This window comes from Halobacterium sp. CBA1126 (assembly GCF_009741975.1).
Classification (GTDB): Archaea; Halobacteriota; Halobacteria; order Halobacteriales; family Halobacteriaceae; genus Halobacterium.
Genome location: NZ_WPCF01000003.1, coordinates 1 through 56660, shown reverse-complemented (window position 1 = coordinate 56660; position 56660 = coordinate 1). Strand labels below are relative to the sequence as shown.

At 58.8% G+C, this 56660-nt stretch carries 53 protein-coding genes and 9 pseudogenes (1 of these 62 running past the window's edge); 25 read left to right on the top strand and 37 right to left on the bottom strand.

Features of this window, described 5'->3' with window-relative positions:
- On the bottom strand, positions 1-823 hold the 5' portion of the coding sequence (locus GJ634_RS00910) for an ArdC-like ssDNA-binding domain-containing protein (protein WP_157499969.1). Its footprint begins 104 nt before the window's first position; the window shows 823 of its 927 coding nt (coding positions 1-823); its start codon is at positions 821-823; its stop codon lies beyond the left edge, outside the window.
- 156 nt (positions 824-979) lie between these two features.
- Here GJ634_RS00910 and GJ634_RS16820 point away from each other — a divergent pair, with 156 nt between their 5' ends.
- On the top strand, positions 980-1126 hold the full coding sequence (locus GJ634_RS16820; RefSeq protein WP_143414396.1) for a zinc-ribbon domain-containing protein: 147 nt from the start codon (positions 980-982) through the stop codon (positions 1124-1126).
- Here the strand turns inward: GJ634_RS16820 and GJ634_RS00900 are convergent, their stop codons facing one another.
- The 14 genes and pseudogenes from GJ634_RS00900 to GJ634_RS16810 form a co-directional block, all read right to left on the bottom strand.
- Positions 1127-1474, bottom strand: a complete 348-nt coding sequence (locus GJ634_RS00900; RefSeq protein ID WP_331713926.1) for a hypothetical protein — start codon at positions 1472-1474, stop codon at positions 1127-1129. It abuts the gene before it with no gap.
- 76 nt (positions 1475-1550) lie between these two features.
- Positions 1551-2552, bottom strand: coding sequence for a DUF6610 family protein (locus GJ634_RS00895; RefSeq protein ID WP_157499967.1), 1002 nt, complete (start codon positions 2550-2552; stop codon positions 1551-1553).
- Positions 2553-3163: 611 nt separating this feature from the next.
- The gene (locus tag GJ634_RS00890; protein WP_157499965.1) at positions 3164-3577 is read right to left on the bottom strand and encodes a putative toxin-antitoxin system toxin component, PIN family; all 414 of its coding nucleotides are present in this window, start codon (positions 3575-3577) and stop codon (positions 3164-3166) included.
- Entirely contained in the window at positions 3574-3837 is a 264-nt protein-coding gene (locus tag GJ634_RS00885; RefSeq protein ID WP_157499963.1) for an AbrB/MazE/SpoVT family DNA-binding domain-containing protein, read from the bottom strand. Before GJ634_RS00885 ends, GJ634_RS00890 begins: the two co-directional genes overlap by 4 nt.
- Before the next feature lie 83 nt (positions 3838-3920).
- Complete coding sequence (locus GJ634_RS00880) at positions 3921-4115, bottom strand: hypothetical protein (RefSeq protein ID WP_157499961.1); 195 nt, start codon at positions 4113-4115, stop codon at positions 3921-3923.
- Between the two features lie 91 nt (positions 4116-4206).
- Positions 4207-4395, bottom strand: coding sequence for a hypothetical protein (locus tag GJ634_RS16535; RefSeq protein ID WP_331713930.1), 189 nt, complete (start codon positions 4393-4395; stop codon positions 4207-4209).
- A 142-nt stretch (positions 4396-4537) separates the two neighbouring features.
- A complete protein-coding gene (locus GJ634_RS00875) occupies positions 4538-4753 on the bottom strand; it encodes a hypothetical protein (RefSeq protein ID WP_157499959.1) in 216 nt (71 codons plus the stop codon).
- A gap of 237 nt (positions 4754-4990) precedes the next feature.
- Positions 4991-6241, bottom strand: coding sequence for a transposase (locus GJ634_RS00870; RefSeq protein ID WP_331713925.1), 1251 nt, complete (start codon positions 6239-6241; stop codon positions 4991-4993).
- Positions 6242-6534: 293 nt separating this feature from the next.
- A pseudogene (locus GJ634_RS16325) lies at positions 6535-8228 on the bottom strand (ribonucleoside-diphosphate reductase subunit alpha).
- A gap of 2 nt (positions 8229-8230) precedes the next feature.
- A complete protein-coding gene (locus GJ634_RS00860) occupies positions 8231-9241 on the bottom strand; it encodes a ribonucleotide-diphosphate reductase subunit beta (protein WP_074879650.1) in 1011 nt (336 codons plus the stop codon).
- Between the two features lie 133 nt (positions 9242-9374).
- Positions 9375-9863 carry a transcriptional regulator NrdR gene (gene nrdR / locus GJ634_RS00855; protein ID WP_074879646.1) on the bottom strand — a complete coding sequence of 163 codons (489 nt, stop codon included), beginning with the start codon at positions 9861-9863 and terminating at the stop codon, positions 9375-9377.
- A 358-nt stretch (positions 9864-10221) separates the two neighbouring features.
- A pseudogene (locus GJ634_RS16815) lies at positions 10222-10707 on the bottom strand (hypothetical protein); the annotation flags it as partial.
- Positions 10708-10763: 56 nt separating this feature from the next.
- Entirely contained in the window at positions 10764-12101 is a 1338-nt protein-coding gene (locus GJ634_RS00845) for an IS200/IS605 family transposase (protein WP_058984736.1), read from the bottom strand.
- Positions 12102-12373: 272 nt separating this feature from the next.
- A pseudogene (locus GJ634_RS16810) lies at positions 12374-12645 on the bottom strand (hypothetical protein); the annotation flags it as partial.
- 150 nt (positions 12646-12795) lie between these two features.
- On the opposite strand from GJ634_RS16810, the gene GJ634_RS00835 reads away from it, so the two are divergent.
- From GJ634_RS00835 to GJ634_RS00825, 3 genes and pseudogenes are all read left to right on the top strand, one after another.
- Positions 12796-13107, top strand: a complete 312-nt coding sequence (locus GJ634_RS00835; protein ID WP_058984737.1) for a hypothetical protein — start codon at positions 12796-12798, stop codon at positions 13105-13107.
- Between the two features lie 6 nt (positions 13108-13113).
- Positions 13114-13611, top strand: a complete 498-nt coding sequence (locus GJ634_RS00830; RefSeq protein WP_231727173.1) for a type II toxin-antitoxin system VapC family toxin — start codon at positions 13114-13116, stop codon at positions 13609-13611.
- An 11-nt stretch (positions 13612-13622) separates the two neighbouring features.
- Positions 13623-14173: pseudogene (locus tag GJ634_RS00825) on the top strand (hypothetical protein).
- A 47-nt stretch (positions 14174-14220) separates the two neighbouring features.
- Here the strand turns inward: GJ634_RS00825 and GJ634_RS00820 are convergent.
- Positions 14221-14781, bottom strand: coding sequence for a TATA-box-binding protein (locus tag GJ634_RS00820; protein WP_058984739.1), 561 nt, complete (start codon positions 14779-14781; stop codon positions 14221-14223).
- Positions 14782-15038: 257 nt separating this feature from the next.
- Positions 15039-15212 (bottom strand): hypothetical protein, encoded by a 174-nt coding sequence (locus GJ634_RS00815; protein WP_157499955.1) that lies wholly within the window; start codon positions 15210-15212, stop codon positions 15039-15041.
- 265 nt (positions 15213-15477) lie between these two features.
- On the opposite strand from GJ634_RS00815, the gene GJ634_RS16805 reads away from it, so the two are divergent.
- Positions 15478-16065 (top strand): universal stress protein, encoded by a 588-nt coding sequence (locus GJ634_RS16805; protein WP_082678883.1) that lies wholly within the window; start codon positions 15478-15480, stop codon positions 16063-16065.
- 861 nt (positions 16066-16926) lie between these two features.
- On the top strand, positions 16927-17055 hold the full coding sequence (locus GJ634_RS16320; protein WP_269449499.1) for a hypothetical protein: 129 nt from the start codon (positions 16927-16929) through the stop codon (positions 17053-17055).
- Positions 17056-17096: 41 nt separating this feature from the next.
- On the opposite strand, the gene GJ634_RS00805 is transcribed toward GJ634_RS16320, so the two are convergent.
- From GJ634_RS00805 to GJ634_RS00795, 3 genes are all read right to left on the bottom strand, one after another.
- Positions 17097-17549 carry a hypothetical protein gene (locus GJ634_RS00805; protein WP_157499953.1) on the bottom strand — a complete coding sequence of 151 codons (453 nt, stop codon included), beginning with the start codon at positions 17547-17549 and terminating at the stop codon, positions 17097-17099.
- Positions 17546-18058 (bottom strand): winged helix-turn-helix domain-containing protein, encoded by a 513-nt coding sequence (locus GJ634_RS00800; protein WP_157499951.1) that lies wholly within the window; start codon positions 18056-18058, stop codon positions 17546-17548. The genes GJ634_RS00805 and GJ634_RS00800 overlap by 4 nt, the downstream gene beginning before the upstream one ends.
- Before the next feature lie 74 nt (positions 18059-18132).
- The gene (locus GJ634_RS00795; protein ID WP_157499987.1) at positions 18133-19059 is read right to left on the bottom strand and encodes a transcription initiation factor IIB family protein; all 927 of its coding nucleotides are present in this window, start codon (positions 19057-19059) and stop codon (positions 18133-18135) included.
- 733 nt (positions 19060-19792) lie between these two features.
- Here GJ634_RS00795 and GJ634_RS15245 point away from each other — a divergent pair.
- From GJ634_RS15245 to GJ634_RS15240, 3 genes and pseudogenes are all read left to right on the top strand, one after another.
- Positions 19793-19945 (top strand): hypothetical protein, encoded by a 153-nt coding sequence (locus GJ634_RS15245; RefSeq protein WP_197425342.1) that lies wholly within the window; start codon positions 19793-19795, stop codon positions 19943-19945.
- Positions 19946-20320: 375 nt separating this feature from the next.
- A pseudogene (locus GJ634_RS00790) lies at positions 20321-21378 on the top strand (inorganic phosphate transporter).
- A gap of 102 nt (positions 21379-21480) precedes the next feature.
- Positions 21481-22125 (top strand): hypothetical protein, encoded by a 645-nt coding sequence (locus GJ634_RS15240; protein WP_197425346.1) that lies wholly within the window; start codon positions 21481-21483, stop codon positions 22123-22125.
- Positions 22126-22141: 16 nt separating this feature from the next.
- Here the strand turns inward: GJ634_RS15240 and GJ634_RS00780 are convergent, their stop codons facing one another.
- Entirely contained in the window at positions 22142-24355 is a 2214-nt protein-coding gene (locus GJ634_RS00780) for a CDC48 family AAA ATPase (protein WP_157499949.1), read from the bottom strand.
- Positions 24356-24428: 73 nt separating this feature from the next.
- Positions 24429-24605: pseudogene (locus tag GJ634_RS16800) on the bottom strand (Hsp20 family protein); the annotation flags it as partial.
- A gap of 54 nt (positions 24606-24659) precedes the next feature.
- Between GJ634_RS16800 and GJ634_RS00770 the strand changes: the two are divergent.
- The 8 genes from GJ634_RS00770 to GJ634_RS00735 all read left to right on the top strand — a co-directional run bounded on the left by GJ634_RS00770 (position 24660) and on the right by GJ634_RS00735 (position 33102).
- A complete protein-coding gene (locus tag GJ634_RS00770; RefSeq protein WP_157499947.1) occupies positions 24660-25295 on the top strand; it encodes an IS6 family transposase in 636 nt (211 codons plus the stop codon).
- A 57-nt stretch (positions 25296-25352) separates the two neighbouring features.
- The gene (locus GJ634_RS00765; RefSeq protein ID WP_157499945.1) at positions 25353-25496 is read left to right on the top strand and encodes a rubrerythrin-like domain-containing protein; all 144 of its coding nucleotides are present in this window, start codon (positions 25353-25355) and stop codon (positions 25494-25496) included.
- An 823-nt stretch (positions 25497-26319) separates the two neighbouring features.
- Positions 26320-27498 (top strand): glutathione-independent formaldehyde dehydrogenase, encoded by a 1179-nt coding sequence (locus GJ634_RS00760; RefSeq protein WP_331713928.1) that lies wholly within the window; start codon positions 26320-26322, stop codon positions 27496-27498.
- 558 nt (positions 27499-28056) lie between these two features.
- On the top strand, positions 28057-28722 hold the full coding sequence (tenA, locus tag GJ634_RS00755) for a thiaminase II (protein ID WP_157499941.1): 666 nt from the start codon (positions 28057-28059) through the stop codon (positions 28720-28722).
- Entirely contained in the window at positions 28710-29474 is a 765-nt protein-coding gene (locus tag GJ634_RS00750; RefSeq protein WP_394350859.1) for a TenA family protein, read from the top strand. Before tenA ends, GJ634_RS00750 begins: the two co-directional genes overlap by 13 nt.
- On the top strand, positions 29468-31090 hold the full coding sequence (locus GJ634_RS00745; protein WP_331713922.1) for a sodium:proline symporter: 1623 nt from the start codon (positions 29468-29470) through the stop codon (positions 31088-31090). Before GJ634_RS00750 ends, GJ634_RS00745 begins: the two co-directional genes overlap by 7 nt.
- Positions 31091-31265: 175 nt before the next feature.
- Positions 31266-32540, top strand: a complete 1275-nt coding sequence (locus GJ634_RS00740; protein WP_157499981.1) for a divalent metal cation transporter — start codon at positions 31266-31268, stop codon at positions 32538-32540.
- The gene (locus tag GJ634_RS00735) at positions 32533-33102 is read left to right on the top strand and encodes a hypothetical protein (RefSeq protein ID WP_157499940.1); all 570 of its coding nucleotides are present in this window, start codon (positions 32533-32535) and stop codon (positions 33100-33102) included. Before GJ634_RS00740 ends, GJ634_RS00735 begins: the two co-directional genes overlap by 8 nt.
- 26 nt (positions 33103-33128) lie before the next feature.
- Here the strand turns inward: GJ634_RS00735 and GJ634_RS16795 are convergent.
- A pseudogene (locus GJ634_RS16795) lies at positions 33129-33352 on the bottom strand (hypothetical protein); the annotation flags it as partial.
- Positions 33353-33684: 332 nt separating this feature from the next.
- Here GJ634_RS16795 and GJ634_RS00725 point away from each other — a divergent pair.
- Positions 33685-34959: an NRAMP family divalent metal transporter gene (locus GJ634_RS00725; RefSeq protein WP_157499938.1), complete on the top strand. Its 1275-nt coding sequence runs from the start codon at positions 33685-33687 to the stop codon at positions 34957-34959.
- 4 nt (positions 34960-34963) lie between these two features.
- Complete coding sequence (locus tag GJ634_RS00720) at positions 34964-35740, top strand: sulfite exporter TauE/SafE family protein (RefSeq protein WP_157499936.1); 777 nt, start codon at positions 34964-34966, stop codon at positions 35738-35740.
- A gap of 53 nt (positions 35741-35793) precedes the next feature.
- On the opposite strand, the pseudogene GJ634_RS00715 reads toward GJ634_RS00720, so the two are convergent.
- Positions 35794-36335, bottom strand: a pseudogene (locus GJ634_RS00715) (IS6 family transposase).
- Positions 36336-36436: 101 nt separating this feature from the next.
- Between GJ634_RS00715 and GJ634_RS00710 the strand changes: the two are divergent.
- The 4 genes from GJ634_RS00710 to GJ634_RS00695 all read left to right on the top strand — a co-directional run bounded on the left by GJ634_RS00710 (position 36437) and on the right by GJ634_RS00695 (position 38331).
- The gene (locus tag GJ634_RS00710) at positions 36437-36757 is read left to right on the top strand and encodes a hypothetical protein (RefSeq protein ID WP_157499934.1); all 321 of its coding nucleotides are present in this window, start codon (positions 36437-36439) and stop codon (positions 36755-36757) included.
- Positions 36758-36830: 73 nt separating this feature from the next.
- Positions 36831-36974: a rubrerythrin-like domain-containing protein gene (locus tag GJ634_RS00705; protein WP_157499932.1), complete on the top strand. Its 144-nt coding sequence runs from the start codon at positions 36831-36833 to the stop codon at positions 36972-36974.
- A 245-nt stretch (positions 36975-37219) separates the two neighbouring features.
- Positions 37220-37789 (top strand): helix-turn-helix domain-containing protein, encoded by a 570-nt coding sequence (locus GJ634_RS00700; protein ID WP_157499930.1) that lies wholly within the window; start codon positions 37220-37222, stop codon positions 37787-37789.
- A complete protein-coding gene (locus tag GJ634_RS00695) occupies positions 37789-38331 on the top strand; it encodes a hypothetical protein (protein ID WP_157499928.1) in 543 nt (180 codons plus the stop codon). Before GJ634_RS00700 ends, GJ634_RS00695 begins: the two co-directional genes overlap by 1 nt.
- A 161-nt stretch (positions 38332-38492) precedes the next feature.
- Here the strand turns inward: GJ634_RS00695 and GJ634_RS00690 are convergent, their stop codons facing one another.
- The 11 genes from GJ634_RS00690 to GJ634_RS00640 form a co-directional block, all read right to left on the bottom strand.
- Positions 38493-39734, bottom strand: a complete 1242-nt coding sequence (locus tag GJ634_RS00690; protein ID WP_157499979.1) for a hypothetical protein — start codon at positions 39732-39734, stop codon at positions 38493-38495.
- A gap of 379 nt (positions 39735-40113) precedes the next feature.
- Positions 40114-43203, bottom strand: coding sequence for a TraM recognition domain-containing protein (locus GJ634_RS00685; protein WP_157499926.1), 3090 nt, complete (start codon positions 43201-43203; stop codon positions 40114-40116).
- Positions 43163-44290 (bottom strand): hypothetical protein, encoded by a 1128-nt coding sequence (locus tag GJ634_RS00680; protein WP_157499977.1) that lies wholly within the window; start codon positions 44288-44290, stop codon positions 43163-43165. Before GJ634_RS00680 ends, GJ634_RS00685 begins: the two co-directional genes overlap by 41 nt.
- The gene (locus tag GJ634_RS00675) at positions 44283-47630 is read right to left on the bottom strand and encodes a VirB4 family type IV secretion system protein (protein WP_157499924.1); all 3348 of its coding nucleotides are present in this window, start codon (positions 47628-47630) and stop codon (positions 44283-44285) included. The genes GJ634_RS00680 and GJ634_RS00675 overlap by 8 nt, the downstream gene beginning before the upstream one ends.
- A gap of 6 nt (positions 47631-47636) precedes the next feature.
- A complete protein-coding gene (locus GJ634_RS00670) occupies positions 47637-48839 on the bottom strand; it encodes a hypothetical protein (protein ID WP_157499922.1) in 1203 nt (400 codons plus the stop codon).
- 1 nt (position 48840) lies between these two features.
- Positions 48841-49743, bottom strand: a complete 903-nt coding sequence (locus tag GJ634_RS00665) for a hypothetical protein (protein WP_157499920.1) — start codon at positions 49741-49743, stop codon at positions 48841-48843.
- On the bottom strand, positions 49740-51497 hold the full coding sequence (locus GJ634_RS00660; protein ID WP_157499918.1) for a hypothetical protein: 1758 nt from the start codon (positions 51495-51497) through the stop codon (positions 49740-49742). Before GJ634_RS00660 ends, GJ634_RS00665 begins: the two co-directional genes overlap by 4 nt.
- A 53-nt stretch (positions 51498-51550) precedes the next feature.
- Positions 51551-52036 (bottom strand): pilin, encoded by a 486-nt coding sequence (locus GJ634_RS00655; RefSeq protein ID WP_157499916.1) that lies wholly within the window; start codon positions 52034-52036, stop codon positions 51551-51553.
- Positions 52037-52051: 15 nt separating this feature from the next.
- Positions 52052-52321, bottom strand: coding sequence for a hypothetical protein (locus GJ634_RS00650; protein ID WP_157499915.1), 270 nt, complete (start codon positions 52319-52321; stop codon positions 52052-52054).
- Between the two features lie 158 nt (positions 52322-52479).
- On the bottom strand, positions 52480-52638 hold the full coding sequence (locus GJ634_RS00645; protein WP_010904012.1) for a hypothetical protein: 159 nt from the start codon (positions 52636-52638) through the stop codon (positions 52480-52482).
- A 366-nt stretch (positions 52639-53004) separates the two neighbouring features.
- Entirely contained in the window at positions 53005-53172 is a 168-nt protein-coding gene (locus GJ634_RS00640; protein ID WP_012289549.1) for a DNA-binding protein, read from the bottom strand.
- Between the two features lie 132 nt (positions 53173-53304).
- Between GJ634_RS00640 and GJ634_RS00635 the strand changes: the two genes are divergently transcribed.
- A complete protein-coding gene (locus tag GJ634_RS00635; protein ID WP_010904014.1) occupies positions 53305-53586 on the top strand; it encodes a PadR family transcriptional regulator in 282 nt (93 codons plus the stop codon).
- A gap of 93 nt (positions 53587-53679) precedes the next feature.
- Here the strand turns inward: GJ634_RS00635 and GJ634_RS00630 are convergent, their stop codons facing one another.
- Together GJ634_RS00630 and GJ634_RS15235 are read right to left on the bottom strand one after the other, a co-directional pair.
- Positions 53680-54240, bottom strand: a complete 561-nt coding sequence (locus GJ634_RS00630) for a TATA-box-binding protein (protein ID WP_010890411.1) — start codon at positions 54238-54240, stop codon at positions 53680-53682.
- A gap of 770 nt (positions 54241-55010) precedes the next feature.
- Positions 55011-55169 (bottom strand): hypothetical protein, encoded by a 159-nt coding sequence (locus GJ634_RS15235; protein WP_010904016.1) that lies wholly within the window; start codon positions 55167-55169, stop codon positions 55011-55013.
- An 887-nt stretch (positions 55170-56056) separates the two neighbouring features.
- On the opposite strand from GJ634_RS15235, the pseudogene GJ634_RS00625 reads away from it, so the two are divergent.
- Positions 56057-56660, top strand: a pseudogene (locus tag GJ634_RS00625) (cytochrome ubiquinol oxidase subunit I); the annotation flags it as partial.

Genomic DNA, 56660 nt, shown 5'->3' with positions numbered 1-56660 from the left:
ATGCCGAGCCGCTCGTGTCGAGCCCGCAGTAGCGCCCGACGACGTACGCGACGGCTTCGGCCTCGACTTCGCGTTTCGCCCGCTCGGTGTCGTCGTCGACATCGAAGTGGAGCAGGGCGTGTGCGTACTCGTGGATCAGCGTCCGCGCAAGGTCGGCCTCGTTCTCCCGATCACGCACCTCGACGAGCGGCTGAACGTCGACGAGGCTCAGCTGTTCGCAGATGCCCTTTGCCTCGCCGTGGGTCCACTCCTCAGCTGGTACGATCCGCACCGTCACGCCGAGGTCATCAGCGGCGGCAGTCAACTGTTCGACGAGGTCGCCGCCATCCCCGGTCGCTTCCGTGTCGAGGTCGGGGAGCGGTTCGCCCTCGGTCTGGGAGACATCGAACACCGGCGCGGGCTTGAACCCGACCAGCCCCTCGGACCACTCCTCGGGCGACGTCTCGTCGTACTCACAATCGCTGTCCTCGTGGTAGCTCGGCGAGTTCTCGCACTCCGGGCACTGTTTCGCGATGATTGGCGCCCAGATCCAGATGGCCGACTCGCCCTCCGTGACGTGGCGGTCGAACTCCTCCTGCCACGTCCGGTAGCCAGCCACGCGGGTTGCCTCGGGACACTGCCGCTTGATGAGGAGCGTGTTCCGATACGAGTAATCGTGGAACCGACTCTGGACATCGAGCCATTCCTGGAACTCCGCGCTAGCCTGCGCGTCGTCGACGCCGGCGACGAGGTCGTCGATCCACTGTTCGATGGTACTGTTCATCTCGTCCGATCGCGTGTCGGTCTGCTCGAAGGAGACCGACGAGTCACTGGTCGTAGCCATTGGGTTCACCGAATCGAGTTCACGGCGACTGCGTCTGTTCAGACCGCGCCGCACCCCTCAGGGGCGCAGAAAAAACACGCCTCCACGACTTCGTTCAAGTCGGGGTGGCTGACAGGGGATGGTGTTAACAACCGCAAGTACATCAGATAACCCAGAATGGGTCTCTTGAGTACACTCCGCAGGGCCGTCGAAGGGGAGTCATCGACCCTGTGGGAGTGCCGAAACTGTGGAGAGACACTCTCGGAGAACGCCGAAGAGTGTCCAAGCTGTGGGGCTGAGGATGTCGTCTGCTACGAGCTCTGATCAGCGAAGCGCGTCCTTCTCATCAGCGAAGCCGACCGTGACGAGGTACTCGAGAAATTCGTCGAACCGCTCGACGTCGCTGGGCGTGTCGGTTGCAAGGTGGCGCGCCCACTCGATGGCCCACTGGAAGGCGGGATCCGTGCCGCCCTTGCCGTGAATGTACCACCAGCGAGCCGCTTTCAGTACGACCAGTGGATTCGTCGGCGGGTGTTCACCGGCAAGCCCCCGGCTGATCGACTCGATTTCATCGGGGACGTCGGTGGGATTGACCTCACCTGATTGTGTGCTGTCGATATCGACTGGGATGTCGTCGATTGAGACGTTGTCGGCACTCTGTTGTTGACTCACAGGAGTTCACCTCAGTGTGAAGGCCCTTTTTCGAGCCCTCGCCCTCTCCGGGCGCGCGAAAAAACAGCTCGTGGCGTCACGCGGGCGGGAAGGAGACGCTCTGCTCGCCGGCGAGCTCCGCGAGATTGTTCCGATGCCGGTGTGAGAAGTAGCACTCGTAGCTGCAGTAGCCACAGATCTCGCCCGTGCCGTACTCGGCGACGTAGGGACCACGCTCGGTGGTCCAGACGTTTCCCTCACACTCGGTACACGCAGCGCTCTCGAGTTCGCTCAGTGACGGGCCACGATATGTGAGTTCTGCTCCGCCCTCCTGGGGCGTCGACTCGGGCCAGACGTCGTGTGCCTGCCAGAACTCGCGAATCTGGGCAAGGCCGTGGCGTACGGTCTTCCGAACTGTCATGTGATCGGCGTCGCGACCGCGATCGTCCCAGCCGTCCGGCGTCCAGAACTCCCCGAACTGCGCCCCACGATGGACACCGTTCCAATCGACGCCGACGATATCGGCAGGTGGGTCACCCGTCAGTGTCGGCTGGGTCAGCTGCTTAATCACCTCGAGTTGCTTTGGTGGACTTCCACCGAGAATATGGACACGTCGCCCGCGCCAATCGCGTGGCTCAGAAAACTCGTGAGCGAGTCGATCAGCGTATCCTCGTGAGTACCCGAGAACGAGGTCATCGGGGACAGCCTGGATTGCTGCACGGCACTTCGGGACGATTACGAGGTCCGCCTCCGGGTAACTCCCCTGAATTTCGCGAACGGCGGCAACGTACTCGTCGACCTCGTCGACATTGTAGGCGTCACCGATCACGCCAACCTGCGGTTCGTACTCGAAAAACCGATTGACGTACCGATCAAGGTCGGGATTGCGAAAGTCGTTATCGAGCATCCCGACTGGAAGGTTCAGATCCGTGTACTGTTGCTGTTGGTAGGTACAGTCCTCGCGAAAGCCGGTGAGAAAACCAAGTCGAAATGCGTCAAGCGCGAAGGGAACGCGATGAAGGAACGCTACGTGGTCGGCCTGCCGGGCAGCTGTAATTTCGTCGGCGATGCTACTGGTCGGACGTGCTGAGAGCGCCATCTCGAATCACCCAGAAGACGCGGGACTGATCGCCCCGCGCCCGCTCTCGGGGCGAGAAAAAACCAGCGGCAGACGCCAATATTAACCAACAACAGTAGCTTTGCCGCTCCTGATGTTGGTTAATTCACTGCTGATATCGTGCCTCGAGTGGTTCGATCTCTCCGGCGTGGACGAGACTCGTCTGTGAGTCTGCCTCTTCGTCGAGCAGATTGACAAGTACGAACTGCGCGCAGGCAGTGAACGAACAGTCCTCGTTGAGACACCGCACATCGGCGTCGGCGGTGTCGGTCTGCTCACCAGCGTAGACGGGTTTCCCGATGCCAAGGTGTGATTTGCAGTCGTCACGAGGGCAGATCGGCGTGATATCACCGGTTAGGACGCTGCTCTCGACAGCATTTCGAGAAGTGCATGGCGCACATCCTCGTCGACGGGTAGCTCGACGCCGTCGACGGTAATCGTCAGTCGGTATGCTGTCGTCTGGTCTGTATCGTTTATTCTGGTCTCCTCTGGGGGACGTTCGGTCGAGCCCGCGCCGCTCTCGGGCGCTCAAAAACCCCCCCATCGTGCCCACGACCGATTGGTCGGGCTGTCTTCTGTGGTAGATCCGCTGATTACTGGGTGGTGAGGCGTTCGTAGAAGGTTCTCGGGTCGACAATATCGATTCCTTGGAAGGAGTCGAGATCGAGTAGATGCCGATCGCCAGAGACGAGATAGTCCACGTGGCCAGCCACTGCAGCTTCGAGGAATTTGTCGTCATCGGGATCATCGTCGACTGCCGTGATATCTTCATCCGGGTCGACGAACTCCGCATAATACCGAATCGTTTCGACCTCCTGCTGGACGTCTTCTTCGTCCATGTGGAACTTCTCCGGGTATTTCAACAGCGTTTCTCGAAACTCAGTCAGCGTCTCGACGGAGACGATAATCTCGTACTCGTTACTGAATCCTTTGACGACCACATCGTGGGGGACACCCGTTGCGATGACGCTTGAAATGAGGACGTTCGTATCGAGAACGGCTCTCATTCATCGGCGCTCCGCGCGTCGTGGACCAACTGGGTGACCTCGTCCATGGAGAGATCGGCCTCTTCCGATCGCTCTTCGACTCGGTGCTGGAACTCTTCGACTGAGGGGAGTTCGAGTTTCTTCAAAACCAGACCGTAGTCTGTTGGGACGACCATCAGTTTCGTCCCTTTTTCGAGGCCGAACTGGTCGCGAAGCCGACTCGGGATTGTGATCTGTCCCTTCGAGGTAACCGTCGTGACTTCAGGGTCGTCAGTACTCATGGGCAGTTCTACGTAAGAATTCCTTACGAAGCGACTTGAACCCTCCGGTCAATTTGATTCTATTGAGTGCTCCGTCGTTTGCTCTAACAGCTAAGATTGACCTCCTCCCGCGCCTCGTACACCTCAAAGTCGTCGTACCCCCAGATGGTGAGCTCTCCGTCTTCGGTAACCTCCCAGTCGAGCGTCCCGAAGCAGTAGTTCTCACAGAGCTCGCGGACTGTCCGCGGATCCGATACGAACGCGCCAGTCGACGTCGTCGCAGCTTGCAGTGTCGCCATGTCTGGACTTCACGGGGTCGCCCCCGCACCCCTGTCGGGGGCGATAAACCGACGCGAGAGTTGCCTCCCTGGTCGTGGCCGGGGACTCCAGTTAGGAATCTGCGTGGGCGTCCGCCCCGGCTCCGTCGCCCGGCCGCGTGAGAAGGCTCACCTCCTCCAGGAGGTCTCTCGCGGTCTCGACTCGCTCTCGATCCGCGTCGTCCAATCGGTCGACGTCGAGTCGGTTGAGATTGCTGAGTATCTGATGCAGCCGATATCCTTGTTCGATATCTGGATCTATTGGAAACGCCTCACCAATTCACGGCATGAAAAACATTACCGGTTTGGCGAAATCTGATTAGTTATGAACCAACAGTGGTGAAATAGCCGTTAGGTAGCTCTGCGTCTATCCCGTTAGACGGCCAACGAACCCTTTGGAATTGTCAGACACTTCGTGAACGGCGAAGAGTTGCAAGTTCGAACCCTCCCTTTGCCGCGAGGAGCGTCCCCACGACAACGCCCACAATAGCACCGAGGAGCGGGAACATCGGGTCGCTCTCTGCCACAAACTGTCCTTGGTAGATGAACCACGCTGAACTGAGGATGACTACCAAGCCGACCAACGCAACACCACCGTTGTACAGAACTCTTTGGTTCATAGGTATCACTTCGCTCGACAAAGCCATCAACCTTTTGTTGAGTTCGACTCCGACAGGAACCGAGATACGCATCCGCTACACTTAACGATTGGATGCACCAACTCTGTTAGTGGCTGAGGGGTTCACCAGAACACCACTGCCCTGAGTACTGAACATCAAATGCGGACACAGTGCATCCGATAGCCCTGTACCAACTACCCCAACCCATTCGCTCGGGACTGATGTCCGCTCGCTTCATTACGGGTGGGATTTGTCCGCGGACTCCGCCTCAAACCCGTCAGGGTACGGGGTGTATCCCCGCTTCGGCGTCACTGTCCCGGACTTCAGGGCGTATTGGCTGACGCCCCTCCGCCGTGAGGACTGTTGCTCACGACGGAGATACAGCTCGGCGACGTTCTTTGCGGCGTTGTAGTCCGCCTGATTCCGGTTACCACACTCTTGACACTCGAACGCGCCCCTGGATTGACGATTGTTTCCGTGAACGAATCCACACTCGGCACACCGTTTGGAGGTATTCTTCGGATCCGTCGTATCCACGAACAACCCTTCGGCTTCGGCTTTGTATTCAACATAGTTATAGAGGCGATTGAATGCCCATTTAGAGTGCCATGCGGCCTTGGGGAGACGTTCGCGGATTCCGTCTAATTCCTCGAAGATAATGCCGTCGCAGTCATACCTCAACGCCTCCTCGACGATCCCGTTGGCCACGCCGTGCAGAACATGTTTCACGTACTCGTCTTCCCGGTTACTCAGGGATTCGAGTGTCCGATGCGCGTTACGTGTCCCATGTGTTTGCAGGTCGGCACGCACGCGCTCGAACTCTCGACGCTCATGGTTCAAATTCCCTGCAGAGAAGAACCGGGCGGTGCTGGTGACGGCGATCTCGTTCACACCAAGATCGACGCCGAGAACCGTTCCGTTCTCGGTCGTCTCACTAGTGGCGTTCGTGTCGGGTTTGCGGAAGCCGAGATGCAAGTACCACTCGCCGTTCCGGTAGTGAAGTGTTGACTCAGTGGGTTCCCACTCGTCGCTGGCGAGATATTGGTGCTGGTAGCCATCTTCGTCGTCGGGTACTACGAGGTCACCCCGTACTCGGGCGTGGTCGCCGTGGGTCGTAAGCGACACCTGCTCTTGCTCGGGGAAAATCGTCATTGTCCGACTGTCATAGGTAATCGTCGGACTCGTGTACGTGGGTTTGCTCGCCTTTTTGCCGGCGCGTCGGCGAGTGATGCAGGACCTGATGTTCTCGGCAGCTTGGTGGCAGGCGAGAATTGCGTGTTGACTACCGAGGGAGGTCTGATTGCGGACGGCGTCGAAAGCAAGCTCTTGAACGTCGGAGTTTGAGTGACCTTGCTCCCACGCCCTATCTACGGCGACCTGGCATCCCTGTTGCCACTCCTCGATCGTCCCTCGTAGGAGCGTGCTATCGGCTGGGGATACAGACAGCCGTGTGATGGCTGTTCGCCGATGATACTCGTTGTCCGCCACGGTAGTCAAAGTGGTTCTAAGACTTGTTAATGGAAGTGTCTGTTCTCCGCTACTCGACTTGCTGTCTGGTATGTTGAGTTCGAGTTAGGGCAACTCTTGCTCCATCGGAAGCGCCTCACCGCTCGCCGGCGCGGAAAGACCCACCATCGAGATTGGCGTCGGGCTTGCAGGAGATCACGCTCTTAGCAGTAGGTCAAAGCACTCTTTCTTCATTCTAAAACCGGTCTGGAACGTCTGGTAAATAGGTGTGCGTAGTTTACATGGAGCACTCTATCATACCGGCCGATGGGTGATCAGCTCTCACAGGCCTTGCATTCGAGGATGTCTCGGCTGAACTTCTGTGCAGCGTTCACGCTATGTTGGTAGTAGAGACTCTTCACCCCTTTCTTCCAAGCCTCGATGTAGAGCTGGTTGATCTCCTTGACGCTCACTTCGCTCGGATCGATCGAGACGTTCAGACTCTGTGCCTGATCTATGTGTTTCTGCCGCTGTGCCGCCTGGTTGATGATCGCCATCTGTGGGATCTCGGCGAAGGTTTTGAACACTTCCTTCTCCTCGTCGGTCAGGCAGTCGAGGTGTTGCACGCTCCCGTCGTTCTGTGCGATGCTGTCCCAGACCTCGCGCTCGTCTCTGCCTCGCTCTTTCAGTATCGCCTCAAGGAACTGGTTCTTCTGCGTCGATTTCAGCTTCGCACCGTCGCGGACGAAGTAGTTCGATTTCAGCGGTTCGATGCTCGGACTGACCTGCCCCAGGATGACACTGCTGGATTTCGTCGGGGCCACGCTCATCGTCGTCGCGTTCCGGCGACCGTAGCCCTCGAGCACCTCCGGTTCGCCGAACTCGTCGGCGAGCGACGACTCTCCTCGTAACTTCGCTCCTTGATGGTGCGGAAGATTGCCTCGTTTTTCTCCATCGCCTCCATGCTGTCGAACGGAATCATCTCGCTCTGGAGGTAGCTGTGCCAGCCGAGAACGCCGATGCCGATCGCCCTGTGCCGTTTCGCAAACCGCACTGGGCGTTCCATGAACTGCGTCCCCTCCGCCTCTTGGATGAACTCCTCCATGACGGCGTCGAGGAACCGCGTCAGCGTCTCTACTGCGTCGGTATCCTTCCACTCATCGTAGTGAAGCGCGTTCATCGACGAGAGACAACAGACGAAACTCTCGTCTGGCGTGGCCGGCAGCGCGATCTCGGTACACAGGTTGGAGCCGTTGATCTCGTAGCCCCTGTCCTTGTAGACCTGTGGCTTCCCGTCGTTCATGTTGTCCCGGAAGATGATGTACGGGACACCGATGTTGATCCGAGTCTCGATGATCTCCGCCCACGTCTCTCGCTTCTCCTCGTCGCCGTCGACCATCGCCCGGAACCAGTCGTCACCGATGATAACGCCGTAGTAGATGTCTTGGACGGGGTCACCCTCGGTCTTGATGTTGAGCCACTCGTCCAGGTCGTCGTGTTCGACGTCGATGTACCCCGCGAACTGGCCGCGTCGCGTCTCGCCTTGGCTGACGACGTTGATGATCGTGTCGAACAGCTCGGTGAAGCTGTAGCTCCCGTTGCTCTTGCCGTTGTTCGTGATCGGGCTGCCTCGGGGCCGGATCTCGCCGAAGTACCCGCTGGTCCCGCCGCCCAGCTTGGTCATCTCGCCCACTTCGGCCTGCGTGTAGAGGATGCTCTCCATGTTGTCCTCCATGTAGCTCCCGAAGCAGCTGATGGGCAGGCCTCGGTCCAGACCGAAGTTCGCCCACACCGGACTCGCGAGGCTGTAGAAGCCCCGACTCATGTAGTCGTAGAACTTGTCCGCGAAGCCGTCGTCGTCCAGGATCTCCTCGGCCCGCTCTGCGATCTCCCTGACCCGCTCCTCGGCCGTGACGCCCTCGATCAGGTACCCCTCGTCGAGGAACGCCCGGCTGTCCTCGTTCAGCCAGTAGAATGGTTCCTCGTGCTGCTGTTGTACCTCGTCGAGTGCTGGTTCTGTTTGTGCCATCGTTAGAATATGTCCTCGGCGGTAACGCTCTGTGCGTGCTTGTTGTACGTGGTCGACCGCTTGCTGAAGAAGTCGTTATCTTTCGTCATCATGATGTCTTCATCGAACCACCGTGTCTCCTCGAGCAGGTCATCGTCCGGCTCGAAGATCGGCTCGACACCGATGTTCTTGAGGCTCTGGTTGAACCGGTCCCGCAGGAACGCGTCGACGTGCGCCCGGGGAAGGAACTCCAGTTCGCCCTCACTGAAGATCCAGTCCAGTATCTTCATCTCTGCCTCGAACGCCTGCTGACAGGCTGCTTGGACCTCTTCATCGAAGTCCTCGTCGAAGAGGTCCGGATTCTCCTCGCGAATCGTCTCCACGAGTTCGACACCGAACAGTCCGTGAATCTGCTCCTCCTTGCTGGTCGCTTCGACGGCGTTCGCGATCCCCTTGAATTTCTTTTCGTGTTTGTCGAAGCTCGTCATGATGAGGAACTGCGAGAACAGCGAGACGTGCTCGACGAACGTGGAGAACAGCAGGAGACTCATCACGTACTCCTGTTTGTCGTCGCTCTCGCTCTTCTCGAGGTACTCGTCGAGGTAGTCGATCCGCTCCTCGATTGCGGGGACCTCAGTCACCTCCTCGAAGTCCTCCGTGATCCCCAAGATGTCGAGGAGATGGCTGTACGCGTCCATGTGTCTGACCTCGCTCTCCGCAAAGGTCATGCCGACGTTCCCGATCTCCGCTTTGGGCATCTCGTCGTAGATTTCTGCCCAGAAGGTCTTGACCTGGACCTCGATCTGCGCGATGGCCAGCATCGTCCGCTTGATGACGGTTTTCTCGGCCGGAGTCGTGTTGACCTTGAAGTCTTGAACGTCTCCTGAAAAGTTGAACTCTGTGTGAACCCAGTAGCTGTTCCGTATCGCGTCTTTGTACTCGAGGACGTCGGGGTACTCGTACGGCTTTAGGTGTGTTCGTTCGGAGAAGATGTCGGTCTCCGGATCTCCGCCTTTGGTTTTGTTTTCAGTCATTGGCACGTACCCCGGAGGAATCGTTCTCTGTCGGTTGGTTTCTGTTTCCGTCGTTCTCTGTACGTCTGGACGTGGGTCATGCTCGCCCGGTCAAGGATTGACCGAACATTCGTTTGAGCTGCGTATGTTTGTGTCATAGTGCGCTGTTCGAGGCTTCGAAGTCATCGAGTTCTGCATCCAAGACTGCGTCAAGTTCTCTCAGGAACTCCTGTGGCTCAGAGAATGCTTTGTAAACGGAGACAAATCGAATGTAGGCTACCTTATCGAGCGTACGGAGGTTCTCAGAGACGAGTTCGCCGATAAGACTCGAAGAGACGATACGTGCCTCTCGATCTTGCAGTTCGCTCTCGATATCGTCGACGAGAGCGGTCACTGTTGTCTCGGCCACGTCTCGCTTCTCAACGGCTCGCTCGATCCCTGCGCGGAGTTTCTGTCGGTCGAACGATTCGATGGTACCGTCGCGTTTTTTCACTTGGAGGGACTCCCACTCCGGACGTTCGTAGGTCGTAAAGCGGAACGAACAGCGTTGACATTCGCGGCGCCGTCGGACGGAAGTTCCGTCGGCACTGGTCCCTGTATCGATGACGCGTGTTCGCTCGTTCCCGCAGTCCGGGCAGTTCATAGTTGTCACTACTTAATCCTCCAGGGTCTTAACCCCCAGATGTGGGGTCTCTCGACTTCGACCGCAATATCTGCTGGTGAGGACTGCCACATAAAGCTTACCCAATTAAATTGATGTAGTACAAATAAACTTGATTAGTGGGCGCGGAAAATTGGGATCATATGCATTGAGTGACCCAGCCTCAACTACTGCTCTCCATCCCCTCACGTAGCGATTAGTATTCTATCTGTAATTATCGATTTTACACCAGTTAGCGGCTGCGAGTCTGAACAAGGAAATCGTACTTCCTATTACTGTTAACCAACGAAACCCGGGGCCACCTGCAGAGATGTTGGTTAATCGAGGCCCAACACTGGCCCTACTCGAGACTAGGTCCGTAGCGAGCCGAGCCACACACCCGGCACTCCCAGATCGGTTGGCCCGTCCACGCCGCATCCGGGACCGATTCATGGGTCTTGAACCGATGGTCGGTCGCCCGTCCACAGGTTTCACAGTCGAGTTCCTGAGTCGTCGGTACCGACGACACCTGCCGATCAGCCGCAGCCGCGCCAGTGGATTCGGTCAGCGCCATCGCTGGGACCAGCCACACCGCGTTGTCGGCGTTGTCGAGGGCCGCGTCGAGACGCGACGCGTCGCGGATGCCGTCTCCCCGCTGGTCGTAGAGCCGCGTCGGGGCCTGCTCCTGACGCTCCGACGCTCCCTGCCCGTGCCACCCAGCCCGGTCACGGGCGGCACTGAGAAGCCGCTCTCCCTCCACTGACGACACCTGTACCGCGTCGGGGAGTAAGGGCCATTGCTCGACCAGCTGGCGCGCCGGCGCCTCGTCGAGATCGTAGATGAGCGTTTGACATCCTCCCGGGCGTGAATGCCGGGGTTTCCTCCGTGGGAGTCTCAGCCGGTCTACGACTCGCCGGAGGCAACATTCCCGTCACGGTGGACGGTACTCGGGTCTGTGCGCTGTTCTTTGGGACTTTCGTGAGGGTGTGGTGTCCCCGACCAGTTGTGGTCGTCCCACTCGAACCGCACGGGCCGTGCCATCGGCCTGACTGCCTTTTCTGTGTGCCGCTTCAAGAACGTCTCTGACGCTGTGAGGTCGGCGTGCCCCTCGAATCCACATGGACACGTTAGTGTGTCCTGATGTCGTTTCGTTCGGTCTGTTGAACCGCACTGCGGACACTCTTGGCTGGTCCACGCTTCCGACCGGACTTCCACCGAGATACCGTATTCCTCAGCAGTACATGTTAGCCGCTCAGTAAACTGCTTGAACGCCCAGAAGTTGTGGATCTTGGCGTTGGTTTCGACCGACCAGTGTGTGCCCAGCACGTCGGTCAGTCCACCGATATACACCGTGTCTACGCCGTCCTCGTACAGCCGTTCGATTAGGTCACGACACAACGCTTCCTGTGCGTGGTCGCGGCGGCGGGTTCGCTTCCGATACAGCCGCCGGATACGCTCGCTACTGTGTTGGCCGTCCTGTAGCTTGGACTGTAACCGGGCGATTTCTCGCGTTGTCTCACGGAAGCGGTTGAACAGGTCCCGACCTTCGTACAGGTATTGGTCGCCGGTCGTGGTGGTACAGGCGACGAGATTGTTTGCACCAATATCCAAAGCGGCCTTCTCTGCGGCCAGTGGAGTCGCCCGTGCATCAGTAATAGTCACAGGTTGCGAAGCTCGGAAGGTGCAATCAGTCTCATCGTACCACAGGTCCAACCGGCCCTGCTTCTGGTAGTTGGGCCAATTCGGGTCGCCAGCGATTTCCAGCCGCAGCCGCCCGGTGTGGTCGTATCGGTCTTTCAACTTGCTCCCAACCAGTATCTCAAGCCGTGAGCGGTTGCCCCATTCGACGGTGTACGACGTGTTGCGAATAACGGTCTTGAGTTGGCGTCCCTCGTCCTCGTTCCCACGGAAGCCCGGCGGTTCCGGGTGTTCGGTAACTGATGTGTTCGACTCGTCGTGGTACTGGTTTTTCAGGCGGAAGAACCCGCGCCATGCTTCGCTGTTCTTCCGAATGACCTGTTGGGCAGTGGACGCACCGAGCACGCCTTTGTATTTGCCTTCGAGTCGGCCTGTATCGGCGTCCCAGACGTCACCCTTGAAGCCGTCCTCGCCGTTGTACCGCATTAGGCGTTCGTAGTTGACCTCGTTCCAAAGAGCAGCGGAAGCGTCCAACAAGTCACGTAGCAGTTGCTCTCCATCGTCGGAAAGCGGACGCACGACGAACCTGTTGGTACGCTTCACGACAACAGATTATTATACTTTTAGTCTTAAAGACTTTACGTCCATGCGACCCAATATCGATATTTCACATACTCTCGGTGGCCGAGTCAAAGACTACGCAGAAGCGAACGATCTGGACCTCTCGGAAGCCTATACCGTAGTGCTTGAGGCGGGATTAGATGAATTGGAGAGCTGAGTATCCAGGTATAGCGTAACCCATAGTTGTTGCTCCAATTGTCGAATTCATACTCTGGCTAAAGCCGGGAGCTCTCTCCTCGCTTATCGGTATTCCTCGTCGACGCTGTCTCGTTCGTGCTAGTGGCGTCACATCGAGATGGTTCGTGAGACAGAACCGGCATTTCGTCTGGCCGTCTGGGACTGACGCCCCACAGGACCGACACTCGCCATCGGCGGCCGTCGGCGCATCAGGGTAGCCACCAGAACTCGTCGCGACGCGTTGCCGTCGGGGGTCTCCTTCACACCCGTCGTCCAGTCTCGTGTCCGGAATGTGGGACGCCTCGCCGGTCGGCCGCAGTTCCTCGAGGTCTAGATAGCGATCATGCATCGATTGGACCGTGGGTTGTTTCGGGTTTGTATTTCAATTTCAGGGCCAGTAGTCCGCCTTGTCTTCCACTTGAGCATGAGGCATGAAATAAGTCATGCGAACATCTTATACTTCATGAGCAAGTAGATGGAAGTAGTAGCGGGGATCCGCATGAGCAGTAACGACACGAAGCACGTGCAAACGGAGCTGAATGAGGACGAATACGAACGCTTCCGGGAGTTCGCTCGAGAGCACGGCCTCTCGCTCAAGGAAGCCGGCCACGAGGCGCTTCTCGAGTGGATCGAACGCCAGCAGCAAGCTGACCCAAACGACCCGGCGTTCACCGTCCTCGACGACCTTGATGACGAGTCCCTTCCAGCGTCGGCGGCGACGGATGCTCGCGAGGAAGACGATCTCGTCGACGAGTGGCACGGCAGTGACGAATCGTTCACGCTCGCCGACGATCCATCCGCGGAGCCCTGACCGCTGATGGCAGAGCCAGTCGAGACCCCAATCGGCACGGTCACAGCCGAGCATTTTCGCCCAGGGCACGTCCGCCATCAGGTCGTCGTCGGCCCGAAGTTCCTGTACGCATTATTCAACCCCCAAGATCAGATGCACGCAGTCTCGCGGGCGTTCATGGCCTTTGTCCGCGACGGTGACCTCCCCTATCGTCGTCTCATCGTCAACGATCACATCGTCGACGAGGCTGCAACCCGGCTGAAAAAGCAAGCGTCGATGCGAAACGCAGCCACGTTCCTGACGACCATCGACGAGAGCACGCTGTATCAGTCCGAATCCGTCCCCGAGGACGCTTTCGAGGACGCGAAATCGACGTTTATCGAGTGGACCGACCTGGATGCGTCACTTACTGATTTTACTGTTGCAGCGCATATGCAGGCCTTAGAGGTCGATCATATCCTCACCTACGACCGGCACTACGATGCGTTCGACGTGACAACACTTCCGTATCGTAATCAGGACTAGAGGTGCCAAGCATGCCCGAATCCTCGCGGAATGGGGTCCAGTCGTGGACTGAGTCGATGAGCGCCCGCGACCGCATTCGAGCCGTCGCCGAGTCACTTCGCGAACCCCGTTCAGTTAACTGGATCAGCGAGCAGGCTGACGCCGCCTGGAGTACAACCAACGAGGAGCTCCAGAATCTCGTCGACCAGGGACAGCTGCGCCGCGTCGAGGCCGGCGAGACGACACGCTACCAGCCGGACTACACCCGACTGCTCTTCGAGGAAATCCGCACGCTTATCGAGGAGAATACGCGTGAGGAGCTACGCAACGAATTGGCCGCGATCACCGAGGAGATCGAGGAGTGGCAGGCGACCTACGACGTCGAGACGTGTGAGGCCCTCGAACAGTCGCTCGCCGACGGTGATCTCGCAAGTGCCGAGCTCCGCGAACGCCGCGACGTAATCACGCGCTGGGAGGAGAACGAGGGGGATCGCCGCCTCATCAAGCACGCGCTGGAACCTACTCGGATGTCGAAGCCGCCCGCGACCACATGAGGGACGACAGCAGTTCTCGTCGGCGGTAGCGGCGATTCGCTGGAAAGCGAGTCTCCCCAATCTCCATGTGGCCGGATTAATCGAGGAGGCCGAGTTCGGAAAGCCGGTCCTGCACGTGCATGAGTGCTTGCTGGGCTTCGTCCGTTTCTGTTCCACCAGTAATGACGAGCTTCCCGCTGCCAAAGAGGAGCACGACGACGTCGGGGTCATCGAGCCGATAGACGAGCCCGGGGAACTGTTCAGGTTCGTACTCGATTTGCTCTAAGCCAAGCCCGATCGCAATCGCGTTCAAGTTCAGCGACTGCTCGAGACTGGCACTAGAAACGATGTTCTGCACCTCGATCGGCGGATTACTGTCGACGTCGATCCCTAACTCGCGGAGGTCATCGAAGACGATGTCGAGGGCTTCGTGGACGTCATCGACGCTTTTCGCACCAGTGCAGACGACTTTCCCTGACCGGAAGATCAGCGTGGCTGATTTCGGCTCCTGGAGGCGGTAGACGATTCCAGGGAAGTCCTCGGGGTTGTAGTCGGCGCCGTCGAGATCCACTGCGAGTTGGTCGAGGGCGAGTTCTTGGCCGAGATCACTGGATGCAACAACGTTCTCGATTTGGATTGTGTCCGCCAGCGTGCTCATACGGGGTACTCGTCGGACAAATTACTTAAAGTACGGCGGGTGGAAATTCGTTCCTTTGTTGAAACCCTCAACGGCTACTAGGTTCGGGCCTAGGTCGGTCAGTACAGACCCAGTCTCGGGAACATCACAGATCAATACTTGTCGCATAGATCGCCTGGCCATGGAGTGACCAATTTGCCGCTGTTGAAATCCCATTGATCAGATATTATGTAGGGTGAAACAACCCGTAAGTGAGTATGCGGATTGAGCGAACTCGCCTACTCAGTATCCATGAATACACCAATAGTTCCGAGGAATCCGGACGCGAAAACCGTGAGCCCGATAACTGGATTGAAGTAGTGAGCAATAGCGAGACCAAGTAAACTGACCTGTGTCCCCAGAACCATCATCTGCGTCCCGAGACGGTTGATATCGGCATCAGACTTCGGCACAGAAAAATGATGGAAAGGAGCCATGTTAAATATTGATAGAGCGTCAGTCTGTACTTAGCGAGAATTACACGCTAGCTCCTCAAGGCCAATAGCTGGGACAACCGTCCGTAGACTGGGCTGAGATGGGGATACGGGACCGGGAAACAGTTATACCGGTGAGCGCGTAGGTTTAGTTGAACTATCTATCGCTCATCGTGGGCGACAAAAGCCGTCGCCAGATCTCTTCTGGCGAGTAATCAAATCCAACAGTCCCAACCCACGAGTAATGCCAGCATTCCCAACCAACGCTCCGCCGTCCAACGCTACGAGTATCCACCCGGTCAGTCTACGTGAAGTCAGTACGCCACCACGTCGCCACAAGCGGCGTATGGCCTCTACTGGGGACGCAATTGCTCGCCAAGAATTCGGTTTCACTGACGTTGAATCCCTTGACGACGTGACAATCACCCACTACGGCCCCGGGACAAATAAGGCGATCAACTCGATTCTTGTCCCTATCGCGGGCGGCCCGAATAGCGATGCTGCTGTGACGCTCGCCAGCAGTATCGCCTCGGAGTGGGCCGCGTCAATTACGCTGCTGACAGTCATTCCAGAAGCCGCAACCGATAATCAACGACAGGCAGCCAACCGGCGACTAGAGACGTACGCTGAGCGTGTAGCTGACAGTTCAGTTGTGACAACGCTCCGTCGTAGCGACGATGTCGCATCGGCAATCGCAACGGAAAGCGTCGCGCATGAACTCCTTGTCATCGGAGCGTCCGAACGGTCACTGTTCAAACGAGTTTTTCGTGGGACAATCCCTGAGCATCTCAGGCACGAAACACACGCACCAATATTCGTTATCAGTCGGTAACCCACCACCGCTGACCACTGCCGAACGAATGGGGCCCCCAAATATTCCCCTCGTCAGCGACAACCCCTTGGTATGGTTGAGTACTGTGATAAGTGTGGGACGGAACTTGACTCATCTCAGGAACGCCACCAACGGTACCGAATCGAGCATCCGTCGGATTCCGTCGAGACACTGAAAGGACGTCTGTGCTCGGATTGTTTCTGGGAGCTCAAAGAGTGGCTCGAAACGGAGAAGGTTGCGTAACGGCGTTCCCCGATTGAGCGATACAGCGTCTGGAACGGTCGCGGACGCTGTTTGCTATCTCTAATCGTTCGTGTCGTCGCCGTCAGAAAGCCTATGGTCGATGGTCTGGCTGCTACTGGTATGGCGGAATGCCAGAACTGCGGCAGCCATGTCACGGAGGTCTACGTTCGTGTATTCACGCCGGATTCGGTCGACGAACCGCAGGTGTGCCCGAACTGCGAGGATATGACTCGTGGCCGTGATGGCGTCCGTGAGAAACGAACGTAGCAGGCCAACCCGCTCCACGGAAAACGGGGGCTGTTGAACGCATCTTGGTTCGTTATCCAAGTTGCGGCCATCGCCGGTCGGTAGGACTGCGCACTGTGCGCGTTTCGAGTTATAGGATTGTGTCCGACCGCTCATGTTCGCAGTCCGTGCATTCCCAGAAGTGACATCCTCCCCGTCTACTGTTCCTTTCCCGGTCGTGTGCGCTGTCGAGCCACACTCAGGGCACGAACTGACGGGCATTATCCCAACTACTCTGTTGGGTCCTGATGATGTTGGTGGCCGGCTGTACTGAGCAAATGACGGTGGAACCCCATCAACTGAGTAGTGTTTCTACAGAGCCGGCAAACTCGAGTGCTGTACGTGGACGACGATTCTACAGCCTTATTCAGTGGCGAGGTCGTCGTAGATCTCCTCGTGCTCGTCGAGATCCTGGCGGCCAAGGAACCGGATAAGATACCGCGGTGCCTCGTTGGCGGATAACTCATCCAAGTTCTCCGGGCGGTCACGTCCAGTGGGCATTCCTATGGTGGATTTGCTGCGCTATTCAGTCGATCCAGATCCCGCTTCTCGTACGCTGCGCGCCACATCGCGTGAACGGCACGCGTCACGAGTGACACCTCGGTTACGTCGATACAGGACGGCTCGGCGGCCGTCGTCGTGGCCTCGGGCGGCGAATGGAAATGAATCTCGGGAGAGTGGGTGTTCGGGTGGCGATCGAAGCGCCAGTTGACGTCGTCGCTATCGACGTAGTGAAACGAGTACATCCCGAGTTCGCTCCACTGGATATCGAGCCGAGCGCTCTCGGCATCGGCGAGCCCGTCGTTGAGACTAATCTGTAGTTCCGTGGGTGCGACGACGTCGTCGTACCCTGTTTCGTCGACGAGCGGCTCAAGCTCGAGCCAGAGATCTCGGATCCGCTGCAGCGCCGGGAGATAGATCGGCCCGAACTCGCCGGCGCGGTCGTCCTCGCTCATACGGCAAGCTGGTGGCTGGCCTCGTCGTAGGCGAGTGCGGCTTGGGCAACGGCGAGATTCTGTCGTGTCGTTCGCCACGCCGTGAGGTCGTCCCAGCCCGCTGTCTCGTCGGCGTCGAGTTGCTGGGCGAGTTCCTCCGGTGACACCACGTCGTAGCGGTCCTCGTAGCGCCGGATCTCGGCCTTCATCTCCTTGATGCTGTCGAGCAACTCCGTCCGATCGACTTCCGCACGCAGCTCACGGATTCGGGACATCAACACCCGGTCGCTATTGCGCTTATAGAGCGTTGTTTGGCCGTCCTGTTCCGTCTCGGCGAACCCGGTGTTCACGAGCGTCTTGCAGTGGCGACGCGCCGTCGGCTCGCTCACGAGCGCTCGATCGGCGATTTCGGCGGCCGATTGCCCATCGTGGGTCTGTTCGACGATTTCGTACACTCGCTCGAACGGCGTGGTGTCGTCCTTCCAGTCCGCTTTGACCTGCTCGTTGACGTCGTCCCACGTCTCGGTCATACTGGGTGCTACACGGTAGAGAAACAAATAGTTTCCTGAGAAAATTATCTAACGGTGGTTGTGCAGGTGTGTTGTCAGGCTACTTGCTCCGCTAACGTCTCGTAATGCGTCCGGACAGTCGTTGGCGTGACGTTCCCTGTCTCTGCGACGTCGCTTTGTGTCACCCACTGCCCCTGTTCCTGCCCCGCTTTGTAGAGGCAGGCCGCTGCGAACCCTGCCGGATGGACGCCCGTCGTGACGCCGCGCTCCTCGGCCTCCTCCGCGAGGGCCCGGGCCCGCTGTCGGATTTCGTCTGGACACTCGAGGTCCGACGCAAGGCGGGGCACGAACATGCTGGGGGAGACGGGTTCAGCGGGGAGGCCCAGCTCTTCGTTCAGCGTTTTGTACGCGTTCGTGACTCGTGACTCCGCAACGCGGGCCATCTCGCTAACGTCGTCCACTAACCGCGAGAGGCCGTTGCACCGGCAGGCCCCGTAGACGCTGGCCGCGGCGATGGCCTCGATGGATCTGCCACGAAGCAGATCCTCGTTCTGGGCGCTCCGGAAGAGCTGACACGCCTGGTCGCGAACCGAATCGGAGAGCTCGAGGGCACTCGTCAACCGACGCACTTCGCCCAATCCGTGGGCGAGATTCCGTTCCGCTTTCGACCGCCAGCGCCCTCGGGTCTGCTCACGGCGCATCCGCGCGAGTCGCCGTCGCTTCTTTCCAGGGATCTCGTTCCCCTTGGCATCGGTGCCGCGACCGATTTCCGTCGACAGGCCGCGATCGTGCCGGGCGGCAGTGAGTGGGGCGCCCGTTCGTTCGCACTCCTCGTCGTCGTACGCCCGCCACTCTGGCCCGTGATCGATGCGCTGTTCGTCGATGACCAGACCACAGTCCTCGCAGACCGTTTCGACCGCGTTCGTGGTGACCCGGCCGTCGCACTCGGGACACTGGTTCGCACTCGATTCCGTTCGGACGTCTTCGTCGAATCCGCTCTCGTAGATGTCTCTAGTTGCCATCGTTCTCACCGTGTTTCGGGAACTCGCCAGTACAGCGAGCCCCTCACCCATTGAGGGGGAAATAAACTCTACGCGGGATTGCCGAACCTACTGAGGGATTTGGCGGGATTGAATTACGACGTCCTAGTCCTCGAAAACGTAATGAAGGGTATGAGTGCCGAGGCCTTCGACTATAGGACCGCAATTTAGCTTATAACTGCCAAAGCGTGAATTAGATGGGTTTTAATTGGTGTTTTTTGCATGTTTGCACAATCACGCTGGAGTGAGTGGAACCACTCTACCTGAAAGTTTCTGATCCGTTCAACTGTTCTACCAGTACTCTACCAAACCGGCATCATATCCGTGCAATTTTACAGTGGCCTGATCACGGAGATACTCCAGACGATCGTCTCCGTCAGGCAGATAGACCTCGTTCGCGCTTTCTCTGCTGACTATTTTGAGACCCCATATGAACTCTACTCACAAGGAGGTACTCACTGCTACGGATGAGCGTCCAACGATAAAGTCGAAGTTCGATAGGGTACCAGACCTTCGATTTCGCCGGTGAAGTCATCAAAGACGGGATCACAGAACACGCATTCACGATGGATCAGTTGGTCAACTAGGAAATGTCTATGAATGTTTACGAAAGCGACGTCTAGTGGTAATCAGAAGATCGGTTGGAACGCTCCCCAGTCCTTCCTCCATCAACCGTTTCGTGAGTCTTACAAACGAGGAACCCCATAATCCGCATATGCCGAAGATCGACCTTAATGAGGAGACGGTCAACCGACTCGACAATCTACGAATCGACGACGAATCCTATGACGAAATCATCAATGAACTCATCAATATCTACGAGGGCGAAGAGCTGACTCTTTCATTTGCCGGTGACCGGATCGAATAATCAGAAAATTTGCCGCCCGACAGGTGCGATAGGCATTCCGTCGACATTGCTTCTGCCAGGGAGTTCTGACACGCAGTTCGCACAGTACCTGTATCCTCGTTCGTTAGTAATCCCACACTCTGGGCAATCGACTTCTCTTAATTGTATTGACTGTTCAGTGCTGTCCGCAGGTTCCACGCCATCGTCGGAAACCTGCTTGGACCAATACGCATAGAGGACAGCGAGCACGTGGAACCCTCCGACGACTACGAAGAGCGTATACAGCCACGGCTGGAGGGTCATACCAACAGAAAATATTGTCTGGATCCACTTAGGAATTACTCGCCCTCACGAAATCAATATTCTTTTGCAGAATTATGCCCTATATCCGATCGTATGGCGCTATCGGTGGTGTTCCTCATCGGCATAGCAACGGCCATCTTCGTCGGCGTGAACATCGGAGGATCATCTACCGGCGTGGCTTTCGGGCCGGCGACCGGAAGCGGCGTGCTATCGATGCGACAGGCCTCTGGGTTGATGGCCGTGTTCGTACTGATCGGCGGGTTCACTATCGGCACGAACGTCGTCGATACCTTGGGGACGGACTTCGTCCCTGCAGAGTACTTCACGCTCGGAGCGTCGATCGGCGTCCTCCTGTTCATCGGACTTGGCATCCTACTCGGAAATGTTCTCAAGGTATCGACCAGTACCAGCCAGACAGCGGTCGCCGCTGTCGTCGGGATGGGGGCAGCACTCGGCGTTCTTGACTGGCGGACCGTCGGCGTCGTCGGTATGTGGTGGGTTCTCTCGACGATCCTCGCCTTCTGGATCTGTGCGTTCGTCGGGCGGTACTTCTACGACGCGGTCGTGGACGTTCTTGATTTCGAATCCGACGACGCGGGCCGATTCGCGGAACTCGTCGTGATCGGGATCGGCTGTTATATGGCGTTCTCGGCCGGGGCCTCTAACGTCGCCAACGCTGTAGCACCACTCGTCGGCTCCGGGCAGATCGAGATGATACCGGGGGTCGCGATCGCGGGCGTGGCGATCGGGATCGGTGCCTTCACCATCGGTCCCCGGACGATGGAGACCGTTGGCGAGGACATCACGGACCTATCGCTGGAAGCGTCGCTGATCGCCGAAACGATCGCGGCCTCGATCCTCACCGGCCTGAGCTGGGCCGGCATCCCGGCGAGTCTCGCGTCGTGCTCACCGCGTGTGTCATCGGGCTTGGATGGGGGCGGGCGAGCCGTCGAGTTCCCCTTCACGCGATCGTCCGACCAGAAGGGCTCTCAAATGCGGAACGTTCGGACTGGGCAGCTGACCAGCTTGATCTGTTCGACCCCTCTACTACGAAACGAATCGTGACGACATGGATTGCCACCCCAACCGTCGCTGGTGTTATCGCCTTCATCACGTTCGAGGCGGCGGAGCGATTCCACCTTCTCGTATGAGTTGCCTACGCCGGAGTGATATCGAACCAGAAATCGGGTGGCTACCTCTCTAAGTTTCCAAGTTAGGCTTTTGGACACGAAACACGAAGATATCAGATAACGATGTCACTGAGTACGCTCAGTGGTCGCTTCCAAGGAAGACAGACGCAGTTTCACGTCGAACTGGTGTACGGCTTGCTCTTCATCGCCGGCTTCGGGTATCTCGTATTCCGTATCGACCCCCGGGTGGCCGCGTTCGAGGGAGGCCTTGTCATCGGTTACCTATTGAGAGTTTGGGAGAAGATGTCGATCTACGAGCGCGTCCTCGAGCGGGCCGTCCGGGCCGAGGCCGAGGACCAGGTCGCCGACGAGGTCGACGACCAGGTCGGCGACATCGACGAGCGCATCGGCGAGGAAGTGGCAGCCGAGGTCGAGGCCGAACTCGACGAGGCCGTCTCCGAGGAGGTGGAGGCCGAAGTCGAGGCGGAGCTGGAAGACGCCGTCAGCGAGGAGGTCGAGAGCGAACTCGAAGACGCCGTCGCGGACGAGGTCGAGGAACAAGTGGGAATCCGGGTCGAGGAACAGGTCAGTGATGAGATCGAACAGCAGGTTGGTGAAGAGGTTTCCGAACGCCTCGAAGCGGAGGTCGAAGAACAAGTCGAAGCCGAGGTTGGAGATATAGACGAACAGATCGACGAGCGTGTGACCGAACAAATCGAAGAAGCCGATGGCCCCCGAGGGGATCGAGCCGACGATTCAACTACGTAGGAGACGGCCGCGAGTTCTACACCGCTTCAGGTGTCCCCTCGAACTCCCGCGTTCCGGACCCGACGTTTGAGTCGACCTCCTCGAGTGCCTGGTCGAAATGGTTCATCGTCAGCTCGATCTCGTCGACGTTGGCCGATTCGCCACTCGCAGTCGCGCGAACGTACTCGCGGACTGCGATAGTCGCGGCCTCGCGGCAGACTGCTTCGATGTCGGCACCGACGAAGCCGTCGGTCCGCTCGACGAGTTCGTCGAGGTCGACGTCGTCGGCCAAGGGTCTGCCTCTGGCATGGATCTCGAAGATTTCACGCCGGGCCGCTTCGTTCGGTTCATCTACCTCAACGTGACGATCAAGCCGTCCAGGCCGGAGTAAAGCATCGTCGATGAGATCCGGGCGATTGGTCGTGGCGATCACCACGACATCCTCGAGCTCCTCAAGGCCGTCGAGTTCGGTCAGGAGCTGGGAGACCACACGCTCGCCAACGTTCGAGTCGCCGACGCCCCGACCACGCTCTGATGCGATCGCGTCGATCTCGTCGAAGAAGATCACCGTGGGTGCGTTCTCGCGGGCCTTCGAGAACACTTCACGAACGCCTTTTTCGGATTCCCCGACGTACTTGTTGAACAGCTCCGGACCCTTGATCGAGATGAAATTCGAGTTGGCCTCGTTGGCGACGGCCTTCGCCAGCAGGGTCTTGCCGGTGCCGGGCGGCCCGTGCAACAGGACGCCCTTCGCCGGATCAAGTGCGACTCGCTCGTAGGCGTCGGCATATTCCAGGGGCCACTGGACGGTCTCCTGCAGACGTTCTTTCGCGTCATCGAGGCCGCCGACGTCGTCCCAGGTGACATCGGGAACCTCGACGAACACTTCGCGGAGCGCCGACGGTTCTATGCCTTTCAGTGCCTCTTTGAAGTCGTTCTCGGTCACCTCGATCGAATCGAGGACTTTCGCAGGGATCTCTTCCTCTTCGAGATCCAGCTCCGGCCGAATCCGTCGGAGCGCGTGCATCGCGCTCTCTTTGGCAAGATTCTCCAAGTCAGCGCCGACGAACCCCTGGGTGGACTCGGCGTAGCGTTCGAGATCGACGCCATCGCCGAGCGGCATCCCACGAGTGTGGATTCGGAGAACCTCCTCACGTCCGTCGCGGTCGGGGACGCCGATCTCGATCTCGCGGTCGAACCGGCCGGGACGGCGGAGCGCCGGATCTATGGCATCGACGCGGTTGGTCGTGCCGATGACCGTGATTTGGCCGCGTTCCTCGAGGCCGTCCATCAGCGAGAGGAGCTGGGCGACGACTCGTCGCTCGACGTCACCGCTGACCTCCTCTCGCTTTGGGGCGATCGAGTCGAGTTCGTCGATGAAGACGATCGCGGGAGCGTTCTCCTCGGCCTCCTCGAACACCTCGCGGAGCTGCTCTTCGCTCTCCCCGTAGTACTTCGACATGATCTCCGGGCCGCTGATCGTCTGGAAATGAGCGTCTATCTCGTTGGCGACGGCCTTCGCGATCAGCGTCTTCCCCGTGCCCGGCGGGCCGTGGAGCAGCACCCCTTTAGGTGGCTCGATACCGAGTGTCCCGAACAGCTCGGGATGGCGCATCGGCAGCTCGATCATCTCTCGGACCTGTTCGAGTTCGTCGTCTAACCCGCCGATGTCCTCGTATGTGACGCCAGGAGTGGGCGAATCGTCGGGGTCACCCGATTCGACGGAAACCTCTTGTGTGCTCTGGTCGGCGGTTTCGATGTCGGTAGTATTCTGAATGACGACCGTCCCGCTCGGCTGTGTATCGACCACCGTCAAGGGGATGCGGCGGCCGGATCGTCCGGAGAACATACCGAACCCGATCGGGAACGCTACCGTCTGTCCCGCGGTCACTGCCTGATCGGTGAGGTGTTCGCGGAGGTGCGAGCTGAGATCGCCCCTGATCCGGAGATTCTGTGGTAGGGCGACGGTAACGCGGTCCGCTGGCTCGACCTCCGTTTTTTCGACCTCGACGCGATCGTCGATGCTCACGTTCGCTGCCTGTCGGAGCTGCCCGTCGATACGGATGATACCGTGCCCCGCGTCGCTCGTGTTACTAGGCCAGACGCGGGCGACTGTTCGTCCACCGTCACGACCCTCGATTGCGACGAAGTCACCACTGCTGACGCCGAGTTCTTGAAGCGCTTCACGATCGATGACTGCCATGCCGCTTCCTGGATCGCGGTTTTTGAGCTGTTTGACCGTGAGTCGCATGGTTCTCACCTCGACTGTTCACGGAAAAAACGGCTATCGATCGACACCCCGGTGACGAGGTATGGAGCCGCTGTTAGGCCTGAACCTCGATCTGCTTGCCACGGGTGGTGGCTCCCGTTATCACCGGCAACCGGACTTCGAGAATCCCGTTATTGTACTGCGCCGTGATGTCCTCGTCCTCGACGTTCTTCGGGAAGCGGAACCGACGGTGGTAGGTTTTGCGCTGACCTCGCGTCTCGTCCTCGTGTTCGGGCGGTGTTCAGATAAGGATGAAGGGTGAGGCGGGACGATCTTTGAGTGGTCTATGCTCGAAACCGCCCGCCTCACCGGTGGTAGCGACGGCTTCGAGTTAGATTTTATGGAGCGAGAGGCGACACCCGAGTCGGCGATGAAGCTCGGTATCCAACTCCATCTGGCTGGGCTTTCGCTGTCGGATACCGTCACGATCCTCGGTGAATTGGGTGTCGACCGCTGTCGAACCACCGTTCACAACTGGGTGCAGAAGGCCGATTTACAGCCGCTTGACGGTGCAAACCCGGATCACGTCGCCGTCGATGAAACTGTGATCCAGCTCAATGACGAACAGTATTGGCTGTACGCTGCTGTCGATCCCGCGACGAATCGCCTGCTTCACGCTCGACTCTACCCGACGAGAACTACTGCAGTCAGCTCGATGTTTCTCTCAGAGCTTCGAGAGAAACATCAGGTCGATAATTCGGTATTTCTCGTCGACGGTGCGCCATGGTTGCAGGCGGCTTGTCACCGTCATGGACTACGATTCCAGCATGAAACCTACGGGAATCGGAATAGCGTGGAACGCGTCTTCCGAGAAGTCAAACGCCGAACCAACCAGTTCTCAAACTGTTTCAGCCATGCCAGAGCAGAGACCGTCGAAAACTGGTTGCAAGCGTTCGCTTTCGCATGGAATCAGCTTATCTGAACACTATCCGGAAAATAGGCCCCATACCTTATCTGCCCCCATACATAATGATTGATTATGGTAGAAACTAATCTTGCCCCCTCCGAATCCACGTTGTATGTGTGTCAAGAGTGTGGCGCCGGTGTCGAAACCCCAGACCATGAAGATGAGTGTCCCGACTGTGGTGGGCCACTACGAAACACAACTGTCGCTCACGACTAATCCCAGTCGAGGGGTTCGCCGATGGCCTGACCACCGTTATGTAGCAGCAGTATCAGTAACCACCCACACAACCAGCCGGTACCATTAGCCGAGTTAGTCTCCGAGGAAGTACGGCGATAGATACACAAACCTACGTACCAGCGCGGTTGTCCAGATTTACAGTGGAAAAGAACTACCGTGTCAGCTACCCACCGCTGAAGCGGTGGACTTGTCGGTGGACTTCCGTGGTTTCGCGCTCCACAGTGGAAAGCCTCCACGCCGCTCGCTTTCTAACGAGAGGCTTTCTCAGGTGGCTTCTTGAACTGGGAGTCAGAGGGACTCGTTCAGCGTCCCCGACTTCGAGGGTGGCTGACAGACAGCCCGTCCCACCGACCACGTCTGGGCCTCTGGGGTGCTTCTAACTGAGTCTCGAAGTCACAGCAAGCGTCCGCGCTTGCTCCCACGGCTGAAGCCGTGGGCTTTCTGGTGTGGGGTATCAGCTGGGTTGCTCCGCGTTCGGCTCTCGCAGGAACCAGCCGGCCGTTATTCCGATCCGCACGCCATCGATGTTGCGCAATCGAGATCCACCGTGGCTGTCCGAAACGGGTGCTGCTCGACGAGGATACGATGGATCGCTCATCTGTCGCAGTCGATACCTTCGGGAGATCGGGAGTAGTGTCGCCCGAGTGACGAACTGATATCTGCGATCAGAGCGGATCAAAACCCCGAATATTCGCTCTTACAGATAAGCGTACCAATCTCAGAACTTCATGACATATATATTGGCCATCAGGTTCACAAAGTAGGTGCAGACATCTAATGAGTGGACTGATACCAAATGTCAATCCAAGGTGTTGTATACAAAGGCGAACACGAAGTTGCGGTAGAAGAGATCACCAATCCGGAAGTTCAAGATCCGAACGACATCGTTATCGACGTCACGTCGACGTGTATCTGCGGATCCGATCTCCACATGTACGAGGGCCGAACAGCGGCTGAACCGGGTATCGTGTTCGGTCACGAGGCGATGGGGATCGTCGACGAGGCCGGTGACGGCGTCTCCGACCTCGAAGTCGGCGACCGCGTTTCGATTCCGTTCAACGTTGCGTGCGGCCACTGCCGGAATTGCGAGAAGGGGAAGACTGCGTTCTGTCTGAACGTCAACGAGGAGGGAAGCGTCCCCGCCGGCGGCGCATACGGCTACGTCGGTATGGGCCCCTACCAGGGTGGCCAGGCCGAGCGGATGCGCGTCCCGTATGCGGACTTCAACGCACTCAAGCTCCCTGATGAGGGCCACGAGGACGACTTCGCGATGCTGGCGGACATCTTTCCAACTGGCTGGCACGGGACGGAACTCGCCGACCTCCAGCCGGGTGAGTCAGTCGCGATTTTCGGTGCTGGTCCGGTCGGCCTGATGGCCGCTTACAGCGCGAAGCTGAAGGGAGCCTCGGAGATATACGTCGTCGACCGCGTCTCGAGCCGGTTGGAACTCGCTGAGGAGCATTGTGACGCGACGCCCATTAACTTCGAGGAGGCAGATCCGGTCGAACAGATCATCGACGAGCACGGCGGCGAGGTTAACAAGGGCGTCGACGCCGTCGGCTATCAGTCTGTCGAACCCGAGGAGACGCGCGACAACGACAAGTCCTACGACCCGACGCAGGAAAATCCCGGTATCATCATCAACCAGCTGATCCGCGTCGTTGAGCCGACGGGTCGGATGGGTATCGTCGGTCTCTACCTCCCCGAAGATCCCGGTGCACCGGAGACCATCAGTGAAATGGAAGCTCAGGGTCGGCTCGGTATCGACTTTGGGAAGCTCTTCGAGAAGGGCCAGGGCCTCGCGACCGGACAGTGTGACGTGAAAGCGTACAACCGCCACCTGCGTGATCTGATTGTCTCGGGTCGCGCTGAACCGAGCTTCGTCCTCTCACACCGCGAACCGCTCGAGAACGCGCCCGAGATGTACGAGAAGTTCGACGACCGCGAGGAAGGGGTTACGAAGGTTATCCTCGAGCCGTAGAACGACGGACGGGGGATGGACCGGGTTCGTTCGTCTGAACCGGCGTCCTTCGACACCGGCCGTGAAAACAGTCGCAGTAATCACTATCAAGACATCGATGACTAACGAATATACGTCGCACAGTGGGCGGCGGCGGAGTTCATACAAAGAGAGCCATGACAGCGGTGTTAGCGGAATCCCACCCCTTCAGGGGTGGGAGGAAGTCAAAGTGGCCGCATTTAATCGCTGACAGGGAGGTCGAGGCTTGGAGTTGGTTACTGGCGGATGAAAACTTGGGCGGCCAGTGCGTGCCCGTCAGCCTGTCGCTGCCGACACTCCGAATATCGATCTACCGTCCTCAAGTCCGGTTGTCGTGTCATCGTCGGTCTTCACCGCCTTTGGCAAGACTGGTTGTCTCGGCCATAACGTATCAACGTTCCACGATTCTCCACGTAGAGCGAGGTATGGCCCCCCGCTGTATGAGCTCCGCGTCATCAGATGGAGTTGGACTGTCACGAACAGTGTATTCCTGTGTGGTACCATCCAGATATATTACTGGTGATGTCATAAGGTCCGTACATGGGATTTACGGACGATCTGGAGGGGGTGGCGGAGCCTATTTGGGGCGCTATCGCGTCACACCCGATGGTCGAAGCGCTCGGAGACGGCATGCTCGACGAGGCGCCGTTCCGGTACTGGGTTAGGCAGGACTACGTCTACTTGGTTGAATACTCGCGAGTGTTTGCCCACGGTGCGGCGAAGGCGCCAAATCTCGAACGGATGGGTACGTTCGCGGAGCTCTTGGACTCGACGCTGAACACTGAGATGGACCTCCACCGCGAGTACGCCGCGGCGTTCGACATCTCGGAAGTGGAGCTGGCGGCGACCGACCCGTCGCCGACGACACGGGCGTACACCGACTTCCTCGTGCGGGTCGCGGCGACCGGCACGTTCGGCGACCTTATCGCTGCGCTTCTGCCCTGTATGTGGGGGTTCAACGAGACGGGTAAGCGACTCGCTGAACGCGGCGTACCCGACGACGACCGCTACGCCGAATGGATCAATATGTATGCGGGCGAGGAGTTCACCAAGCTAACCGAGTGGTGCAAGGCTCTGATGGACGACGTCGCCGCGGACGCCACGGAAGCGGACCGCGAGCGTTATCGCGAGCGCTTCGAGACGTCGGCCCGCTACGAGTACCGCTTCTGGGATGCCGCCTGGCGTCAGGAGGAGTGGTCGCTGTGACCGATGACGGCCCTGGGACCGCAGTCGTCCCGGATGGATTCGACGCGTACGCGGCTGGTCGCGTGGACGCCCGGTTCACGGACTGGCTTCGCGAGCGCGCCGAGCCCGACTGGACCGCGGCGACGACCCACCAATTCGCGCGCGAGCTCGGTGGCGGCGTCCTCGACGACGAGGTCTTCCGGCGCTATCTCGTTCAGGACTATGCCTTTATTGAGGCGCTCGTCGGGGCATTCGGCCACGCCGTCGGCGAGGCACCCTCAATGGCCGCGAAGTCCTGGCTCGTCGATTTCCTCGGCGTCCTCACCGCCGACGAGGATGACTACTTCGAACGCTCTTTCGACGTTCTCGATGTCCAACCCGAGACCTACGACAACCCCGATCTGACGCCGGCGACGCGAGCGTTCACGGATCTCCTCGAGCGCGCGGCGCGACAGGGCGGCTACGCCGAGACGCTTGCGGTCCTCACGCCCGCCGAATGGACGTACCTTGAGTGGGCGACCACTGCCGCCGATGGCGACGCGCCGACCCGGTTCTACCTTTCGGAGTGGGTCGACCTTCACACTGGGGAGAGGTTCGCGGACGTCGTGGCCTGGCTGCGTGATGAACTCGACCGCGAGGGCGCGGCCGCATCTGCCCGCCGCCAGCGCCGGCTTGCCCGACTCTTCCGGCGGGCGGTCGAACTGGAGGCGACGTTCTTCGACGCGGCCTACGATCCTGAGGGAACGGTCCCTGGAGGTGGGCGGCAGTGGTGACGACCGCGGGGGCGCTCGCGTTGACCGTCGCGACGCTTTCCGTCTTCACGGCGGTCGGCCTCTGGGTCTCGCGCGGCGAGGTTCGCTCTGTAGAGGATCTTATCTCGGCCCGTGGCTCTGCCAGCGAGGGCCGTACGACTGCGACGCTGATCGCCTCGGTGATGGGCGTGTGGATTCTACTCTCGGCGCCCGAGGCCGGCGCGCTCTACGGGATTGCCGCCGTCGCGGGCTACGCGCTCGGCGAGGCCGTCCCGATGCTCGTATACTCGAAGCTCGGCCCGCGGATCCGCGCAGTCATCCCCGAAGGCCACTCGCTGACCGAGTATGCTTACGTCCGCTACGGCACCGCGATGCACGCCTTCGTGCTCGCGGTCAGCGTCCTCTACATGTTCGTCTTTCTCGCCGCGGAGCTCACGGGTATCGCGCAGGCGCTGCAGTACGTCGCGGCGGTACCGCGCTGGCAGACCTCGGTTCTCGTCGGCGGGTTCGTCGTGCTGTACACCGGCTACGGTGGCCTCCGTGCGAGCATCATTACCGACACGGTGCAGACGCTAGTTGTTCTCCCGCTCCTCGCCGTGAGCGTCGCCGCCGTCGTCGTTACGCTCGGCGGCACCGACGCTGTCTATCAGGGTATCGAGCGTGTGAACCCTACACTCCTCGATCCGACGTACGTGCCCGGGATCAGGTTCGGAGTCGCGCTCGTGTTCGCCGTGCTCGGTGCGGAACTGCTCAACCAGACGTGGTGGCAGCGCATTTACGCCGCCGATGGTGCCGACACCGTCCAGCGGGGGTTCCGTACTGCGGCCGTTGCAAACGGACTGGTGATGGTCGTTGCGACGCTGCTTGGCGTTATCGCCGCCGGGAACGCCGCTGTTGTCACGAGCGGCACCGGCTATAACGCTGGCATCGCGTTCTTCGTCTTGCTCGAGGGGGCGTTCGGCGACTGGCTCGTTCTCGCGGTCCTCCTGCTTGGGCTTGTTCTCGTGATGAGCACAACCGATAGCCTGTTCAACGCGCTAGCGAGTCTCGTCACCGCCGACCTTCCACGACTGCTCAACGACCCTGACGAGCAGGCACTCCGACGTGGTGCCCGGATGCTCACGCTCGTTGTCGCGGTCGCAGCCATCCTGGTAAGTCTCCGAGCTCGGAGCGTCCTCCGGCTGTTCTTCACCGCCGACCTGCTTGGCGCCGCGGTCGGCTTCCCGCTCATCTACGGACTCTTCTCTCGCCAACTCTCCGGGCCGGGCGCGCTTGCAAGCGCGCTCGGCGGGCTTGCCGTCGGCGCCACGTTTTTCCCGTTCCCCTTCGGCCTGCACGCGGCGGCCAACGCGGCCCTCGGCGGTGTGCTGCCGGCACCTGATGCTACCTACCTGCTCCCGTTTGCGGGCGCGTTCTTCGTTTCAACTGCCCTGACGCTGCTCGCCGCTCGCTTGGGCGACGTCGACTTCGACTTCGACCACCTCTCCCAGGAGATCCAGCGGCTTGACGGTCCCGTTGCAAACGCCGACACGTCAGTCGGTGAACGCGAGGCGACGCCGTCAGCCGGCGGTACTGATACTCCACCGACCGCAAGCGACGACGCCGACGAATCGAATTCGGAGGTGAGCGACCGGTGACTGCGCTTGGCCCGACCACATTCGCGGTTCTGCTCTGGACAGCAGTGCTCGGCGTCGCCGCGATCTTCATCTACGAAGTGTCCGTGCTTGCTCGCGACTACAGGGGTGGTCACCGGTGAGCAATCGGACCGATGGGGCGGCCGCCATACAGACGCTACGAGAGTCCCTGCAGCGGATGGGGCCGTCGTGGGTCGCGGGCGCCGTCGCCGCGGGCCCGGCGTCACTGGCGTCACTGATCACGGCCGGCGGCGCGTACGGCTACGCGCTGTTCTGGGTCGTGGTGTTGTCGGCCGTTGCAGGCGCGTTCGCCCAGTATCTCGCGATGCGGCTGGGTCTCCTCACCGAACGCGGCATCGTCGCAGTCGTCGAAGACCACCTCGGCGACAGCTGGGCGTGGCTGCTCGTCTTGGACGTCGTGCTCGCCGCGGGGTCCGCCCAGCTCCTCATCATGAAGACGGTGGCGACCGTCTCCGAGACCATCACCGGCGTCGATGCTCGCATCTGGGGCGTTGTCTGGGCCGTCGTCCTGGCTGTCGGCCTCGCCACCCGGGGCTACCGGTTCCTCGAAACGGTGGCAAAAGCGCTGGTCGCTGGCGTCGTCTTCGCGTTTCTCGCGTCACTGTTCGTCGTGCCCGTCGATGCCGATGCTGCCGCGCGTGGCCTCATCCCTGCGCTCCCAGCCGGAAGCGCGCTGGTCGCCGCGGGCGTCCTCGGTGGCGCCGTCCACATCACCCTGATTACGATGCACTCGTACACGATGCGCGCCAGAGAGTGGACCGTCGAGGAGTACGGCCTCGCCACCTTCGACGTCGGCGCGTCGATGCTCGTCGCGTTCGGCGTCTACAGCGTTGCCGTGTTCCTCGTGACGGCGAGCGTCCTCACCACGGGGGACCTCTCGGCTGTCGAGGCCGCTCGCGCGCTCGGGCCGCTCGCTGGCCGGTATGCGGAGTGGCTGTTCCTCCTCGGCTTACTCGGCGCCGCAGTCTCGACACTCGGCGGAAACACGATCGCCCCACCGTTCCTCCTTGCGGACAAGCTCGGCTGGGGAACCACCGTCGACGACAACCGCTACCGGGGGCTGCTGGTCGCTGCCGCACTCCTGTCGGCACCGGGCGCGTTCATCGGCGGTCCGGTTCTCAGCCAGCTGGCGCTCGTGCTCGCCATCGGAACTGTTGGCACACCGTTTGCCATCGTGGTCGTGCTCTACCTCTTGAACTCCGAGGCGGTCCCCAAGTCCCCCTCGACGCTCACGAACCTCGGCGGCCTCGGCCTGCTGGTGGTTACCGGTGCGCTCGCCGCGAACTTCGTCGCCGAACAGGTCGCGGGTGGCGTCGACGTCCTCTCAGGGGCCATCCTCGCGTTCGCTGTCATCCTCACCGCTGCAACGGTCGCGCTCCTCGCGAAATACGCTCGGTTGTCGATCACCAGACCTGCTGTGTTCAATGAGTAACCGTCAAGTCCCACTCACGGGGTCGACACTGATTGTCGGTCCCTCGCAGGCCGGAAAAACCCGACTCACCGCCCGCGCACTAGACGCCTGGATCGACAGGAACGGCGCCGCCGGCGTTGCTGTCCTCGAGTTCGCGCCCGAGGTCGAACGTGACGGGACGCTTCTCGGCGGCCGCCTCGACCGCTTTACGACGATCCCCGACGACGCCTGGCACGGCATTTTGGACGCGCACGCACCTCGAACCGTGGGTGAGAGCGAGGCGGAAGCCGCCGCACTCGCCGCAGATAACGCCGCCCGCGCGGCCCGCCTCCTCGACGCCGCGCCCGACGACCCTGCCGCCGTGTTCGTCAACGACGCCACCATCCCCCTCCAAGCCGAGGTAATCACCCCACATCGGCTCGTGGCCTACTGCGAGCAGGCGCCCTGTGCGATCCTGAACGCGTACGAGGGGGAATCGCTTGGCACCGACGACCCCGTTTCGCGACGAGAACGCCTCGCACTCGCGACACTACGGAAAAGGGTCAACGAAACCATCTCGCTCCCGTCAGCGACCCGCGGCTGAAAGAATGGGCTTCCACACCCTTCTATTGTGAGCTGGGTGATGAGCTCGTCGCGAACGGCTTGTCGAGAGATGGTGGTCTCGTGCCAGCCCAGCCGGTCGTCGAAGTGCCGTTTCTGGAACTGCTCGTCGACGTCGTCGGCCGCGACGTACTGCGTTCGTGTCGACCGCCCGACCTACCGTGAGACGAAGACGGCGCCCACGGCCTCGTGCGTGAGCTCGACGTGTGATCCCGGTCGGTCGGAACCGCCACCTCGACGGAGAACTCCGTAGCAACGCTCTCAGCGAACCTATCCCCATACTCCGCGTCTTGACATTCTTCCCGCCCTGAAGGGCGGGGATATCTCCTTGCATTTCCGTAAAGTACCTCGGGGACAAGCCCCAGGCACTCAGTCTGCTCCGCCTGTAGAGGATCGACTCGCACAGCAGACACTCGAGAACTGTATTGAGCAATCTCGACTGACCTCCACCGGGCGATGAGCCACAACGTGTTTCCCTTCCTAGTTACATATTCAACTAACGCGTCGATTGCTGCGAGGTGGGGCATTAGTTTGGTGATTGTTCGGTTGTCGTTTTCGACCAGCTATGAGTGTCAGACACGCGATACACGGTGTATCAATTCCCTCGATCTCGGAGTTCTTCGAACGGTATGGGCTCGCACTCGTGATGGTCGCGAGCTATTTCGGGTCGGGGTCAGTATTTATTGCAAGTTCCGCCGGAGTCAGGTTCGGCTACACACTACTGTGGGCTGTTGTCGGTGCGGTGCTCCTCGGCTTCGTGGCACAGGACATGAGCGCCCGACTCGGTATTCACGGTGACTCATTAGGCGCATTCGCCCGGGAGAAACTCGGGTCGACGCTTGCGACCGTCGTGATGGTCCTGCTCTCGGTCGGCTGTGTCGCCTGGACGCTCGAACTCACCGCCGCTGTCGGGAAGGGTATCGTCGTCCTCCTCGACCTACAGGCAATCGGATGGATGCCCTTCGCCTATCTGACGGGACTCCTCGCCATTATAATCGGCGTCCTCAGTTACGACGCCGTCGAGAAGATCATGGTCGCGATGATGTTCGCCCTCCTGCTTACGTACGTCGTCGTTGCCGGTGCGAGTAGTCCGGACCTCACCGCCGTCGTCGCCGGCTTCGCCCCGACAGGGCTATCGCCGAGCTCGATGGCCCTCACTGTGAGCATCCTCGGAACGACCGCACTCTGGCCGAACTTCTTCCTCGAGTCACAACTCGTCGAGGAGAAGGGCTGGACCGACCGCTCGGACATTCCCACGATGCGTCGCGATCTCTCCATCGGCTACACCGTCGGGGGTATCACGACCATCGCGATCATCATTGCCGCCGCAGCGGTCCTCCGGCCGGCAGGCTACGAACAGCTTGAGACGTTCCTCACGCCCGGAAAGGCGCTCGCGGCCGTCCTTGGTGAGTGGGCAATGGTCGTCTTCCTCGCCGGCACGCTCACAGCTGCGTTCAACAGCATCATCCCCATCATGTGGGCGCCCGCCTACATGATCCCCGAGGCAATCGGCGGTAAGGTTGCCAACAGCACCCGCGTGTTCAAGGCGATATACGTCGGTGGCGTCGCGCTCGGCAGCCTCTCGCCACTCGTCCATCAGTACCTCGGGCTGAGCGTCATCGACATGATCATCCTCTTCCCGGCGTACAACGGCGTCGTCGGCCTGCCCATCACCGCCGTCCTCCTGTTCTGGGCGGTCAACGACAGCGACATGATGGGCGCGTACACGAACGGCTGGAAGCTGAACGTCATCAACAGCACGCTCATCCTCCTCGCCATCTACTCGGCGTGGAGCGCCGGCCAGTTCGTCATCAACGCCATCTTCACGGGCGGGATCTGAGCCGATGATCGCTGGCCTTCCCACGACGACGCTCGCCGTCCTCGTCGTCCTCTCGCTGTTTGCCGGCATCGGCATCACCGCCGTCGGTCCGGGTGGAATCTTCATCACCATCGCGCTCGTCGCGCTGACCGACCTCCCACCGGCGGTCGTTGTCGGCACGGCCAGCGCCACGTTTGTCGCGACAGGCCTTGTCGGCGCCGAGAGCTATCGGCGCTCCGGCGAGCTTGATTCACAGGGCGGCAAGCGGATGGCGCTCGTGTTGAGCCTCACCGGGCTCGCAGGTGCACTTATCGGTGTCCGGCTGAACGCGCTCATCGATGAATCGACGTTTAGCGTCCTGCTCGGTGTGTTCGTCTCCCTGACTGGCATCCTCGTCTTCTATCGGACCCGCTACGGAACGGCCGGGAGCGACTTCGACGTGATGACGCCCCGCGGTACGCTCGGTGTCGCCGGTATCGGGGCGTTTGTCGGCATCTCGGGCGGGCTCCTCGGCGTCGGTGGCCCGGTCCTCGCCGTTCCGCTGTTGGTGGCTATCGGCGTCCCAATGCTGATCGCAGTCGGCGTCGCACAAGTCCAGTCAGTGTTTGTCGCCGCATTCGCGACGGCCGGCTACCTGGCCCAGGGCGCAGTCTCGTGGCCACTCGCCATCGCGATCGGTATTCCCGAACTCGTCGGCGTCGTCGCCGGCTGGAAGATTGCTCAATCCATCGATGCCGAAACACTCACCCGGGTGCTCGCGATCCTCTTGCTCGTCGTCGGGCCATATATTGCACTTCGGTGACGTCCGCTCGCTTGGACCTCGCTAAAAACTAGGGATCAAGGCCGAGGTAGTGGTTAGATACGCTGATTCCATGCGAAGCTGAATGAGCTTAACCACTCATCAGCAGTTTCTGCGTTGGCGTTGCTGAAACAGTTTGAGAAACAGAGAGTTCTACGTTTCATCTCTCGAAAGACACGTTCAACGCGATTCCGGTTTCCGTGACGTTCGTATTTGAAAACCGAGGCCGTGCCGAAAGCATGCATCTTGGAGTGGTGTCGCGCCATCGACGAGAAACACGGCATTAACGAGACGCACCGGATCTTGTTTGTACACGAGAAACACATTACGTTTCTGGGACGTCATCGATGTCGTGTTTCTCGATTGATATCCTCCCCGCCATGAACTGTAGATCAGGCTTGTGAACTCAGTTGTGAACGGTCGAACGTGCTCGTTCAACACCAAATACCTCAAGAATAGAAACGGTATTCGAAAGTGTTATTTCAGCCAAATGGAGTTACATATCGATCTTCATCAACAGCTGCAGTATTGCTTCTCGCTTCACAAAACCTAACTCGATCTGGTCGATACACCCGTTGAGGCGAGGGTTTTCCGTCATGGACACGCAGAAAATACTCCGCCTCACAGTTCAATTCTGATCTGAACACTGCCCCGATAAGCAGCCCTACTGTTATCCGCCTGGATTTCCTACTGTGATATATGACAGATGATAAACAAGGTCGGGATGAGCAAGCGGAGCGCCAGCGTGAGCGGGAGGTAGAGGAGGCTCGAGCCCGCGGCGATGAGAAGGAACCGCTGGGCGATGACCCAAGCGAGCGGCTAGGTAATCTTGATGAAGCGCTCACATCTCACGACTGCCCAGCCACGACAACTGAGCTGGTCGAGGCCTATGGCGAGTATGAACTTGAAACGCAGGGCGGCACGAAATCCCTGGCGGACGTCCTCTCTGCAACCGATGACCAAAGATATGACTCAGCCGAGGACGTTCGCAGACGGGTACTGGGACTCATCGGCCGATAGCAAACCGGCCCAACACACTTTCCTCGCAAAATAGTCCCCATACCTTATCTGTTCCCATACATAATGATTGATTATGGTGGAAATGGGCCCTGCTCCCTCCGAATCCACGTTGTATGTGTGTCAAGAGTGTGGAGCTGGTGTCGAAAATCCGGAACATGAGGACGAGTGTCCCGACTGTGGTGGGCCATTGCGAAACACAACTGTCGCTCACGACTAATCCCAGTTGAGGGTTTCGCCGATAGCCTGACTACCGTTATGTAGCAGCAGTATCAGTAACTCCCCACACAACCAGCCGGTACCATTAGCCGAGTTAATCTCCGAGGAAGTGCGGCGATAGATACGCAAATCTACGTACCAGCGCGGTTGTCCAGATCTACAGTGGAAAAGAACTACCGTATCAGCTACTCAGCGCAGCTCCGATGGGGCAAGAGTTAATACACTATCCATAGAATGTGTATTGTGATGTCGGCCGACAACCGAATCGCGGGCACCCAGACTGACCCCGAGGAGACGTTCAATGACTTCCTCACCTACGCTGAGCTGCTGAACACGCCCCAGCTCGCCCAGCTGTACACGTTTATCCTCCGAGATGGGGCCGTCGAGATCGAGACAATCAAAACGGAACTCGACATACCGCACTCGACCACATACAAGTATCTCGGACGACTCGAGGAGATGGGTATCCTTACTCGGCATGACGACGAGACGCCGACCACGGTGACTGTTGAGCCGATTCACCTCCAACTGGATACTGACCACGGGGTCGTCACCGCGACACCCGTCCTGATCGATGCGATCGGCCGGCAACGAGATACGGAGGATATCCGCGTGTTCGTCGACCGCCAGGGAATCCCCAAACTGGCCGCCGCTCTCCACTACACGCTCCGGATCATGGACGGGGACTTTACCCAGCGGACGGGCGCGAACAAGCTCGGCGTCCATCCCGTCGAGGGAATGACGGTATTCACGGCCCTGCAAGACGTAATCGAAGAGGCTGTGGAATACGATCCGTATCTTGACCGGGCCAACTGATGGCGCTGGAGCCAGAGATCCCACGCGATAGTACGGCCATTATCGATAGTAGCGTTCTCATCTCGATGGGTGGGCCTGACAACGAACAGTATCAGGCACTCGAGCAGTTCGTGACAGACCGAAACCTCACCGTGTACATTCCGGGGCACGTTGCTGAGGAAATGGGCGAAAGCCCGGACGCGTACGCCTACCAGCGAGATCGACTCCGGGCGGCACAGAACGCTGGATGGCTCAAACCGGGGCGAATCGACTTTTCGACGCCCGGCGTCTCTGAGGTTGTAGATAAAACGCGGACGCGTATGTTGAATCTCTCCGCCGAGGATGTCACCGAAGACGAAATTGAAAAAACGGACACGATTCTCGCGGGACTCGCCTATCAATACGCGACAGGTGACGCAACCTATGTCACCGTGTTTGTGAGCGATACGAAGGCTGAACAGGCTATTGAAGACGTGCTCAGCGCCGCCGATATCGGAGATGTCACATCAGTTATTGAAGGTCGGGGCTTTATCGCGGACCTCGTTGCTAATCCGTTCGAGTGAACTACCTCGATCTACTCAGCGACGCCAGACGCTTCCTTGAGGGCGGGGCTCCCTGTTTCAACGACGCGAAGTATCCTGAGTTGATGTCGTCATAGCGATTAACCAACAGCCACCGGAGTACATCGTGGGTGTTGGTTAATACTGGCCTTCCCGTTGGAGATTCACTCCGAGTCCCCGCCGAATAATCGTCTCCACACGGATCGTGTCTCCGACTCGCTACTGCTTTCGCACGCAGTAGCGACTTGCTCCTCGTGGGGTTGCTCAATTTCCTGGTCACGAGCTGCGAGTTCCTCGGTGAGTCGCTCGACTTCTGCTTCGAGGGTGTCGATCCGCTCGGTTTTCTCCGCCAGTGTCGCCTCGAGCTCGTCGACGCGCTCGCCCAAGAGCCGGTTCTTCTCGGCCAGATACGCGCGACTCCGCTCCGAGTCACCGGCGTCGCCACCTGGAGACGAGTCGGCAGCGGGGCCGTGGGCATCCGTGGTGTCGTCGCCGGCGTCCGGCTCGTAGAATTCTGAAGTGGTCGCAATTGCTCGCTCGATGGTCTTCTCGCCGTATGTCGACCCGTCAGCGTAGTGAACCTCGTCCCACTTCTCGCGAAGCAACCCGGACTCACGGAACAGTTGATCCATCTGCGTCTGGTCACCGCCGGTCCAGAACGCCAGTAGACAACACAGCGCCATATCTGCCTCGGAGTGGCTGTCGTAGCCGCCCGTGTCTCCGTTCCAGAGCCGCTCGAACTTCTCGCCGTTCGACGAATTCCGGGCTTTCTCGAGGAGTTCCTCATCCTCGAGGTCAACATCGACGGTGACTGCACCACTCGTTGCTGACTCCCCGTCAGCCGTGCCACGGGGTTCGGACTCGGACGCCGTATCGCCATCGGTATCCTGGACGTACTCACGGTGAATCGCCGCGAGCGCGTCCTGCCGGCGGGCGACGTGAGTCGGTGTCTCGTCGACGTGGTCGCCGGTGACGGTGAAAAACCGCGCCGTATCGTACAGTTCGACGCTCCCGCGACGGTTCCGCCCCTCCGGGAGTTCACCCCTGAGGAGAACGTGATAGCCGGTGCCAGAGGGTGACACCTCCGTATAGGAGTCGAATCGCTCGATGATGTCCCGCGCGGCATCGTCGACGTCGCCGGTCTCGGGATCGCGACAGTCGTCCAAATCGACGCCGACGACAGGGTCGTCGTCGGTGAACACGAACCCGATGCCATCAGCGTGCTCCGTCCCGGTGTACTCGAGTGCCGTCTCGAAATCACTCCAAGTATCGGATTCCGTCGACGACGCGAACCCACCAGCCCCCGGCGTCACCGGAATCTTCGTCGGTTTCCCATCTCGCTCCTCTTCGCGCCAGCACACCCACTGCTCGCGCTCACGTACCCCCTCGGGGGAGCCCCGAGACATCAAGCGACGACTCAGACACCATCGATTCCCCTCGCGGTAAGCGTCCATCTGAACATCGTCCAGCCACTATCACGATGTTGATAAACACCCAACCACCCGGTGGGCTGTTCGCTGTCCTGTCCAACGGGGGCATCCCGTTCTATACTAGTTGGTTTTGGCCTTCGATTTGCCCTGAACATTACTCCCGTGCTGTGATTTTCCCCTGAACAACCCTCGGATTCCTGACCTGAACGGCTGCGCTGCCCTGAACAACCCCGATAAGGAACTAGAGATTGATGGATAGAACGGCTAACAAGGGATAATTGGGATAAGGCCGATGCAGCAAAGTGAGCCAGTCGGCAACCCGCGTGAATTGGATTCATAATTCTGAAAGGAGGAGTTATTCAAGGAGCTGTAATCCGTCTGTGGTCAGATCGATACCAGAGTAGACCGTCACCAAATCGTCGCCGTCTCTGACACGGTCATCCTCATACTCGATGACGTTCGAAAGCTTCCGACCGAACCAGCTCGCGTTTGTCCCATCGATGTCAAGCTGGTCAGTCCACTTCGAGTACGCTTGAAACAGAGTCGCCTTCGGAACCTGCGCCCCATCAGCCTCTCTGATGTACATCGCCGCGAACGCTTCGATGCCGTCACTATCAGGTTCGATCTCCACTCCCTCTGCTGCTGATGAAGCTGATCCAGCCGACGGGCCCGACTCCGCAGCCTCCCCTGAGTCTGGAGTTTGACTATGTTCACCGGTGCTATTGTCGAGCCATAGTTCCTCGTAGTCCGGTGATGCAGGCAGTTCGTGTGTGTCACCCTGCTGGAAGAGTGTGGGACTGCCGTCTTTTGGCAGTATCAGAACGAGGTAACTGTCGCGCGAATACTCCGCGTCTGGCAGGTCGACGTCAGGGAGGAACGGCCGTTTGATAGGTGTCCACTCCGCCTCGAACTCCTCGCTCGACTCGTACGTCCGCGTTTCGCCGGGTTGGTGGACGGTGTACTGGCCGGATTCGCGGTCGTGACTGTAGTAGGCTGGCATATCATCTTTCGAGAGCAGTCCATCATCTGGAACGCGGGCGAACTCCGTCTCACCATCCGACAGCACCCGCTTCCCGTCGTCACGCGTCCAGACTGTCCGATTCGTGTCGGATGTACAGGGCCGAACGGCGGTGACGCCGCCGTGGGCTGTTGCACCACCGCCGAAGGTCACGACCTCGTCGCAGTTATAGAACTGTTCGGTGCCGTCCGCTCGCTCTTGCAGCGGTACCGAGAGGATATTCTCGACCCGTGACGCCCACTCCGTCTCAGGATCACCGGGCCGAACAACGAAGATCGGGACGCGATCCGAATCGTGTGCTCGTTTGAGGTTCTGCAAGACTTTTGCGGGCCGATCCGGTGTCGTCGTCTCGGCCTCGATGTTGAACACGACGTTATGATCTGGGTGCGTCGCGATGGCGTCGGGTTGCTCGCTGCCGTCCTGTTCGAGGATCTCGACGCTAAACCCGCGCTCGGTGAGGGCCCGCTCGGTCTCCACGAGCACTGCATCGTGGTCAGACCCGCCTGCCGACTCGACGTTGCCCGTTTCAGGTTGTACTTCTGCTTCGCCGGCCTCGGACAGTCGCGTCACGACATCACCATCCTGCAACTCGACGTCGATCAACCGCGACGCGTTACGGACCTCGGGTAGGTCATCGTCCGCGTAGTCGATGTCGGGATGAGCGTTCTCGAGGCGCGTCGCCAGTTCCTCGTCGACAGCCGTGACGTCCACCCAGCCATTTGCCTCGCGGACACCCGCTCGGATTTGGACGGCGCGAATCGCGTCAGCCATCGTCTCGGCCAAGATTTTCGTCGGGTCCGCTGCTTCGTTGGCGTCGCTGTAGATGAGGTTCTGCATAATTTCCGCGTCGGTCAACGGGTCGGTTCCATACCGGTCCAAACTCGCTTCGATGATATCGTCGACTGCATCCGATGACCGTAGTGGAGGATACGGTGGGAACGTCCGGAGGAGAACAGGTTCGGAGTACCGGCCGCCATCCAGTGGGAGTTTCGTCCAGGCCTGGTACTGGTCGGTTGAGATGAGGTCTTCGGCAGTGTAGTCACGGAATCGCTTCATCAAGAGCTGGGCGTCGTCGACGTCGTTCACGGAGAAGGCGATGAGGTTGTCGCAGTTGTTCTGCATCGCCTTGCGCGTGTCCTCACCGAACTGCGAGGGGTACTGAGAGGAGAGGGTTACGGAGAGTCGCATCGACCGGGCGCGAGCGAGCATCGACTCGATGTCGAGGTTCTCGCTCGCGATGTCGTCGAACTCGTCACAGAGCACGAAGTAGGGGTCTGGATCAGTATCGTGTTCGTAGGAGCGTTGTTGGATGGCGCTCCAGAGGTTTCGCATCACGCCGAGTGTGACCATCTTCTTGATGTCCGTGTTCTCGACGGGCGTCCGGACGATGACGATCCGGTCGTTGTCGATAATGTCGCGGAAATCAATAGTGCTCTCGCGGTGGGAGATGATCCGCCGGATAACCGAGTTTTCGACCCAGGACTTGATGCGCTTGAGCAGCGGTCGGACCGTCTCGTCGTCCATTCGCGCGATTTCGAGGCAGAACTCCCTGACATAGGGATCCTCGACATCATGGGCGAACTCTTCACGGCGCTCGGCGTGCAACAGCGTGAAGTACATATCGATCACTGAGAACGGCTGGTCAGACTGCATCATCGCCCGCCCCATCGATTCGGTGATCGACTCCATGTTGATCCCCCAGTACTCGTCCGTATCGAAGATCGCTTTCAGGTTCTCGATGCGATTCTCGATCTCGTTCTCACGCTCCTCCTCGGTCTCGCAGTCGGGGACTTCGAGGAAATTTAGCCCAATCGTTTTGTCATGCCCTGATGACCCGGGTTCGATCCAGACGACGTCGTCGAGTCGGTCCTCGGGGAGCATTCGTAGGAGTTCGCGTGAGTCGCGGCCTTTCGGGTCGAAGTAGACGAATCCGTACCCCGAATATGCCCACTGGACCATCATGTTCAGTAACTCTGTGGTCTTCCCGTACCCGGTGGTACCCGTGATCCAGATGTGGCGAAAGAGCGACTCGAAGCGGAGCGGGGCTTCACGGAACCCTCGTTGGGCATCCTCATCGTACCCAATCCACAGCGGCGATGGACCGGTATCGACGCCGGATTCGAGCATCTCGCGGACGTGTGAGCCGGCGACGGTGCCCTCGTTTAGCGTCTCAGTGATGACAGGCTTACTCCCCACGTAGTCCGTATCTTGCTCGGTGATATCGTACGCTTCGCCAAGCAGTGACTGTTGATTCGGGCTTGTATCAGCCATCGCACCTGCGTCAACCTCGAGGCTTCCGTCAGTCCCCTCCTCCCGTGGCGTGTCGTCGCTCTCTGATGTGGCATCCGAGGTAGCGTCTTGGTTGTCGTCGCGACCGAAGAATCGGTCAAACACTATCCTGTCCTCCCTGTCTGTCCGGTCGCTCATCAGTCCGCTTTCTGGTCGCAGATTCCTCGTACTGGTCCGTATCGGCGGGAACGCGGTCGCCGCGCTGGGTGTAGCGCCAGTCGATGTTCGGCGTCTCAATCTCGTTGTTCGGAATGTGGGCAACGCCAGCAAGTTCGTCGACAGTCATAATCATGCGACGGTCAGTCCATTCGCGGTTAGCCATTTTGTCGACGTGCTGCCGGAGCTGGTTCGCACGCTTGCCGTCCTTGCGATGCCATACTGGCGTATCGTTGAGGCCCTGCTCAGTGATTGCATTATAGTATTTTCTGAACATTCCGGCGACACCGCGGGCACGGGACTCGGCTTCGTCTTTGTCCGTGGACGCTGCGAGAACGCGGATGTTGACGTGGAACGCCTGCTGGCCGCGCTGCTGTTCGATGGTTTTGGCAGCCTGCTTGTCCTTTTCGCTCGCTGGCCGCGTGCGGGGATTCAACCAGCCCACAGAGGTTCCCTGGCGGAGAGCGTGGGCAAGATCGTCGACGCTGTTGTGCTTGAACCGGTCGCCGTCAGTCCAGGACTGCTTCGCGGGACGGAAAACAACCTGCGTGATGACTGTGCTGTCGTCGAGTGAGAGCATCTCGCTCGTGATTTCGCCGTACGGGTCTGTCGCCCATTCGTCGCTATTGTGATGACGAATCGGATAGTAGGGGAGTTTCTCCATTTCGAGGCATGCACCGGCGACGTACTCGCCAGGATCGATCACGGGGAATGCATTCCCGCTTTCGACAGGGAACACCTCACTGTTGGCGTAGTTGTTCCCGACACGGCGACGGAACTTGTCGGCAGCAGCCTCGGTCGCAGCGTGCACGTAGAACTTGATCTTGCCCTCGTCGAACCAGACCTCGAAGGAATGGTGGTCGCTCGTGTTCTTCCCCCGGAAGTTCGTCGTCACGTCGTGAACAGACTGGAGCAGTCCGGCGCCATCGACGACTCCCTGATTCTCTTTGAACGGGCGAATCCTGAGCAAGATACCCGGCGCACTCTCTGGGTGCTGGACGAACGGCTCTTCGAATTCCAACTGTGTGGCGTCGTACTGCGGGTTGCCACCCAGGAGTTGCCTAAACATCGTCAGTACCCTCCTCATCGGACTGGACAGCGTCGTCTCCGCCGTCAGTGAATGCGGATGCCTCCACCGTCTCGTTCTGCCGTGCGTTCGCGACGACCGCTTCGACGATCTCGTCCTCGGTGAACCCCTCATCAAGAATGCGAGTGGCCTCTTCCTCGCAGAGGTCGTAGCGGTTGGTGAGCGCGTTCATCTGCGCCTGATCCTCCACGAAGCCCTCGAAGTCGACAAGATCCTCGGGCTCGGCACTAATCGCCTGCTGGATGAACGCGCGGTCGTTGGGTTCGTAGTCAATGACGCGCTTCTCGAACTCGTCAGCGACGACGTGCAGCGGGTATGTTCCGTGTTCTTCGACGCGGACGAGCGCCTGACTGTAGCCAAGGTCCTCCTTGCCCGCGTCGGCCCCGCGAACGTACTGGCGCTGCTCACGCGTCAATCCAATCTTGTCGGCCGTCTCGTCATCCAAATCGGGTAGTTTGTGGAAAACCTTGATGGGGCACATGCCGAGAATCTTCTCGGCCTGGTCAGTCTCGTAGAACTCTTGGGCAGTCTGGGACAGCAGCACCATCCGTAGACCGGCGTGGCGCTGGTGCCGGAACGCCGTTTCGAGGAAATCGAGATTCGCCTGATCCTCGAAGAGGTAGTGCGCCTCGTCGATAGCGAGTTCGACGTTGCGGTCAGTCTTCTTCGCTTGCTGGTAGACCGTAGACAACAGCAACTGCATCAAGAATGTCTGGCGGTCGATCCCCGACGCACTCCCCTCAATCTGCCCGAGGTCGATATAGACGACCTTGTTGTCGCCCTCAAGGATATCGACCTCCGAGCGCTCCGCGAGGTTGTCGTACGATCCGCCCTCACGGAAGGGCTGGAACGCAATCGCTAACTCGTCCGCGTACTCTGCGGCGCGTTCACGGGCAGAGTCGGACGCAGCGATGTTATGTTCGTCGGGGTTTTCCGCTACATCCGCGAGGATACGGTGGACATCCGTCATCGTCGGCGAGTTCTCGGGCGTGTGCGTCGACACGTCGTCCTCGACGACACCCGCTTGCCGGTACGCCTCGTCGATGACGTACGAGAGCACGCCCGTTTCGGTTCCGAGATTGATATCGCGAGCGGTCAGGAAGTTTTCGAGCACAGCGTACACCTCGTCTTTCTTCGCGGACAGCGGTGAGATGCCGTCCTCGGCGTTGAGAACTTCCTGTGGTGTCTCGCGTATCTCCAGAGGATTCAGCTGGGTGTCGCCACCCACCGTGATCGTCTTCGCGTCCAGAGCGTCAGCGATGCCTTTGAACCCGCCGACCGGGTCAATCATGACGAGCATCGTCTCCTGCTGGCGCTTCATCATCCGCAAGTGACGCATGATGTCGCCGAACGTCTTCCCCGCACCGGGCATCCCGACGACAAGTTCGCTATGGCCAGTTTCGAGCTCCCACGGATTAATTTGGACCGGTGAGCCGTTATGACCGTGGTAGCCGTACTCGACGCCCTCGTCCATCATCATGTAGTTCGAACTGAACGGGAACATCGCGCCGACTGCCTGGTTCGTTAGCGTCGACATCCGGTCGCGACCAAGTTCATTCCGACCAAGGGGTGAGACAGTCGCAAGCCCCTTCTCCTGCCAGCGGTTCGCTACTTTGAGCGTACAGTTCGCGGGAGCGTCCTTGACAATCGAGCGCAGGCGCGTCGACTGGTTATCTAGTTCCTGCTTGCTCTCGGCGGATAGTCGGATGAAGACGCCGCCACGGTAGAACGACGCTTTGTTCGCGCGGACAAGCGACCGCATGAACTTCCCACGGTCAATATCGTCCTGGAGATCCTCGGCTTTGAGGCTGTTCGAGTCGTGCTGGTTGACCTTCAAGTCCGATATCCAGTCGGCCATCATGTCCTCGGCCGACTGATTGTCGAACGGGTCGAGATGGATGCTAATGTCCGTCTGCAGTTCGGTCTCTAGCAGCAATCGCTCGAGCATCCCGTCAGCAGGTTCCTCCGGGAACTGCTCAATCCAGAACGTCCGAACGTACGTGTCGTCGTTGATGACGGCGTAGGTTGTTTCCCAGTCGACTGTCGACGGCGCGATAATCGATTGGTGGATCGTCGACGTGTCATCGAGACGGTCCTCATAGTCGACGTCCGCCTCGTCGTCCGTTTCTGCGGCCTCACTGTCTTCACTGTCAAGGTCATCGATAAAGACGTCCGACTCGTCGCTCCCTTGGTCGTGACCGTTGGTCGAAGGACTATGCCTGCTGTACTGGCTATCGTCCATCGCGTCGACAACGTCGTCTGGGTCGGGCGTCGACGGCACGTCGTCGCTAATGCCGTGTGAAACGACCGGGAACGTACCGATTGCGTCAGTGATGTCGCCGTACTCCTCAGTGCGTCCGGTCCAGTATTCTTTGGTCACACGGGTGAGGTCGTAGGCGTCGACGGGGCTGACCGAACAGCGGTACAGCGAGGACCCGCCGCGGCGGATCTGTCCAAGTCGGGATTCCAGCTTGTCCTCTTTGAGTCGGTCGCGTTCGGCCTCGGGGAAACCATCGGACTGGAATCGGCCAAACACGCGCCCCACGACAGGGATGTCGGCGAGGTAGGCGAGGACGCTATCACCGGTTTCGTCGAGCTGTTCGACATCGGCGTCGCGAACGGCGGTGATGATGTAGTATTCGCGGATGGTCGTGCTTTCGGAGTCGATATCGCCGTTCTGGTCGGTGTTGGTGGTGATATACTCTTCGAGCAATCGCTTGAGCACGGGTCGCGAGCGGACGTCGGCGTCACCGAGGCGACGCTGGTGGTCGCGGACGGCGTCGTCCTGGTCGACCTCCCGGCTAGTGATATAGAACTTCACGGGGAAGTCGATGGTCGCATTGACGAATTCCGAGAGCGAGTCCACGGCTTTCGCCCACGCCTCGTCGTCTTCGAGGGCCATGTTCGCTGGCTCGACTTTCATTGCGCCGACGAGCGCGCCGTCCGACCGCTCGATAGCGTGCGGGAAGACCTGCCCAACGCGGGTCAGGGAACGGACCTCGCGATTGTCTTCTCCGTGAGTGTACTCTTTGTTCTTGACTGCCCAGCCGAGGCGGGCGGCCAGCCACTCGGTGAGCCACAGGTAGGAGGGCTTCACCTTGTGGAGTAATCCCAGGAGGAGTCCGAGCATGATGCCGAACCCGAGGATTGGGATCGTAAAGGTCGCCGGGACGAAGGCTGCGCCGACGAGCGTGACGAACGCCACGCCGACGAACAGCATGATCTCGCCGATGGTGTACCCCCGGAAGAACGCGGTCGTCCCGCCGAGGGACTGATGAATCCGTCGTGCGCTATACTCGTGATCGTCAGTGTTTGTACTCATGAATCGTCACCACCGCGAAACCTTGTTTTTCGTATTCCTGAACGCCTGCTTCGACCGGGCTTTCGCTGCCTGTGTAGCCTGACTCACGTCTTCTTTCGTCTTATCGCGCATCCGGCCTGTCCGTGATTTCCGGAGGTTGTTGTAGCGGCCTGCGTGGTCTTTCGTTGACTGTGCGGACGACCCGAGTTTGTAGGCTTTTGAATCGCCGCTCCCGATCTGGGTTTGTCCGCTCTTCGTCACCGGTCCATGGTCATTCTGGGCGTATCCTCGATGCACGTTCCGGGCACCACGAACTGATTTCCCAGTGCCTTTCTTCGCGGCATTCTTCGCCTTCGGCGCACCTTTCGCGGTTGCTCCCGCACTGGAGTGGGCAATCCGCTGAAGTGTTGGTGCACTCCAATAGACTGTCAGAATACTCGTGATGCAGGCTGCCGGGATGAGCGACAGACCGAGAATCAACGCGAACAACGCACTCAAACCGCTAGCCGGATCGGTCTGCCATCCGAGTCGAAACAAGACTGCTGCCGGAATTCCAGCAATGATGAGGCCCGGATAGATACTTGCTCCCCGGCGTGCGATATTCGACATGGAATTAACCGGCCACACGTCCACCGCCCATAGTACGCCAAGTAACGGCATCAATGGCGTCAGTACGATCACACCGAGCCACCGGAGACCGTAGACGACTGCGGCCAAGAGAAGGAGAATATTCTCTACGAATACCATCACTAACGCCCCAATCAGGCCACCAAGTCCTGCTTTCGCAATTCCCCCAAACCCAGATGACATCTGTTCGAGGGGTGCAAGCGTCATCCCAATCGAGTTCACGAACTGGAGTGGAATCGAGATGAACGGAAACCAGACAAATGCCCCCATGAAAACGATGCCAATCCGGCGAAGGAGTCGCTTGCGGCGGTACTCGCTAATTGATCCTGCCCGGAGTCCGATAAAGGCGAGGGCGACAACTAACAACATAACTGTCAGTGGCAGGATATACGGGAGATAGAAATCCTGGTAGATTGATTGCCACGGATCGTTCGATGGTGCGCCGACGACGATGTATCGGGAATTGGATTCTGGAGCAGGAACACCGACAATCGGCTGCAAGAGTGCTTGGAAGATGTCTTCTGCTAATCCAAGCAGCCCGTCCTTTATCTCGATGAGGACGTCATTAATGGCATTTTCAACCTCCTCTTCCAGCCATCCCATATCAAGTATCACTCCCGTTCGCCGCCGTCTGGGTTGGGCCAGCCGTCTCACGATCGACAATCGTGAGTTCACAGGCTCCTTCTTCGCCGCCGTACTCAATCGTCTGTAAATACGACAGGTTAGCACCCGGCTCAACGACGGCAGTCAATTGAAGCGTTTTTGCGTCGATATTTTCACACTCGACGGCAGAAGCACCGACGAGACCGCCACTTGTTTCGTAGACTGGCGGTCTCGCGTAGACCGTCGTGGTCTCGCCCGGTGGGAGCGGCGTCGTATGGTCGAACGCCTGTTCGTCCTCATCAGTGCGGAGGACGAACGGTGCATCTCGCCATCGAGTACGAGCGAGCATTGCTGGCCCACTCCCCGTGTTCTCCAATACAAATGAGGCATGTGTCTCCCAGTTATTCGCTGACTTGTCCCACTCCATATCGGGGTGATTCTTCGCCCACCGGAAGTCGGTAAGCGCCACATCCGGTGTGAGGTCGAGCGGCATCTCACCGAGCGTTTCGTCGTTCTTGACGGCGACGAGCCGGTGCGTTCCTGGTGTATAGCCGTCGGTATTCTGTCCGACGAGATCGAACTGAGCTTGTGTTCCATCTGGTGAGACCTTCGCCTTCTCTGAAAGATTCTCCTCTGGTCCGAAGCGACGCACCCAGTCCACGGACGTATCGCTAGCGAGTGTGACGACGAGCTGGCCGCCATCGAATCGAACGCCCGTGAAAACGTTTGACTGGGATGCCGGTGAGTCAGTCGTCGTATCGGTACTGTCAGTGGATGTGTCGCTGCCAGTATCAGGATTGTCTGTGCATCCAGCGAGTGCGACGAGGGTACCGCTGACTCCACTGAGAACTGTTCGACGATCGAGACTCCTGCTGTGATTGGGAGAGCTTGTGTTGTCGTTCATGTTCTCTTTGTAAGTCCAAGGAGTTCGCCTCCGGACATGTAGTCGAAGCCGAAGACCAGGACAGCGACGGGGATGAACCAGAGCATCGTCACGACGACGAGCTGGATGAGCGACTTGAGGTCGGGGAAGTTCGCAGGGGTTTTTGCGACATCTTCCGACGCTGAATAGGGCTGATCAGTCCGCCACCAAGCGGCCGAGGTGTACTGGCCACGAACGGCAATCGCCGGGTACGAGACGGTGGTGACGGCCATTCCGCTGCTGTTGAGTGCCGTGGTCTGGTTGCCGATTGTCACGCGGCCAGTCGTGACAGCGTCATCGGTCTCGTTCTCCGTAACCGTCGCACGGACGACCGCGTGGGTAGCGTTGGCTTCGGTGACAGATAGGGTGAGATTCGTCTCTCGGACGGTCTGCTGCTCGGATAGGGACACCGTTCGTGATTGCTCGCGGACGATTCCTTGCACCGTAACCTCGCGGAAGGCGCTCTCGTCGAGGGTTGTGGAACTCAGGGCAATCGAATCTGCATTCACATACGGATTGGCAGACTCGAGGTCAATGTTCGCTGGCAGCGACGGCCCTGACTGCTTTGTGCCCCACGTTTCCTCGATAACGAGTGGGCGCTTCCCGTTGTCAGTCGGTTCGGTCGGTACGTACGGCGCTTGCTGGCTCGGGAACGCGTGAACTTGGACGGGACGCACCGACGACTCAGTACGCGACGTGTTGGTCGCGGTGCTCGTGAGCATCGTCTGCCAGCCGGATCGTCCGGCCGTGTAGAACCACCAATTGCTTCGGGCCCGAACATCGCCGTCGACCGTAATCGTCGACCACTCCGTATTCGGATGGACGACAGCACCGACCTGGTCCTCGCGTGCCTCAAACTGGACGCGGTTTCCAGAAATGCCGGAGAGTTGATTAACGACGACGGTCTGTGATGCCGATACCGTTTTTGACGCTTCAACGGTTTCGACAACGCGATTCCAATCCCCGCCACAACTGGATCTCGTGGAGTTCCAGGCTGGGCAATCCAGTGTGACATGACGAAGCGTTACCGTGATATTGGTCTCGACGATCAGCTGCGGTGATCCCGAGAGGTTGGTGTACTGCAGCGTAGTCTGATGGCCGCTTCCGGTGTCGATAGTTCGACCATCTGCGGAGAGTTCCATAGACTCGATACTCGTGCGGTCGATCGACCAGCGTTCACGGTGTGGGCCGGTCTGGTCTCCCTCAGGAACAGCAACGCGGTAGTCACTGAGTGCCCGGACCTGTCCCTCTGGGGGAACATATTTCGTCGTCCCGTTTGTCTGATGGAGAATTGTTGAGGGTTGAACGGCGAAGATACTGGCATACGCATCTTTGATGTACACACCGTCTTCGAGGGAGGCACCAGCAGGGTAGACAGACGTATCTTGGCCGCCAGGATTGTAATCGCCGAAGTCACCACTATTCCAGTTTGAGGCGGCTTGAGGTGGGCGAGCGAACGGGATGTCTGTCGACTGGGCAAGTCGGTGAGCGAATTCGGCGCGTGATGAGACGTTTGCCCCATTAAAATCGTCGGCCGAGAGATTACCGTTGTCGATGTCTTCCGACCAGAGCCGCTGGAAGGTGCTGTTGTTCACGCCGTAGTCGGGTCCATCGTCAGGCACTGCATCTCCGGAATCAGATGGTATTTCGATATGTATGTCTCCTGCAACGCCAATCCCAACAGTGCCACTCACAAGGAGTAGGGCAAGTGCGGCGCCTATCGTTCGGGCGTGCATTCTATTCCGGGCGAGGGGAGCGGGGACAGTTAGCTAGCTATCTCAGATGGGGGCTAGAAGGGCTTCACGCAGTCCGAGAATCCGAAGCCCATCTGACTGCCGACATTGTCGATGAGCGTGGGCGAGATTAATGCGAGGACGACGATGCCAAAACCGATACCGGACATGACGAGTTTTTCTTTGGCATCGTTCTTCTTCTCAGGGTTACCGCCGGCGCGCATATATGAAAGACCAGCTTTCCCAGTGTAGAAGCCGGTTGCGGGCAGGCCAAGGCCTGCGATCGCCCCAAATACGAGATCGATACCGGTGGCGACGCCAGTGTTGCAGTACACATTGCCGACCTGACTCTGTGCGGCGGCTGGACCGACGGCAACGACGAGGAACGCGAGCCCCATCGTGAGGGATATAACTCGTGGACGCGCCTGTGTGAGAGTCGGTTTGAGACGGTTACTGCTCGAGGACTGGGGCGACTGGCTATTGGCCGAGAGCGACTGAGTGGCCGATGCATCGCTCGCCGAGTCAGAGGGTGGATTGTTCATCTGGTGGTGTATCTGTTAGTCGGAGGCGGGATCCGTTTCGAGCAGGGCGTTCAAGTCCTCGATACTGGAGGTCTGTTCGAGGAGGTCGTCGAGGTCCCGACTGGTTTCAGTGAGTGCCTCTTCGGTGAGCGTCGAGAGTTCGTCGCGGTCGATGTCTCGATACATCATTTGCTCGGCCACTGCTTCACGGAAGAGCCCGGATGCGTTGATGCCGGTTGCCCAGCTGAGGAATAAGGCATCGGCGGGCTTGATTGAGACAGTGGTGTTGACGGTATTCTGTGACATTCGTTAGTTGGGTATGTGTGTTTGAACGATATCAGGTATTGTTCCATGCTGCCATATATGCTTTTTGTGCGAGTTATTTTCTAGTGAATAATATATGGGCTTACTTATATAAGAAATACTATCGAGGAGGTTCTACCACACCGCCTAAATAAGCAGATTCAGCCGAATTCCTCGTGGAGAACCTCTCGTAGATCGTAGAAGTTCGCAACAACTGCGCAGATGACCATCAGGAGGGCGGCGGCGAAGAAGGCGACTAATCCCACAGTACTTTCGAAGAGCCGGGTGGGCATGATGAAGCCGAGCGCAATCACGCCCATACAGATGACCGCGACACCAACAACGAGAACCGCTCCATACCCCCGGAGAGACGGGTAATTCACAATACATCATCACCACGCAGAGGGGAAAACTGTGGGGGAGGGCAGCACCTGTACGTACCAACCCACGTCAGGATCTATTAACTATTGAGAGTTTCCACAGAGACCTGCCATTATCTGGAATTTGTCATATGGAACCGAGATCAGACGATCGGCAAGAAACCACACCAAATCCTCAGTCTCGTCCCAAATAGAGTAGTTGTGGCGGAGTTTGAAACGCATGTCTGCCATGGACGTCTGCTTAATTCGACACAGAACCTTCAAAAGGAAATCTTCGAGTGACGAGTGAACTCGCGAAATCCGGAGTTACAGGTCGCGGGGCTGGACCGTCTTCCGCTCGTTCGCTTCGGCACGGTCGGCGGCGTCATCGAGCAGTTCAGCGACTTCCTCGTTGAGGGCGGCGTAGAAATCGGCCGAGACGTTGTGCTCCGAAAGTTCGTCCTTTACGGCTGCTTTGACGATCAGGTCAGACATTCCATCGCAGGTTTCGCCTGCCCACCACATAAAGGTTCGAAGGTTCTCACTGCGGCTTTCGGCCATAGGACTGCAAGACCCACTAGGATATCAGAGGGGACTTATTCAACCCAGTAGAAGGCAAAGAGACGGATGCACGATTTAACTGGATTCCAGCGGGACATCTTGTACGTGATCGCTGACTTTGAGGAACCACACGGGCTCGCACTCAAAGACGAACTTGAGGTCTACTACGAACAAGAGATCAATCACGGCCGGCTCTATCCGAATCTCGACGACCTCGTCGACAAAGGCCTCGTCGAGAAGGGCGAACTCGATGAGCGCACAAACTCCTATACGCTCACACAGCGTGGTCACCGAGAGATTACTGCTCGTCGCGACTGGGAACAACAGTACGTCGACCTCAGCGAGTAACTTCCCGGTTTTCAGCGATCAGGGACGGGTGGCTGTCACTCACTCCAACAATATGACTCCCTTCGGACAGCTATCGGTTTAGAGACCATGGGCTCAGTCAAGCAGGCCGAGTTCGGTGAGTCGGTCTTGGACGTGAGCGAGTGCTTGCTCGGCTTCGTCTGGGTTTTGCCCGCCGGTAATCACGAGTTTGCCACTGCCGAAGAGGAGGACGACGACATCGGGATCGTCAAGGCGGTAGACGAGCCCGGGGAACTGTTCGGGTTCGTACTCGATTTGCTCCAGCCCCAGGCCGATCGCAATCGCGTTCAAGTTCAGCGACTGCTCGAGACTTGCGCTGGAGACGATGTTTTGCACCTCGATGGGCGGATTACTCGTGACATCGATGCCTAACTCGCGAATGTCACCGAAAACGATCCCGAGAGCTTCGTGAACGTCATCGACGCTTTTGGCGCCGGTGCAGACGACTTTGCCCGAGCGGAAGATCAGCGTGGCTGACTTCGGCTCCTGCAAGCGGTAGACGACCCCAGGGAAGTCCTCTGGGTTGTACTCGGCGCCGGGGAGGTCTGTGGAGAGTTGGTCGAGGGCGAGTTCTTGGCCGAGATCACTGGATGCAACAACGTTCTCGATATGGATCGTGTCCGCCAGCGTGCTCATACGGGGTATTCGTCGGACAACTCACTTAAAGTACGGCGGGTGAAAATTTGGGGCTCTGTTGAAACTCTCAACGGCTACTAGATTCGAGCGTAGATTAGTAAGGACAGAAGCTGTATCGCTCAATCAGTGGAACGCAGTTACGTGACCTCCTCCGTTTCGAGCCACTCCTTGAGCTCCCAGAAACAATCCGAGCACAGACGCCCTTCTAGTGTCTCGACCGAATCCGACGGATGCTCGATTCGGTACCGCTGGTGGCGTTCCTGAGATGAGCCAAGTTCCGTCCCACACTTATCACAGTTCTCACCCATACCAAGGGATTGTCGCTGACGAGGGGAATATTTGGGGGCCTATTCGTTCGGCAGTGTTCAGATAGGGGAGCTTATTCATCAGTCTTGGTCTGTGGTGGTAGTTGTCTCTGCACCTCGAACTGGGTTTCACGAGTAATCTCCACGCCAGTTTCGAGATTCCCTGTTACCGAGAATTTGTACAGTCCCTCGGAGAGATTCTCAAATAGGTACGTAGTTTTGCGACTAGGTAGCGTCGGATGTTCGAAGAGTGCGTGATGCCACGAGTGTGCCTCGCCACAGTCCAGCGTCCGAGTCTTACCTTCCGCGACACCGACCTCCGTTGCGACTTGCTCCCAGCCATCAGATGTGTGTCTCTCGATTTCCCACGCCTTCGTCCGCGTAATCGTCAGCGAAGCCGTCGTCTGATTCCGGAGCGTGAACTCAAATCCGTCGTACGTCTCATCGACGGTAAACACCTCGTTTTCAGCGGTGAGAGTTACTTCGCCAGACCCTGAACACGACGACGACTTCGTCGGTCGGAACAACGCGGTCCAATTCGATTTCGGCGGTCGGAAACTCCGAGAAGACGGCAGCGAGTGGAAATTCGCCTTCAGTCGCAGTGAACGTCGCTTCAATCGTCATGGACACCATACGAGCAACTGGTGAAAAGGTGTATTGGCTAATTCACCGTTACAGAAGGTTTTCCCTTACTATATCCGGGAGGATGAATCCGAACCAAGCAGAACAACCGACGAGTGATTGGTTCTGTCAAGACTGTTAACGCCGAACTGATTCCGGGATGGGCGGGCAGGCTTATCCCGCTACAGACCCTAATTCAATATAAGGTGGTATATATTGCCTTATATTGTCACTTGTACGCTGTGCGAATTCCAGCGCGAGATTGACGCATTAGAAGACGTGTTCGAGTTCCGCGACACCCATCAAGCCACCTACGGCGAGGATCACGTCATCGAATGGGAACTCACCGGGGAGAGCGACCAAGCCACCGACTGACCAGTATTTTCGACGTTAGGGGGATAGACCAACACGAGAAGCGACGAGTCCCGCTGGCACCTGAATAGGGAAGCTACCATTATCTCACTAATTCACCTTGGTTGTCCTGAAACCAACAACCCTGTGAGCTGTTCTATGAGACGCTGATAGCCAGCAGATTGTGCGAACTCTTTTACCAGTATTACCCAATAACAGAGGTCTGTACGATTTGACGGGGTTTCAGCGTGATAGATCTTTGTCGTCACTCACTGACGGCGCAGCGTGAGCGGTTAGGTTCCTACCGAAGACCACCCTCTCCCTCTGATAGCACCAGTTTTCTCGCACGGCCTCGGTGGTCCTCGCGTCGAGAGGTTCAATGCTGTTCCTCTCGTTTCCAAACCCGGCGTATATCAGAACCCAAACTTTTCTAGGGTATTTGGGAACTTATATCCTCACCTATAAAATTTTGTGGGGGTATCCCGAAATTCGGGAAATCGCCTAATGACTAATCATATTGCGCCCCGCAGTGTCTACCCATGGTCCCAGCGACACTTCTATCCACCGTCGACCTGGGTTGGATGGCCTTGCTCTCTCCAGAAATCGCGAGCCGTATGCAGTTCGGGTGGACGATCTCCGTGCACATCATTTTCGCGTCTCTCTCGATCGGGCTCGCACCGTTTATTATCTACTTCACGTGGAAAGACGTACGGACTAACGAGCAGCGGTATGCGCGGTTACGCTCGTTTTGGGTGAAGGTGTTCGCCGTTGGCTTCGTGATGGGAACGGTCACCGGTATCCCGATGAGTTTCCAGTTCGGGACGAACTTCCCGCAGTTCGCCACAATCGCCGGTGAACTGATTGGTGGGCCACTCGCGTTCGAGGCGAAGATGGCGTTCTTCTTGGAAGCCGTCTTTCTCGGCGTGTTGCTGTACGGCCGCGAGCGGGTCGCGGACCGAACGTACGTCCTCTCCTCGGTCCTCGTCGGCGTCGGTGCTTGGCTGTCGGGGTTCTGGATCCTGGTCGTCAACTCGTGGATGCAGACGCCTCGGGCTGACGAGATGGTCACCCGCAACCGGGATGGAGATCGCCAAGCTCACTGACCCGTCGCAGCCGTTCCTCACCCGCAACTGCCGATGGGAT

Excerpts from the sequence above, each read along its gene's own strand:
- GJ634_RS16820 (WP_143414396.1), top strand. The coding sequence starts at position 980 with ATGGGTCTCTTGAGTACACTCCGCAGGGCCGTCGAAGGGGAGTCATCG.
- GJ634_RS00895 (WP_157499967.1), bottom strand. The coding sequence starts at position 2,552 with ATGGCGCTCTCAGCACGTCCGACCAGTAGCATCGCCGACGAAATTACA.
- GJ634_RS00890 (WP_157499965.1), bottom strand. The coding sequence starts at position 3,577 with ATGAGAGCCGTTCTCGATACGAACGTCCTCATTTCAAGCGTCATCGCA.
- GJ634_RS00885 (WP_157499963.1), bottom strand. The coding sequence starts at position 3,837 with ATGAGTACTGACGACCCTGAAGTCACGACGGTTACCTCGAAGGGACAG.
- GJ634_RS00880 (WP_157499961.1), bottom strand. The coding sequence starts at position 4,115 with ATGGCGACACTGCAAGCTGCGACGACGTCGACTGGCGCGTTCGTATCG.
- GJ634_RS00875 (WP_157499959.1), bottom strand. The coding sequence starts at position 4,753 with ATGAACCAAAGAGTTCTGTACAACGGTGGTGTTGCGTTGGTCGGCTTG.
- GJ634_RS00860 (WP_074879650.1), bottom strand. The coding sequence starts at position 9,241 with ATGACTGAAAACAAAACCAAAGGCGGAGATCCGGAGACCGACATCTTC.
- nrdR (WP_074879646.1), bottom strand. The coding sequence starts at position 9,863 with ATGAACTGCCCGGACTGCGGGAACGAGCGAACACGCGTCATCGATACA.
- GJ634_RS00835 (WP_058984737.1), top strand. The coding sequence starts at position 12,796 with ATGAGCAGTAACGACACGAAGCACGTGCAAACGGAGCTGAATGAGGAC.
- GJ634_RS00830 (WP_231727173.1), top strand. The coding sequence starts at position 13,114 with ATGGCAGAGCCAGTCGAGACCCCAATCGGCACGGTCACAGCCGAGCAT.
- GJ634_RS00820 (WP_058984739.1), bottom strand. The coding sequence starts at position 14,781 with ATGAGCACGCTGGCGGACACAATCCAAATCGAGAACGTTGTTGCATCC.
- GJ634_RS16805 (WP_082678883.1), top strand. The coding sequence starts at position 15,478 with ATGCCAGCATTCCCAACCAACGCTCCGCCGTCCAACGCTACGAGTATC.
- GJ634_RS00805 (WP_157499953.1), bottom strand. The coding sequence starts at position 17,549 with ATGAGCGAGGACGACCGCGCCGGCGAGTTCGGGCCGATCTATCTCCCG.
- GJ634_RS00800 (WP_157499951.1), bottom strand. The coding sequence starts at position 18,058 with ATGACCGAGACGTGGGACGACGTCAACGAGCAGGTCAAAGCGGACTGG.
- GJ634_RS00795 (WP_157499987.1), bottom strand. The coding sequence starts at position 19,059 with ATGGCAACTAGAGACATCTACGAGAGCGGATTCGACGAAGACGTCCGA.
- GJ634_RS15245 (WP_197425342.1), top strand. The coding sequence starts at position 19,793 with ATGCCGAAGATCGACCTTAATGAGGAGACGGTCAACCGACTCGACAAT.
- GJ634_RS15240 (WP_197425346.1), top strand. The coding sequence starts at position 21,481 with ATGTCACTGAGTACGCTCAGTGGTCGCTTCCAAGGAAGACAGACGCAG.
- GJ634_RS00780 (WP_157499949.1), bottom strand. The coding sequence starts at position 24,355 with ATGCGACTCACGGTCAAACAGCTCAAAAACCGCGATCCAGGAAGCGGC.
- GJ634_RS00770 (WP_157499947.1), top strand. The coding sequence starts at position 24,660 with ATGCTCGAAACCGCCCGCCTCACCGGTGGTAGCGACGGCTTCGAGTTA.
- GJ634_RS00765 (WP_157499945.1), top strand. The coding sequence starts at position 25,353 with ATGGTAGAAACTAATCTTGCCCCCTCCGAATCCACGTTGTATGTGTGT.
- tenA (WP_157499941.1), top strand. The coding sequence starts at position 28,057 with ATGGGATTTACGGACGATCTGGAGGGGGTGGCGGAGCCTATTTGGGGC.
- GJ634_RS00740 (WP_157499981.1), top strand. The coding sequence starts at position 31,266 with ATGGGGCCGTCGTGGGTCGCGGGCGCCGTCGCCGCGGGCCCGGCGTCA.
- GJ634_RS00735 (WP_157499940.1), top strand. The coding sequence starts at position 32,533 with ATGAGTAACCGTCAAGTCCCACTCACGGGGTCGACACTGATTGTCGGT.
- GJ634_RS00725 (WP_157499938.1), top strand. The coding sequence starts at position 33,685 with ATGAGTGTCAGACACGCGATACACGGTGTATCAATTCCCTCGATCTCG.
- GJ634_RS00720 (WP_157499936.1), top strand. The coding sequence starts at position 34,964 with ATGATCGCTGGCCTTCCCACGACGACGCTCGCCGTCCTCGTCGTCCTC.
- GJ634_RS00710 (WP_157499934.1), top strand. The coding sequence starts at position 36,437 with ATGACAGATGATAAACAAGGTCGGGATGAGCAAGCGGAGCGCCAGCGT.
- GJ634_RS00705 (WP_157499932.1), top strand. The coding sequence starts at position 36,831 with ATGGTGGAAATGGGCCCTGCTCCCTCCGAATCCACGTTGTATGTGTGT.
- GJ634_RS00700 (WP_157499930.1), top strand. The coding sequence starts at position 37,220 with ATGTCGGCCGACAACCGAATCGCGGGCACCCAGACTGACCCCGAGGAG.
- GJ634_RS00695 (WP_157499928.1), top strand. The coding sequence starts at position 37,789 with ATGGCGCTGGAGCCAGAGATCCCACGCGATAGTACGGCCATTATCGAT.
- GJ634_RS00690 (WP_157499979.1), bottom strand. The coding sequence starts at position 39,734 with ATGTCTCGGGGCTCCCCCGAGGGGGTACGTGAGCGCGAGCAGTGGGTG.
- GJ634_RS00685 (WP_157499926.1), bottom strand. The coding sequence starts at position 43,203 with ATGAGCGACCGGACAGACAGGGAGGACAGGATAGTGTTTGACCGATTC.
- GJ634_RS00680 (WP_157499977.1), bottom strand. The coding sequence starts at position 44,290 with ATGTTTAGGCAACTCCTGGGTGGCAACCCGCAGTACGACGCCACACAG.
- GJ634_RS00675 (WP_157499924.1), bottom strand. The coding sequence starts at position 47,630 with ATGAGTACAAACACTGACGATCACGAGTATAGCGCACGACGGATTCAT.
- GJ634_RS00670 (WP_157499922.1), bottom strand. The coding sequence starts at position 48,839 with ATGGGATGGCTGGAAGAGGAGGTTGAAAATGCCATTAATGACGTCCTC.
- GJ634_RS00665 (WP_157499920.1), bottom strand. The coding sequence starts at position 49,743 with ATGAACGACAACACAAGCTCTCCCAATCACAGCAGGAGTCTCGATCGT.
- GJ634_RS00660 (WP_157499918.1), bottom strand. The coding sequence starts at position 51,497 with ATGCACGCCCGAACGATAGGCGCCGCACTTGCCCTACTCCTTGTGAGT.
- GJ634_RS00655 (WP_157499916.1), bottom strand. The coding sequence starts at position 52,036 with ATGAACAATCCACCCTCTGACTCGGCGAGCGATGCATCGGCCACTCAG.
- GJ634_RS00650 (WP_157499915.1), bottom strand. The coding sequence starts at position 52,321 with ATGTCACAGAATACCGTCAACACCACTGTCTCAATCAAGCCCGCCGAT.
- GJ634_RS00645 (WP_010904012.1), bottom strand. The coding sequence starts at position 52,638 with ATGGGCGTGATTGCGCTCGGCTTCATCATGCCCACCCGGCTCTTCGAA.
- GJ634_RS00640 (WP_012289549.1), bottom strand. The coding sequence starts at position 53,172 with ATGTCTGACCTGATCGTCAAAGCAGCCGTAAAGGACGAACTTTCGGAG.
- GJ634_RS00635 (WP_010904014.1), top strand. The coding sequence starts at position 53,305 with ATGCACGATTTAACTGGATTCCAGCGGGACATCTTGTACGTGATCGCT.
- GJ634_RS00630 (WP_010890411.1), bottom strand. The coding sequence starts at position 54,240 with ATGAGCACGCTGGCGGACACGATCCATATCGAGAACGTTGTTGCATCC.
- GJ634_RS15235 (WP_010904016.1), bottom strand. The coding sequence starts at position 55,169 with ATGACGATTGAAGCGACGTTCACTGCGACTGAAGGCGAATTTCCACTC.